This window comes from Microbispora sp. NPDC088329, from assembly GCF_040685655.1.
In the GTDB taxonomy this organism is placed as follows: Bacteria; Actinomycetota; Actinomycetes; order Streptosporangiales; family Streptosporangiaceae; genus Microbispora.
Window position 1 is genome coordinate 1 of record NZ_JBFBIP010000028.1, and the last position, 57091, is coordinate 57091.

The 57091-nt window shown below is 72.0% G+C and carries 50 protein-coding genes and 2 tRNA genes (1 of these 52 cut by a window edge); 20 read left to right on the forward strand and 32 right to left on the reverse strand.

All coding sequences use genetic code 11. The features are described 5' to 3' along the window. Both AB0O28_RS35050 and AB0O28_RS35055 read left to right on the forward strand, forming a co-directional pair. Positions 1-182 (forward strand): hypothetical protein (locus tag AB0O28_RS35050; RefSeq protein WP_363646880.1); only part of this gene is annotated, 182 nt, incomplete at its 5' end. Positions 183-914: 732 nt separating this feature from the next. Beyond that, positions 915-1319: a hypothetical protein gene (locus tag AB0O28_RS35055; RefSeq protein ID WP_363646881.1), complete on the forward strand. Its 405-nt coding sequence runs from the start codon at positions 915-917 to the stop codon at positions 1317-1319. 16 nt (positions 1320-1335) lie between these two features. Here AB0O28_RS35055 and AB0O28_RS35060 read toward each other — a convergent pair whose 3' ends face one another. Further along, positions 1336-2934: an ABC transporter substrate-binding protein gene (locus AB0O28_RS35060; RefSeq protein ID WP_363646882.1), complete on the reverse strand. Its 1599-nt coding sequence runs from the start codon at positions 2932-2934 to the stop codon at positions 1336-1338. A 174-nt stretch (positions 2935-3108) separates the two neighbouring features. On the opposite strand from AB0O28_RS35060, the gene AB0O28_RS35065 reads away from it, so the two are divergent. After that, positions 3109-5121, forward strand: a complete 2013-nt coding sequence (locus tag AB0O28_RS35065; protein WP_363646883.1) for a nitrate- and nitrite sensing domain-containing protein — start codon at positions 3109-3111, stop codon at positions 5119-5121. Next, positions 5118-5489 carry a DUF742 domain-containing protein gene (locus tag AB0O28_RS35070; protein ID WP_363646884.1) on the forward strand — a complete coding sequence of 124 codons (372 nt, stop codon included), beginning with the start codon at positions 5118-5120 and terminating at the stop codon, positions 5487-5489. Before AB0O28_RS35065 ends, AB0O28_RS35070 begins: the two co-directional genes overlap by 4 nt. A 51-nt stretch (positions 5490-5540) precedes the next feature. Here the strand turns inward: AB0O28_RS35070 and AB0O28_RS35075 are convergent, their stop codons facing one another. From AB0O28_RS35075 to AB0O28_RS35090, 4 genes are all read right to left on the reverse strand, one after another. Beyond that, the gene (locus tag AB0O28_RS35075; protein WP_363646885.1) at positions 5541-6800 is read right to left on the reverse strand and encodes an FAD-dependent oxidoreductase; all 1260 of its coding nucleotides are present in this window, start codon (positions 6798-6800) and stop codon (positions 5541-5543) included. 116 nt (positions 6801-6916) lie between these two features. Next, a complete protein-coding gene (locus AB0O28_RS35080; RefSeq protein WP_363646886.1) occupies positions 6917-8458 on the reverse strand; it encodes a helix-turn-helix domain-containing protein in 1542 nt (513 codons plus the stop codon). A gap of 97 nt (positions 8459-8555) precedes the next feature. Further along, positions 8556-8632, reverse strand: a tRNA-Met gene (locus AB0O28_RS35085). A gap of 17 nt (positions 8633-8649) precedes the next feature. Next, positions 8650-9714 (reverse strand): proline dehydrogenase family protein, encoded by a 1065-nt coding sequence (locus tag AB0O28_RS35090; RefSeq protein ID WP_363646887.1) that lies wholly within the window; start codon positions 9712-9714, stop codon positions 8650-8652. 162 nt (positions 9715-9876) lie between these two features. On the opposite strand from AB0O28_RS35090, the gene AB0O28_RS35095 reads away from it, so the two are divergent. Further along, positions 9877-10839: a helix-turn-helix domain-containing protein gene (locus tag AB0O28_RS35095; protein WP_363646888.1), complete on the forward strand. Its 963-nt coding sequence runs from the start codon at positions 9877-9879 to the stop codon at positions 10837-10839. Between the two features lie 82 nt (positions 10840-10921). On the opposite strand, the gene AB0O28_RS35100 is transcribed toward AB0O28_RS35095, so the two are convergent. The 5 genes from AB0O28_RS35100 to AB0O28_RS35120 all read right to left on the reverse strand — a co-directional run bounded on the left by AB0O28_RS35100 (position 10922) and on the right by AB0O28_RS35120 (position 16846). Beyond that, a tRNA-Met gene (locus AB0O28_RS35100) sits at positions 10922-10998 on the reverse strand. 83 nt (positions 10999-11081) lie between these two features. Next, a complete protein-coding gene (locus tag AB0O28_RS35105) occupies positions 11082-14000 on the reverse strand; it encodes a UPF0182 family protein (RefSeq protein ID WP_363646986.1) in 2919 nt (972 codons plus the stop codon). Between the two features lie 232 nt (positions 14001-14232). Continuing rightward, complete coding sequence (locus AB0O28_RS35110) at positions 14233-15279, reverse strand: PDZ domain-containing protein (protein ID WP_363646889.1); 1047 nt, start codon at positions 15277-15279, stop codon at positions 14233-14235. Between the two features lie 43 nt (positions 15280-15322). Continuing rightward, complete coding sequence (locus AB0O28_RS35115) at positions 15323-15748, reverse strand: molybdenum cofactor biosynthesis protein MoaE (protein ID WP_363646890.1); 426 nt, start codon at positions 15746-15748, stop codon at positions 15323-15325. 27 nt (positions 15749-15775) lie between these two features. Next, complete coding sequence (locus AB0O28_RS35120) at positions 15776-16846, reverse strand: NAD-dependent epimerase/dehydratase family protein (protein ID WP_363646891.1); 1071 nt, start codon at positions 16844-16846, stop codon at positions 15776-15778. Between the two features lie 133 nt (positions 16847-16979). Between AB0O28_RS35120 and AB0O28_RS35125 the strand changes: the two genes are divergently transcribed. From AB0O28_RS35125 to AB0O28_RS35135, 3 genes are all read left to right on the forward strand, one after another. Then, entirely contained in the window at positions 16980-18221 is a 1242-nt protein-coding gene (locus tag AB0O28_RS35125; protein WP_363646987.1) for a zinc-dependent metalloprotease, read from the forward strand. Between the two features lie 28 nt (positions 18222-18249). Beyond that, positions 18250-18792, forward strand: a complete 543-nt coding sequence (locus AB0O28_RS35130; protein ID WP_363646893.1) for an NUDIX domain-containing protein — start codon at positions 18250-18252, stop codon at positions 18790-18792. Positions 18793-18857: 65 nt separating this feature from the next. Then, positions 18858-19865 (forward strand): endonuclease/exonuclease/phosphatase family protein, encoded by a 1008-nt coding sequence (locus AB0O28_RS35135; RefSeq protein WP_363646894.1) that lies wholly within the window; start codon positions 18858-18860, stop codon positions 19863-19865. 16 nt (positions 19866-19881) lie between these two features. Here the strand turns inward: AB0O28_RS35135 and AB0O28_RS35140 are convergent, their stop codons facing one another. Together AB0O28_RS35140 and AB0O28_RS35145 are read right to left on the reverse strand one after the other, a co-directional pair. After that, a complete protein-coding gene (locus AB0O28_RS35140) occupies positions 19882-20460 on the reverse strand; it encodes a hypothetical protein (protein WP_363646895.1) in 579 nt (192 codons plus the stop codon). Continuing rightward, on the reverse strand, positions 20454-20969 hold the full coding sequence (locus tag AB0O28_RS35145; RefSeq protein ID WP_363646896.1) for a M48 family metallopeptidase: 516 nt from the start codon (positions 20967-20969) through the stop codon (positions 20454-20456). The genes AB0O28_RS35140 and AB0O28_RS35145 overlap by 7 nt, the downstream gene beginning before the upstream one ends. A gap of 200 nt (positions 20970-21169) precedes the next feature. Between AB0O28_RS35145 and AB0O28_RS35150 the strand changes: the two genes are divergently transcribed. Then, positions 21170-22255: a ThiF family adenylyltransferase gene (locus AB0O28_RS35150; protein ID WP_363646897.1), complete on the forward strand. Its 1086-nt coding sequence runs from the start codon at positions 21170-21172 to the stop codon at positions 22253-22255. Between the two features lie 39 nt (positions 22256-22294). Here AB0O28_RS35150 and AB0O28_RS35155 read toward each other — a convergent pair whose 3' ends face one another. Beyond that, the gene (locus AB0O28_RS35155) at positions 22295-23176 is read right to left on the reverse strand and encodes a LysR substrate-binding domain-containing protein (RefSeq protein WP_363646898.1); all 882 of its coding nucleotides are present in this window, start codon (positions 23174-23176) and stop codon (positions 22295-22297) included. A 93-nt stretch (positions 23177-23269) separates the two neighbouring features. On the opposite strand from AB0O28_RS35155, the gene AB0O28_RS35160 reads away from it, so the two are divergent. Together AB0O28_RS35160 and AB0O28_RS35165 are read left to right on the forward strand one after the other, a co-directional pair. Then, the gene (locus AB0O28_RS35160; RefSeq protein ID WP_363646899.1) at positions 23270-24307 is read left to right on the forward strand and encodes a nitrilase family protein; all 1038 of its coding nucleotides are present in this window, start codon (positions 23270-23272) and stop codon (positions 24305-24307) included. A 187-nt stretch (positions 24308-24494) separates the two neighbouring features. Next, a complete protein-coding gene (locus tag AB0O28_RS35165) occupies positions 24495-25838 on the forward strand; it encodes an AarF/ABC1/UbiB kinase family protein (RefSeq protein ID WP_363646900.1) in 1344 nt (447 codons plus the stop codon). Positions 25839-25908: 70 nt separating this feature from the next. Here AB0O28_RS35165 and AB0O28_RS35170 read toward each other — a convergent pair whose 3' ends face one another. The 6 genes from AB0O28_RS35170 to AB0O28_RS35195 all read right to left on the reverse strand — a co-directional run bounded on the left by AB0O28_RS35170 (position 25909) and on the right by AB0O28_RS35195 (position 31011). Beyond that, complete coding sequence (locus tag AB0O28_RS35170) at positions 25909-26370, reverse strand: hypothetical protein (RefSeq protein WP_363646901.1); 462 nt, start codon at positions 26368-26370, stop codon at positions 25909-25911. Positions 26371-26655: 285 nt separating this feature from the next. Beyond that, positions 26656-26841 carry a hypothetical protein gene (locus tag AB0O28_RS35175; protein WP_363646902.1) on the reverse strand — a complete coding sequence of 62 codons (186 nt, stop codon included), beginning with the start codon at positions 26839-26841 and terminating at the stop codon, positions 26656-26658. 37 nt (positions 26842-26878) lie between these two features. Next, on the reverse strand, positions 26879-27142 hold the full coding sequence (locus AB0O28_RS35180; RefSeq protein ID WP_079315495.1) for a WhiB family transcriptional regulator: 264 nt from the start codon (positions 27140-27142) through the stop codon (positions 26879-26881). A gap of 524 nt (positions 27143-27666) precedes the next feature. After that, on the reverse strand, positions 27667-28563 hold the full coding sequence (locus AB0O28_RS35185) for an acyl-CoA thioesterase II (RefSeq protein ID WP_363646903.1): 897 nt from the start codon (positions 28561-28563) through the stop codon (positions 27667-27669). Between the two features lie 24 nt (positions 28564-28587). Next, entirely contained in the window at positions 28588-30642 is a 2055-nt protein-coding gene (locus AB0O28_RS35190; protein WP_363646904.1) for an ATP-dependent DNA helicase UvrD2, read from the reverse strand. Positions 30643-30747: 105 nt separating this feature from the next. Beyond that, the gene (locus AB0O28_RS35195) at positions 30748-31011 is read right to left on the reverse strand and encodes a hypothetical protein (protein WP_363646905.1); all 264 of its coding nucleotides are present in this window, start codon (positions 31009-31011) and stop codon (positions 30748-30750) included. On the opposite strand from AB0O28_RS35195, the gene AB0O28_RS35200 reads away from it, so the two are divergent. Both AB0O28_RS35200 and AB0O28_RS35205 read left to right on the forward strand, forming a co-directional pair. Beyond that, on the forward strand, positions 31010-31822 hold the full coding sequence (locus AB0O28_RS35200) for an alpha/beta hydrolase (protein WP_363646906.1): 813 nt from the start codon (positions 31010-31012) through the stop codon (positions 31820-31822). The two genes, AB0O28_RS35195 and AB0O28_RS35200, sit on opposite strands and share 2 nt — an antisense overlap. A 75-nt stretch (positions 31823-31897) precedes the next feature. Further along, positions 31898-32137, forward strand: coding sequence for a mycoredoxin (locus AB0O28_RS35205; RefSeq protein WP_363646907.1), 240 nt, complete (start codon positions 31898-31900; stop codon positions 32135-32137). Positions 32138-32159: 22 nt separating this feature from the next. On the opposite strand, the gene nudC is transcribed toward AB0O28_RS35205, so the two are convergent. Then, entirely contained in the window at positions 32160-33080 is a 921-nt protein-coding gene (gene nudC, locus AB0O28_RS35210; RefSeq protein WP_363646908.1) for an NAD(+) diphosphatase, read from the reverse strand. A gap of 104 nt (positions 33081-33184) precedes the next feature. On the opposite strand from nudC, the gene AB0O28_RS35215 reads away from it, so the two are divergent. Genes AB0O28_RS35215 through AB0O28_RS35230 form a run of 4 tightly spaced genes read left to right on the forward strand, consistent with a single transcriptional unit; the run spans position 33185 to position 38765 of the window. Further along, a complete protein-coding gene (locus AB0O28_RS35215) occupies positions 33185-34348 on the forward strand; it encodes a siderophore biosynthesis protein (RefSeq protein WP_363646909.1) in 1164 nt (387 codons plus the stop codon). Further along, positions 34333-35958 (forward strand): IucA/IucC family protein, encoded by a 1626-nt coding sequence (locus AB0O28_RS35220; RefSeq protein WP_363646910.1) that lies wholly within the window; start codon positions 34333-34335, stop codon positions 35956-35958. Before AB0O28_RS35215 ends, AB0O28_RS35220 begins: the two co-directional genes overlap by 16 nt. Before the next feature lie 3 nt (positions 35959-35961). Next, positions 35962-37665, forward strand: coding sequence for an IucA/IucC family protein (locus tag AB0O28_RS35225; RefSeq protein WP_363646911.1), 1704 nt, complete (start codon positions 35962-35964; stop codon positions 37663-37665). Beyond that, complete coding sequence (locus tag AB0O28_RS35230) at positions 37662-38765, forward strand: type III PLP-dependent enzyme (protein WP_363646912.1); 1104 nt, start codon at positions 37662-37664, stop codon at positions 38763-38765. Before AB0O28_RS35225 ends, AB0O28_RS35230 begins: the two co-directional genes overlap by 4 nt. Here the strand turns inward: AB0O28_RS35230 and AB0O28_RS35235 are convergent. Together AB0O28_RS35235 and AB0O28_RS35240 are read right to left on the reverse strand one after the other, a co-directional pair. Further along, complete coding sequence (locus AB0O28_RS35235) at positions 38762-39523, reverse strand: ABC transporter permease (RefSeq protein ID WP_363646913.1); 762 nt, start codon at positions 39521-39523, stop codon at positions 38762-38764. The genes AB0O28_RS35230 and AB0O28_RS35235 overlap by 4 nt on opposite strands. Then, positions 39510-40421, reverse strand: coding sequence for an ABC transporter ATP-binding protein (locus AB0O28_RS35240; protein ID WP_363646914.1), 912 nt, complete (start codon positions 40419-40421; stop codon positions 39510-39512). The genes AB0O28_RS35235 and AB0O28_RS35240 overlap by 14 nt, the downstream gene beginning before the upstream one ends. 48 nt (positions 40422-40469) lie before the next feature. Between AB0O28_RS35240 and AB0O28_RS35245 the strand changes: the two genes are divergently transcribed. Next, positions 40470-41153 carry a TetR/AcrR family transcriptional regulator gene (locus AB0O28_RS35245; RefSeq protein ID WP_363646915.1) on the forward strand — a complete coding sequence of 228 codons (684 nt, stop codon included), beginning with the start codon at positions 40470-40472 and terminating at the stop codon, positions 41151-41153. 284 nt (positions 41154-41437) lie between these two features. Next, positions 41438-42184 (forward strand): Uma2 family endonuclease, encoded by a 747-nt coding sequence (locus tag AB0O28_RS35250; RefSeq protein ID WP_363646916.1) that lies wholly within the window; start codon positions 41438-41440, stop codon positions 42182-42184. On the opposite strand, the gene AB0O28_RS35255 is transcribed toward AB0O28_RS35250, so the two are convergent. The 3 genes from AB0O28_RS35255 to AB0O28_RS35265 all read right to left on the reverse strand — a co-directional run bounded on the left by AB0O28_RS35255 (position 42159) and on the right by AB0O28_RS35265 (position 49530). Continuing rightward, positions 42159-45425 carry an ATP-dependent DNA helicase gene (locus tag AB0O28_RS35255; RefSeq protein WP_363646918.1) on the reverse strand — a complete coding sequence of 1089 codons (3267 nt, stop codon included), beginning with the start codon at positions 45423-45425 and terminating at the stop codon, positions 42159-42161. The genes AB0O28_RS35250 and AB0O28_RS35255 overlap by 26 nt on opposite strands. Next, on the reverse strand, positions 45419-48634 hold the full coding sequence (locus tag AB0O28_RS35260) for an ATP-dependent DNA helicase (RefSeq protein WP_363646919.1): 3216 nt from the start codon (positions 48632-48634) through the stop codon (positions 45419-45421). The genes AB0O28_RS35255 and AB0O28_RS35260 overlap by 7 nt, the downstream gene beginning before the upstream one ends. A 71-nt stretch (positions 48635-48705) precedes the next feature. Further along, positions 48706-49530 carry a helix-turn-helix transcriptional regulator gene (locus AB0O28_RS35265; protein ID WP_363646920.1) on the reverse strand — a complete coding sequence of 275 codons (825 nt, stop codon included), beginning with the start codon at positions 49528-49530 and terminating at the stop codon, positions 48706-48708. Between the two features lie 107 nt (positions 49531-49637). On the opposite strand from AB0O28_RS35265, the gene AB0O28_RS35270 reads away from it, so the two are divergent. After that, positions 49638-50399, forward strand: coding sequence for an SDR family oxidoreductase (locus AB0O28_RS35270; RefSeq protein ID WP_363646921.1), 762 nt, complete (start codon positions 49638-49640; stop codon positions 50397-50399). A 52-nt stretch (positions 50400-50451) separates the two neighbouring features. Here the strand turns inward: AB0O28_RS35270 and AB0O28_RS35275 are convergent, their stop codons facing one another. The 7 genes from AB0O28_RS35275 to AB0O28_RS35305 all read right to left on the reverse strand — a co-directional run. Further along, positions 50452-50868, reverse strand: coding sequence for a DUF6010 family protein (locus tag AB0O28_RS35275; protein WP_363646922.1), 417 nt, complete (start codon positions 50866-50868; stop codon positions 50452-50454). Between the two features lie 260 nt (positions 50869-51128). Beyond that, positions 51129-51623 carry a signal peptidase II gene (locus AB0O28_RS35280; protein WP_363646923.1) on the reverse strand — a complete coding sequence of 165 codons (495 nt, stop codon included), beginning with the start codon at positions 51621-51623 and terminating at the stop codon, positions 51129-51131. A gap of 74 nt (positions 51624-51697) precedes the next feature. After that, positions 51698-54595: a CDP-glycerol glycerophosphotransferase family protein gene (locus tag AB0O28_RS35285; RefSeq protein ID WP_363646924.1), complete on the reverse strand. Its 2898-nt coding sequence runs from the start codon at positions 54593-54595 to the stop codon at positions 51698-51700. Between the two features lie 228 nt (positions 54596-54823). After that, the gene (locus AB0O28_RS35290; protein WP_363646925.1) at positions 54824-55144 is read right to left on the reverse strand and encodes an MGMT family protein; all 321 of its coding nucleotides are present in this window, start codon (positions 55142-55144) and stop codon (positions 54824-54826) included. Next, positions 55132-55500, reverse strand: coding sequence for a hypothetical protein (locus tag AB0O28_RS35295; RefSeq protein ID WP_363646926.1), 369 nt, complete (start codon positions 55498-55500; stop codon positions 55132-55134). Before AB0O28_RS35295 ends, AB0O28_RS35290 begins: the two co-directional genes overlap by 13 nt. 101 nt (positions 55501-55601) lie before the next feature. Beyond that, positions 55602-56774, reverse strand: a complete 1173-nt coding sequence (locus tag AB0O28_RS35300) for a S8 family serine peptidase (RefSeq protein WP_363646927.1) — start codon at positions 56772-56774, stop codon at positions 55602-55604. Continuing rightward, a protein-coding gene (locus tag AB0O28_RS35305; RefSeq protein WP_363646928.1) for a hypothetical protein crosses the window boundary here: on the reverse strand, positions 56768-57091 show its final stretch. 651 nt of this gene lie beyond the right edge of the window; the window shows 324 of its 975 coding nt (coding positions 652-975); its start codon lies beyond the right edge, outside the window; its stop codon occupies positions 56768-56770. Before AB0O28_RS35305 ends, AB0O28_RS35300 begins: the two co-directional genes overlap by 7 nt.

The following is a 57091-nucleotide window of genomic DNA, read 5'->3' on the forward strand; positions in this document are numbered from 1 at the left end:
CACTGGCTTTTAGCACACTGTTGAGTTCTCAAGAAACGGACGCGACCACCATCACCCGAAACCTTCCGAGAAGGTCCCACGCTCCGGGGCGTTTCACCGTTTGTTTTTCTTTTGTCTTGCTGGTCTTAATTCTTCCCGACCGGCTCTTCCGTGTCAAATCCGCCCCACCGGGACTTATTTGACCCGAAACCCGCCGACCGACAGGAATTCGACCACCCCGTTTCCGGGGCAACCCCTCTAACTTACCCGAACCCCCAGCCCGGCGCAAAACCACCGAACCAGAAGATCCACAAAGAAGAGAAGCACCGGCGACCAGCCCGCACACACAACACAACCACCGAAGTGATCGAGAAGGAGTGCGCCGAACCGCGCCGACACCAGAAGATTACCAGGGTCCGGCACCGCCATGACCCAACTTGAGAACGACCGGCCCCGCTGCGGCGGCTGTTCCCCTTCGCACCGGCGAGGGAGGCCGGGCGTCGAAGCGTTCAACACACCGCACGACTATTCCCGCCTGGCCGTCCCGGGGAGGGCCGGGCATCGTTTTGTCCCAACACACCGGCCGCCTGCGGGTATTCCCGCAGGTCATCGTCGCGATGCTCCTCCGCGTGCCGTACACCGCAAAACGTACGAGCGGGTAGGGACAACCAGATCCCGCTCTCAGGCATCTACTTAGCGCCGCGGCGATCACGCCGGCATGGCACGGAAGATCGGGGAGGCACGACGTGAGGGACGAAAGCCGTGGGTGGCCGTCGTCCCCCGCGTTCCGCGACGGCTCTGGTGGGCCGTCGCCTTCCCACGCAACCGAACGTCAAGCCGCTCGCAATCGCCCCGCGCTACGAACACGATGCGGAAGTCCCCGTACGGCGCCAACCCGGCCGCCCGGACTTCCGTCGCTGGAGGTGGCCATCATCATGCGGTCGGAGTTCGACGACATCCGCGCCCACATCACCGCCGAGCCGCCGCGCCCGGGCGACCTGCTCGAGCTCGTGCACTCCCTGTTGGACGACTTGGAGCAGTTGCGATCGCGCGAGTCGATCCTGCGCTCGCACTATCTCGCCCTGCTGGTCGCCGCTCGCGCCACCGTGGCCGCGGACGCCGGCGGGCACCCGGCACCGCTCACCTTCCTCCGGCACGAGCTGGCCGAGCATGGTCAGCTTCCCGATCAGCTTCCCGATGACGAGCAGGCGCAGCGGGTGTTGTCCGACGCCGCGGCCGCGCAGGCCATGCTCTCCCCCCTCGACGAGACGCCGCCGCGGCGGCCCCGCACCGCCCGCGGTCCCCACTGCAGCGGAATGAGCCGCAGGTTGCGGGGCTGACCCCACCGCCCGCGGCTCAGCCGCCGGGGGTGAGCTCGTGCACGAAGACGACCCCCGGGTAGGCCGGGTTGTCGGTGAGCCCTTGGACGTTGCCCAGATAGGCCCGCCGGTAGGTCAGCACCCACGGCACCGCGACCACCGCCTTCTCCTGGATGAGGCCACGCTGGAGGTCGGCGTACGCCCTCTCGGCGGAGGATCGGCTGTTCGTCGCCAGTGACGGCAGACGATCGATCTTGGCGTCGACGTCCCCGCTCTTCAGGTAGGCGAGGTTGGAGGACACCGGTCCGGCGCTGTGGAAGAAGTTGAGGAACAGCGAGTACGCGTCGGCGTAATCCGGATACCAGTACATGACGAAGATGTCTTGACTCTTGGCCTGGTCGGCGGACTTGCCTTGGTCTCGCTGCTCCTCCCAGCGCATCGCCTTGGCATCGAGCTGAATGTTCAGCTCGGCGAGCGCGCGCTTGAGCGTACGCACCAGCAGTTCCTCGTCGTCGTCCCCCTGCGCGTAGGTCAGCGTGAGCCGCAGCGGCTTGCCGCCGGGGCCGTATCCCGCCTCGGTGAGCAGCGCGGACGCTCCGGCGAGGTCCTGCTTCTGGGTCAGGCCGGGCGTGTGACCGAGCAGTCCCTCGGGCACCAGACCGGGGGCCGGCGCCACCGCCCCCTGCAGCTGGGTGATCAGGCCGTCGTAGTCGACGGCCTTCTGCACCGCCTTGCGTAACCGTATGTCGGCGAGTGGGCCGGAGGCGGTGTTGAACAGCATGAGCAGGTTCTGGAACGACGGCACCTGCAGCGTGCGAACGCCCGGGGTCGCGCTGACCCGGCGGAACAGCTCGGGGCTCAGCCGCTGAACGTAGCTCGCCTCGCCGCTCAGCAGCAGCCGGTACGCCCGGCCGGGGTCGGGGGTGACGCGGAACTCGATGTTGCGGTAGTGCGGGCCGTCCCAGCCGCCCCAGTAGCGGTCGAAGGCGCGCAGCATCAGTTCCTTCTCCCGCCCCTTCTTCCAGCTCGCCACTGTGTACGGCCCCGAGCCCGCGTCACGGCCGGCCTGGAACCACTTCTTGAGGTCGCCCGAGCCCGCCGCCCGCGTGTCGTAGATGTACGCGGCGTAGTCGGCCGAGGCGATCAGGTCCAGCGGGGCGGCGTACTCGAGCCGGAACTCCACGGTGAGCGGGTCCTTGACCGTGATCCGCTGGACGGGGTCCCAGATGTAGGCCGCCCCGGCGCCCATCCGCTTGGTCCGCTCGATGGACGCCTTCACCGCGTCGGCGTCCACCGGCCGCCCGGTGTGGAAAATTACGCCGCTGCGCAACGTGAACGTCCAGACCTTGCCGTCGGGCGACGTCTGCCACCGCTCGGCCAGGCGCGGCGCCGCCCGCCGCGTCCTGGGGTTGTACGTCGTCAGCGAGTCGTAGATGTTCTCCATCGCGACGACCTCGCCGGAGTACGAGCTCGCCGGGTCCCAGTCGGCGACGATGCCGAGATGGTGCAGGTAGACGAAGGTGGAGTCTTTCGCCGACGGGAGGTTGGGTGCCGAGATCTCCTGGACCTCGTCACCCCCGCCGCAGCCCGCGAGGGCCAGCACGGCCATCATCCCCAGCACGAGAAAACGGCGCATGCGTGCGGGTCCTTTCCATGTCCACCATGATCGACGCTACTGCAAGATCACGATTGGACACGATATTTTCGGCCATCCGATCACAGAGCCCTCAACCGGCTCACGCGCTGCTAATCTCTATCTCTGTCGCAAAAAAGGTTTATGTGAGGCTTCTGCCTCACTGGGCGAGGTGCCATGAGTCCGCGCAGGCGTGACCGGCCGATCAGGTCCCGGCTCGTCGGCCTGCTGCTCGTCCCCCTCTTCTCACTGATCGTCTTGTGGGTCGTCACCGCCGGCGTCACGATCGGCGACAGCCTGAGCCTGCGTACGTACGACACGCTGTGGTCCACTCTGCGGCGGCCCGCCGACACTCTCATCGTCGATCTGCAGGCCGAGCGCCTGACCACGGCCCGATACCTCGGTTCGCACCAGACGAGCGACCGCGACGTCATGGTCCTTCAGCGTCAGCGGACGGACAAGACCAGGGAGAAGGTCCGGGCGCTGGCCCTGTCCGACCGCTCCCGCTCGGCCACGACAGCGGCGATGCGCAGGCGCGTCGACGAGATGCTGACGGGACTCGGCCGCATCGACGAGATCCGCACGGAGATCGACGAGAGGCTCGCGTCACGGCTGCGCGCCATCGAGACCTACAACCTGGTCAGCGACGCGATCTACCGCATGCACCACAGCCTGGCTCTGATCGACGACATCCCGCTCTACCAGCAGTCGCGTGTGGTGATCTCGCTGGGATACGCCAACGAGCTGCTGACCCGGGAGCAGGCGCTGGAGGCGGGCGCCGCGGCGTCCGGCGGTCTCACCGACGAGGAGCGCAAGCTGTTCACCCAGCTCGTGGGCAACCGCCGGTTCCTCATCGACCAGGCCCTGCCCGAGCTGGACGCCGGTCTGCGCCAGCTCCACGTCAACCTGATCACCACTCCGCTCTACCAGCGGCTGCGGCTGCAGGAGGAGCAGATCATCTCGGCGCCCAAGCTCTCGGCGCGTACGCAGAGGGTGTGGCAGTCGACCTCCGACGACCTGGCCGAGTCGTTCCAGAAGACGCAGACCGAGGCGGCGGCCCTGCTCGCCCAGCGCGCCGCGCCGATCGCCGACGCGATCCTGCGGCGGGCCGTGCTGGCCGGGGGCTTCGGCCTCCTCGCGGTCATCGCCTCGATCCTGATCTCGCTGCGGGTCGGCGGACGCCTCGCCCGCGAGCTGGCCGGCCTGCGGCAGGCCGCGCTCGACCTCGCGAACAAGCGGCTGCCGGAACTGCTGGCCAAGCTCAAGCGGGGCGACGACGTCGACGTGGCCGTCGAGGCGCCCCCGATCCGGACCACGGGCGGAACCGCCGAGATCCAGGACGTGGGGCGAGCCTTCTCGACCGTCCAGGAGACCGCGGTGGAGGCCGCCGTCGGGCAGGCTCGCCTGCAGCGGGGTGTCAGCCAGGTCTTCCTCAACCTGGCGCGGCGCAGCCAGACGCTGCTGCACCGGCAGCGGGCCCAGTTGCACGGCATGCAGCGCCACACGACCGACCCGGACATGCTGGAGGAGCTGTTCCGGCTCGACCACCTGACTACCCGCATGCGCCGCCACGCCGAGGGCCTGATCATCCTGTCCGGCAACGCCCCCGGCCGCGCCTGGCGCAAACCCGTCCCGATGTACGACGTCGTGCGCGGGGCCGCGGCCGAGGTGGAGGACTACGCCCGGGTGAACGTGCTGCCCATGGAGGACCACGGGCTCGACGGCTCCGCGGTGGCCGACGTCATCCACCTCATCGCCGAACTGATCGAGAACGCCACGGCCTTCTCGCCGCCGCGCACGTCCGTGCTGGTACGCGGCGAGGTCGTCGGCATGGGCTTCGCCGTCGAGATCGAGGACCGCGGACTCGGCATGACCAAGGAGCGGCTCGCGGAGCTCAACGAGCGCCTGGCCGACCCACCGGAGTTCGACATCGCGGACACCGAGCGCATGGGGCTGTTCGTCGTCGCGCGCCTGGCCGCGCGGCGGGACATCCGCGTGACCCTGCGGCTTTCGCCCTACGGAGGAACGACCGCCATCGTGCTGATCCCGTCCACGCTCATGGTCGGTCCCAAGGATCCCGACCTCGCCCGTCTCGTCTCGGGAGAGGTCACTCCGGAGGACATCATCCTCGCCTCGTTGAAACGAGGGCCGCAGGAAAACGAGAACACCGGCGAGGAGGACCGGAAGTGACGGAACGCATGCAGGACCAATGGCTGGACGAGGAGGCCGGGCCCGTCGTGCCGGCCTACGCCCTGACCCGCGGACGCGTGCGACCGTCCAGCCAGGAGATCGACCTCGTCGCCATCGTGACCGCGACCGGCGGGCCCACGCCCGTGAGTCTCGGCCCCGAGCAGTGGATGATCCTCAGCCTGTGCGCCCGCGCGGCGTCGCTGGCGGACATCGCCGCGGCGATCGACCTGCCGCTCGGCGTCGTGCGGGTGCTGGTGGGCGACCTCCACGAGCAGGGTCTCGTACAGGTGCGCCCACCCGCCAACGTCGCGCGTTTCCCCACCGAGAAGCTCCTCGGCGAGGTGATCAACGGCCTGCGGGCCCTGTGATCCGGCCGATCACAGGGCCCCCGGGTGGTGCCGCTTCCCGCTGGGACGCGATCAGCGCAGCGGGTCGAACTCCCGCAGGGCGGCCGGCTGCTTGCCGGTGGTGATCTGTTCGGCGACGAGCCGTCCGGTGGCCGGGCCCTGGGCCAGGCCCCACATGCCGTGCCCGCCCGCCACGTAGATCCCCGGGGCGTCGGTCGCGCCGATCAGCGGACGCCCGTCCGGCGTGACCGGCCGGGGGCCGACCCAGACGTCGGTGCGTTCCTCCCAGCGCACGCCGCGCAGCAGGGGGCGGGCCGAGGCGATGATCGCCCGCAGCCGGGCCTCGACGGCCGGGGCGTCGGGGTCGCGGAACTCCATCGTGCCCGCGACGCGCAGCCCACCCTGATAGGGCGTGCACGCCACCCGCACGTCCGGCAGGTAGATCGGGCCGGGAACGGGGTGGTCCACCGGGACCGTGAACGAGTAGCCGCGGCCGGCCCGCACGGGGACGCGTACGCCCCAGCGGCCCGCCAGCCGGGACAGCCAGGCGCCGGTGGCCAGCACCGCCGCGTCGGCGGACAGGGCGGCGCCGTCGCGGGCCACCACGACGACCTTCTTGTTGTCGGTGCGCACGTCCGCGACCTCGAAGGTCTCCACGGAGGCGCCCCGGGCGACGACGGCTTCGCCCAGCGCGTGCACGAAGCGGCCGGGGTCGACGTAGCGCTGCCCGTCGATGCGCACACCCGCGGTCAGGGCCTGCGAGGCGAGCGGCACGGTCTCGGCCAGCTCCCGCGCGCCCAGCGGGGTGTGGTCGACCGGCTGCCCGGCCTCGGCCATCCTGCGCAGCTCGTGCAGCAGGCCCTCGGCCTGGCGCGGCGTGCGGAACCCGGCGGTGATCGGCGCGTCTTCGACGGGGGCGGCCACGCCGTTGGCGGCGAGCACCTCGTACGCCTCGACGCACTCGTCGTTGAGCGGCAGGTTGGCGCGCACCGCCCGGGTCCACGACGACCACCGGCAGTTGGCGGCGAAGCGGGTCAGGAACGCCCACAGTCCCGGGTCGACGGTCGCCGGGATGTGCAGCGGCGCGGCCGGATTCACCAGCGAGCGCAGGCCGTAGCGCAGCACGGAGGGCTCGTTCAGCGGAATGGCCAGGCCCGGCGCGATCCAGCCCGCGTTGCCCCACGACGCGCCCGCCGCCACGCCGCGGCGGTCGACCACGGTGACCTCCACACCGCGTTCCTGCAGAAACCACGCGGTGGACAGGCCCACGATGCCGGCACCCACCACGATCACCGACCGCGGCCAGCCGTCGATCCGCTCGGCGCCGGTCATGCCCCACCTCCACACCAGGAGACTGTTCTCCCCGTCAGGATGGCCCGTACGGCGGCGCGGACGGTTGTGGCGGCCGCACAATCGCGGCGCCCTTCTTGTGGGCTCCGGACAACCTCCTAGTCGTCCTCCGCGGCCAAGGTGATGACCATGGCGAGGCGCTTGCGCGGGTCGTCCAGGTTCAGCGGGGTCACCTCGCCCATCCTGCGCAGCCGGTTGCGCACCGTGTTCGCATGCACGCCGAGTCGTTCGGCCGCGACGGCGAGATCGCCCTGGGCCTCCAGCCACGCCCGTAACGTCGCCACGTAGTGGGTGTCGTGGAGGGCGTCGTGCCGGCGCAACGCGCTCAACGGTCCGCGTGCGGGGACGCGCCCCGCCCGCGCCGCCGCGCGTAGCCGCTGCAGCAGGATGTCGTCCCAGGACTCGTCGTACGCCGGCGGCCCATCTATAGGCCCGGCGGGGGGCCTGTCCCTCTCGTGCAGCGCCAGGCACTCCTCCGCCTCCCGGCGGGCGGCCGGCAGATCCGCGGCCTGCGCCACCGCGCCGATCCCGGCCGCGACCCGCACCCGGGGCGGCAGCCCGGCCCCCAGCGCGGCCACCCATTCCCGCGCGGCGGCCACCCCCGCGTCCGGCAGGATCGTGTAGAGCGTGTCGCCGAGCAGCGTGCTCCTCCCCGGCCTGGACCAGCCGAACCCGGTGGTGGCGCGTTCGAAGGCCAGCAGGAGCATGGCGTGCGGCTCCTCGGCGGTGTGCGTGCGCACCGCGACGACCCGCATCTCGCGCGCGGGCAGCCCCAGCCGGCTGACCAGGGTCGCGGCGTCGGCGGTGCCTTCGAGCAGCCGGACGACCAGGTCGGACTCCACCTGACGTTCGAGGTCCGCGCTCGCCCGGGAGCGCAGCAGGTGCAACGCCACGGTGCGCGCGCCGTTCGCCAGGGCGCTGTGCCGGGTCCCGGTGAGGGGGCTGCCGCACGTCACCCACACGGATCCGAGCAGCTCGCGGCCGGCTCGCACCGCCACCGCCATCCGCCCGGTCATGCCGTGCCGCGGGTCCGGCTCGACGAAGATCGGCTCGTCCGTCGCCGTCAGGCGGGCGAACACCCCTCTCGCCCGGAAGACCTCACGCAGCCGCTCGGGCACTTGCCGCACCAGGATCGTCTCCAGCCGCGCCGGGTCGCCCGCCTGCTGGGAGCGGGAGTACGCGAGCACCCGCGACAGCGGGTCCTCGATCGTCACGGCGCCCCCGACCGCGTCGGCCAGGCTGTCGGCCAGCGCGAACAGGTCCGTGGGCCCCCGCCCCGACTCGGTCTCCCGCCCTTCCAGCACCAGGCCGTAGACCACGCCCACGAGCTGGCTCCACGAGACCGCGGGGTCGACCAGGAGCACGGAGACATCCAGGCCCTCACCGGCCGCGGCGGCCTCACGCTCGCTCCCGGCGCCCGCCCGCACCAGGACCACCGTGGCCTGCGCCGCGGCCGCCCACCGCACCGCCTCGGTCACCGACCCGGCTCCCACGGCCACGAGCACGTCACCGGTGACCCGGCCGTCGGTGGCGTCCGGTATCGCCACGCTGCGCAGCCGCGCCGAGCGCCTGTCGGGCCGTCCGCACAGCCGCACGCCGTACGCGCCCAGCACGTTGACCAGGCGATCCAACGTGATCATGCGCTACTCCTGTCGGGAGGCCGGCGGTTGTGCCGGACCGGACCCGCGAAAGACCGAAGGCCCGGTCTCCGTTTCCGGAGGCCGGGCCTTCGTCTCTTGGTAGCGGGGACAGGATTTGAACCTGCGACCTCTGGGTTATGAGCCCAGCGAGCTACCGAACTGCTCCACCCCGCGTCGTTGTGTTCACAACCTTACCCGCCGCCGGGCACAGGTGCCAAATCGTTTGACGGAACCGCGCCGCCGGCCGCGGGGCGGACGTCCGGAGAGGCCGCGTCGACGACGGCCTGGAGCAGGCGTTGCGGGTCCTCGGCCAGCCTGTTGCACACGTAGAGCCACCACTCGGTGCCGAAGACGACGTACTCACGGGTGGGATGGCCCTTCGCCGCCATGGCGTCGAGGCGGTCGCGCCCGAGGCCGAGCAGGGTCTCGAACTCCCACGGCGCGCCGTCGTGCCCCGCCCCTCCGAGATGCCGGTCGATTCGCCCGATGAGCTCCCAGTCGTGGGTGGCGAACGAGCACGGGTGCTCCGAGTCGGCCAGCAGTTCCGCGTAGCGCAGGTAAGCGGCGCCCAGCGCCGGATCCTCCCGCCTGTAGGCCACGCTCTCCGGCTCCAGGAAGGCGCCCTTGACCAGGCGGATGCGACCGGGCAGGTCCAGCAGTGCCCGCAGGTCCGCGTCCGTGCGATGCAGCCGCGCCTGAACCGTGATCCCCACGTGGGCGAAACGCTCGCACAGGCGGCGGTGCACCGACAGGACGGCGTCGGTGCGGCCGGTGCCCTCCGCCGAGATCATCAACTCGCGCCCGGTGTCCGCGGCGGCCTCGGCGATGCGGGCGGCGTTGTCGAAGGCGAGATCCTCGCCGACGGCCAGGCCGATGTGCGAGAGGTCCAGGGAGATCGAGACTCCCGGGGCGAGCCTCATGGCGGCGTCGACGAACACGCCGGTCTCGGCCACGACTCGCCGCGCATCGCGGCAGCTCTCGCCCATGTACTCGAGGCTCGCCCGGTGCCCGCTCGCGATGACCTCCGTCACCCGCTCCAGCGCGGCCTCGACGCTCTCCCCGGCAACGAAGCGCCGGGCAACCCTGCGGGCGAGCGGGCCGAGCACGGGATCCGCCGGCACCCGCCACTTGAGGTCCTCGTCGAGCGCGAGCCCGCGCAGGATCTGAGCCGCCTTCGCGGACGTCTCCTCGGTAACGGTGAAGGTGTCGCTCATCGGTTCCGCCCAGCTGTCGATGGTGAGAAGGGGCGCGTCCACGGCTTCGCCGCTCCGCGTGCGGCCGGTGGGCCGGCCTCCTGGGCACCACCCTCCCAGCCGCGATCCCGGCCCGGGGAGAGGCAGGAATGCCCAGTAGGCTGAAATTCCTGCCATTCCGCGACGCGGGGGCGCCGCGGCCGTATCCCCGGAAGGAGCAGCCCGATGCTGCGTGACGTGGCCGTGCTCGCCCTCGACGGCGGGCACGCCTTCGAGCTGGGGGTGTTCTGCGAGGTCTTCGGCATCGACCGCAGCGACGACGGCCTGCCCGCGTACGACTTCGCGGTCGTCTCCCCCACGGGGACGAGCGTGCGGACCAGGCACGGCTTCGGGGTCGAGACGCCGCACGGGCTGGAGAGGCTGGCGTCGGCCGACCTCATCGGCGTCCCGGCCCACGATCCGCGCACACGGCACCCGGAGGAACTGTTCGAAGCGCTCCGAGCCGCGGTGCGGCGCGGCTCCCGCGTGCTCAGCATCTGCTCCGGCGCCTTTCTGCTCGGCGAGGCCGGTCTGCTGGACGGCCGCCGCTGCACCACGCATTGGCGCTACGGCGACGAACTCGCGCGCCGCTTCCCGCGGGCCCGGGTGGAGCTGGACGTCCTCTTCGTCGACGAGGACCCGGTCATCACCGGCGCCGGCACCGCGGCCGGGATCGACACCTGTCTCCACCTGGTGCGCAAGGAGCAGGGCAGCGCCGTCGCCAACGACATCGCCCGGCGCATGGTGGCGCCGCCGTACCGGGACGGGGGCCAGACGCAGTACATCAAGCGCGCGGAGCCCGAACGGGGTGCGGGGGCGCTGGCGTCGCTGCTGGTGTGGCTGCAGGCCAACCTCCATCGCGAGCTGACGGTGGAGTGCATGGCCAGGCGCGCGCACATGTCACCCCGCACCTTCGCCCGCCGCTTCCAGCAGGAGATCGGCACCACGCCGCTCCAGTGGCTCACCGAGCAGCGCCTGCTGCTGGCCCAGCGGCATCTGGAGAACACCGACGAGCCGATCGCCACCATCGCCGAGCGGTCCGGGTTCGGCTCGATCGACACCCTGCGTCACCACTTCGCACGGCGTCTGGGCATCACGCCCCACGCCTACCGGCGCACCTTCCGCGGCAGGACCGCGACCACGCGTTGACGACGGCGGCTCACCGGACGGGTCAGAAAATCACGGCAGACAGCAGGAAACCCCCGAACCCATGGGTTCGGGGGTTTCCATTTGGTAGCGGGGACAGGATTTGAACCTGCGACCTCTGGGTTATGAGCCCAGCGAGCTACCGAACTGCTCCACCCCGCGTCGACACTTCGACCCTATCCCGGCATCGCGCGGGAGGCAAACCGGAGCCCCGCGCCCGTGGGGACGCGGGGCTCCGGAAGGGGTCAGCCGCTCGGTGCGGGGCTGGGAGTCGCGCTGACCGGTGGACCGCTCGGACTGGCGCTCGCACCCGGGCTGGGACTGCCGCTCGCCATGGCGGCGGGCGAGGGCGTCGCCGCCGGGGCGGCGCCTCCCTGCAGCTTGCCCAGGTCGTCCAGCGCCTGCTTGAGCGCCTTCTGCGCCTCGCCGTACGCCTGCCAGTCGGGCGGGTTGGCCGACAGCGCCTTCTGCGCGTCCGCGAACGCCTGCTGCGCCTTGGCGGCCACCGAGGACAGCGCGCCGGTGTCACTCGTGGACGGTTTCTGCGGCGTGGTCGGGGTGTTCGGAGTGGTCGGGTTCTGCGCCCCGCCGAAGACCTGCTTCAGCGCCTCCTCCAACGTGTCGGCCGAGCCGACCCGGTCGCCGAACATCACCAGCACGCGGGCCAGGATCGGGTACGGCTCCTGCCCGGCGCCCGCCGGCGCCTGCACGTACACCGGCTCCACGTAGACCAGCCCGCCCGCGTACGGCAACGTCAGCAGGTTGCCGTAGAGGATCTGCGCCTTACCGAGCCCCAGGATGTTGAGCTCCCCGGCGAACCGGTTGGCGAAGGTGTTCTGCACCTGGCCGGGTCCGGAGATCGTGGTGTTGGCCGGCATGCGCAGGATCTGCAGGGCGCCGTTGCCGTCCGGCGTGGCCTTGACCGCCATGAACGCCGCCAGGTTGGGCCCCTGCTTGGGCACGAAGGTGGTCGTGAGCGAGAACGACGACGTCGACTCGCCCGGCATCGTGACCGACAGGTAGTACGGCGGCTGCTTGACGTTCTTCTCCGTCGGCGACGGGTCGTCGGGGACGTTCCAGAAGTCCTGGCCGCTGTAGAAGGACCGCGCGTCGGTGATGTGGTAGCGGGACAGGATGTCGCGCTGCACCTTGAACAGGTCCTCCGGGTAGCGCAGGTGCTCCTTGAGCTGCTCCCCGATGCGGTCCTTCGACTTGACGAGGCCGGGGAACGCCTTCTCCCACACCTTGAGCACGGGGTCGGCCGAGTCCCACTCGTACAGCGTCACCGTGCCGTCGTAGGCGTCGACCGTGGCCTTGACCGAGTTGCGGATGTAGTTGATCTGGTCGCGCGGCTGCGGCGTGATGGCACGCGGGTTGGTCGCCGTGTCCTTGATCATGTCACCGAGGCTGCGGCTCTGCGAGTACGGATACTCGTTGCTCGTCGTGTAGCCGTCGACGATCCACACGATCCTGCCGTCCACGATCGCGGGGTACGGGTCGGAGTCGAGGGTGAGGAACGGCGCCACCTTGGCCACCCGCGCCGCCGGGTTCCGGTCGTACAGGATCCGCGACTGGTCGTTGATGTCGCCCGACAGCAGCAGGTTCTTCTCCCCGTACTTCATGGCGTAAAGCACGCGGTTGAGGAACGAGCCGAGCGGGACGCCGCCCTTGCCCGTGTAGCTGGTGTCCTGCTGGCCGGTGCCCGCGCTCTCCGGGTAGTCGAGCTCCATGGGCTTGTTCGGCGAACCCCCGACGACGACGTAGTCGGTGCCCTCCTCCCCGAAGTACACCCGGGGCTCCTTCAGGCCGGCGGACGCGGGGAGGGACCCGGCGACCGGCATGTCCTTGGCGTCGAAGGCGGGCAGGCCCTCGCCGTCCACCTCGTTGCCCGGGGCTGCGACGAAGCCGTAGCCGTGGGTGTAGACGAGGTGGCGGTTGATCCAGTTGTCCTGCTCGCCCGGCGGCCCGGTCAGCTCGCGCACGCCCACGACGTGGTCGCGCACCGTCCCGCTCGCGTCCTTGTAGCGATCGACGTCGAGCGGGTCGGGGAAGTCGTAGAAACCGCGGATCCGCTGCTTCTGCTGGAAGGTCTTGGCCACCAGCGCGGGGTCGAGCAGCCGCACGCCCGACACGGTGGTGTCCGTGGCGGCGCCGTCCTTCGGGGGCGTCCCCTGGGCCTGGTACTGCACCACCTTCGCGTCCTGCACGCCGTACGCCTCGCGGGTCGCGGCGATGTTGCGCGCGATGAAGGTCTCCTCCTTGCCCTGCTGGTTGGGCTTGACCTGGAACTGCTCCACGAGGGCCGGATAGACGCTGCCGATCAGGATCGCGGACAGGACCAGGAGCCCGAAGGCGACGCCGGGGAACATCCCGCCCGGCCTGACGACCCCCGCGAAGAAGATCAACGCGCAGATCAGGGCGATGACCGCGAGGATCCCCTTGCCCGGCAGCACGGCGTTCACGTCGGTGTAGGAGGCGCCGTGCACGAAGCCGCGGGCAGAGAAGACGAGGTCATACCGGTCGAGCCAGTAGGCCAGGGCCTTGAGCAGGACGAACACGCCGAGCAGCACCGACAGGTGGACCCGGGCGGCCCGGGTCGCGTGCGCACCGCCGGGAGAGGAGATCCGGAACCCGCCGTACAGGTAGTGCACGACCGCGGCCAGGAGGATCGACAGGATCACGGCCGTGAACAGGAAGTTCAGCAGCATCCGCAGGAACGGCATCGTGAACACGAAGAACGACAGGTCGAGGTGGAACTGCGCGTCCTTCTCGTCGAACGGCGCGCGGTTCACGAACTGCAGCCAGATCCTCCACTGCCCGGACGTGGACGATCCGGTGAACAGGGCGAGCACGCCCATGCCGACCAGGAAGACCAGCCGCCGGTGCGGGTCGAGGGCGACCCGGTAGCGGTCGGCGCCCTGCGGCGCCCCGAACATCCCCGGCCCGAACATCGGGCGGGTCCGGTGCGCGAGCACCATGTTGCCGCCCACGATGGCGATCATCAGGACGGCGCCCACGACGAACAGCAGCACCTGGGTGAGCAGCATCGTGGAGAACACCGAGGAGAAGTCCACCGAGTCGTACCAGAGGTAGTCGGTGTAGATCCCCGAGAAGACCAGCAGTAACACGACGATCGCCACGACGGCGATCAGCACAGGTATCAGAAGGCGCGGCCGTCGCGGCAGGCGCACCGCCCGTCCGGCTCCGGGGCTCCGGAAGCTCAACGCTCAACCCCTTGTCTCAGATTGTCAGGGCCAGGATTGTCGATGGGGCAACGGTCCGTGCTTGGAAACCTACACCGCGACGGGCGTGGTCGTGGTAACGGATCTGATCGTTATAACGACGCCGCGCACGGCAAGACGGGCAGGTCAGGACCATCGTGCCCGAGGTGTACGGTCAAGCGGCCGGGCAGGAGGGGACCTCGCCCGAGTGGTCGCGCAGGGAGTCGATCGCTCTGATCGCGCCGTCCAGCGTCTCGACCCGAACCAGGCGCAGGCCCGCGGGGGCGGCCTTGACGGCGGCGGCGCAGTTGTCCGCGGGGGTGAGGAAGACCGTGGCTCCGGCCCGGCGCGCGCCCACCATCTTCTGCTCGATCCCGCCGATCGGGCCGACCTTGCCGGCCGGGTCGATCGTGCCGGTGCCGGCGATCGACATGCCTCCGGTGAGCGCCCCCGGCGTGAGTTTGTCGTAGATGCCCAGCGAGAACATCAGGCCCGCGCTCGGCCCGCCGACCTCGCCGACGCTGATGTCGACCTTGAAGGGGAACCGGTAGCCCGAACGCATCTGGACGCCGACCCTGGCCTTGCCGTCCTTGCCCGCCACGGTGCCGACCGGCACCTCGGTCGTGGCGCCGTCGCGTTTCACCGTGAACGTCACCTGCTCGCCCGGCTTGTGGCCCTGCACGGACGCCGCGACGGACTCGAGCTCGCCCACCGCCGTGCCGTCCACCGCCGTGATCTCGTCGCCCGGCTTGAGCTTCCCGTCGGCGGGCGTCCCCTTGTCGGTCTGGTCGACCGTGACCACCTTCTCGATGGGCACCTTGAGCGCGTTCAGCGCGGCGGCGGTGGCCGACTGCTGCGAGTCGGTCATCTCCTGCGTGTTCTGCTCCTCGACCTGCTTGGCCGAGGTGGACTTCGGGAACAGCGTCTCCTCCGGCACCACGGCGATCGTCGGGTCGAGCCAGCCGCGCAGCGCCGTGAGCAGGTCGAGGCGGTTGTCCGGACCGCCCTGGTACGCGACGGTGACCAGGCTCAGCCTGCCCTGCGTGGGGTAGGTGTCGTGGCCCGAGATCGTGATAACCGGTTTGCCCTTGACATCGCCGATCGTGTTCTCGGTGGGGCCGGGGCTCAGCACGACGTACGGCACCGGAAGCATGGCACCGATCACGGCCAGCGCGAGGGTGAGGAAACCCGCGACCAGCAGGGTCAGAGCGCGTCGGGACATGGACGAACTCTATGCGTTCCGGCCCCTATGCGTTCCAAAGGCGCTAGTCGCAGGCGCCGACCCACTCGGCGCCCCCGTCGGCGAACACCTGGTGCTTCCAGATGGGCACCTCGTGCTTGAGGTCGTCGATCAGCCTGCGGCAGGCCTCGAACGCCTCGCCGCGGTGGGGGCAGGCGGCCGCCACGACGACGGCGATCTCCCCAAGCCGCAGGTCGCCCACCCGGTGGACGGCCGCAAGGGCGGTGATCGGGAAGTCCCCCGCCACCTTCTCCGCGACCCTGCGCAGGTGCTCCTCGGCGGACGGGTGCGCCGAGTACGACAGGAGCGTCACCGGCCTGCCGGCGTCCTGCTCGCGCACGGTGCCGACGAAGACCGCCGTGCCCCCGGCGGCGTGGTCCTCCACCGCGCGCAGCACCTCGTCCACGGACAGCGGGGTATCGCGAATGCCCAGCAATCGGATGACGTCCACGCCACCGAGGTTAGTACCTGAGCCCGGTCAGGTGCGGCGCTTGCGGCGGGCGGCGCGGACGATGGCGGCCGTGCCGATGACCGCGACGGTCGCGCCCGCGGCGGTGATCGTGGCCTCCTTGCCCGACAGACGGCGGCCGACGACCGCGTGCCTGCCCTCGCTGAGTTCGAGCAGCTCCCGCAGGGCCGCCTCGTTGGTCCAGGCCGGCTTCCAGCCCGCCTCCCGCAGTGCCACGCCGTCGACCACCCAGGGGTAGACCACGTAGTGCAGGTCGGTCGCGGCGGTCGGCGTGATGCCGAGCCGGTGCAGCCGCTGCGCCGTGCCGAACGTCACACCCGCCGGCAGCTCGAACCGCTTCAGGCCGGAGATCTCCTCCACCTGCTCCATCTCCAGCCAGCCCTCGGAGCCGACCGCCACGACCCCGCCGACCCTGCCCAGGGCGGCGGTCTCCAGCGCGGACACCAGGTCGTCGACGTGGCAGAACTGCCAGCGCGGCAGGCAGCCCTTCACCACGAGCAGCCGGGGCGCCTCGAAGTGGCGGGTGATGACGGTGTCGACGCCCGGCCCGACCAGCGCGGCGGGCCGCAGCACGGTCACCTCCAGGCCGGGGTGCGCCCGCAGCGACCGCCGTACGAGGGCCTCGATTTCCAGGTGGTCGCCCACCAGGCCGGTGTCGGGCTCGGCCGCGACCGGGGCGTCCTCGGGCAACGGCACCGGGTTGTCGGCGGCGGCGCCGTACACCATCGCGCTCGTCACCAGCACGACCCGCCGCACCCGCGCCGCCGCGCAGGCCGTGAGCACGGTCTGGGCGGCCCGCAGGTTGTAGCGGCGGCGCTCGGCGGCGTCGGAGTCGAGCGACTCGTCGGTGCCGAGATGAACCAGGACGTCCACATCGGAGATCCGGTTCGCCAAGAGCGGATCACGAATGTCGAGGACCCGCCAGGTGACGTCGGGGGTGTCGCCGCGCTGGTCGTCGATGGCCACCACGCGGCGGAAATCCGCAGACGAGGCCACCTTCGCGAGGAACGCCCGGCCGAGACCGGAGGCGGCGCCGGTGACGGCGACGACGGGGGGACGCGGGCGTTTCGAGGTAGGCACGAGGTCCTCACTTTGCACTGATCCGCCCCACGGCGGATAACGTGGCGGATGTGGACTCCTCCATCCTGCACGAGGTGGCGCGGTGACTGACCTGCCAGGTCGCGAAAACGACCCCAACGACAATCCGTTCGCCATGTTCGGCAGCCCGGAGCAGATCGCCGCGGCCATGCGGCAGTTCGCCGACATGCTGTCGGCCTCGCCGGAGGCCGGGCCCGTCAACTGGGACATGGCGAAGAACATCGCACGGCACGCCGTGGTCGCCGAGGGTGATCCGAGCGTCATGGAGGGCGAGCGACGCCAGATCGTCGAGGCCCTCAACCTGGCCGACCTGTGGCTCAACGAGGTGACCACGCTGCCGAGCGGCGTGACCACCCCGCAGGCCTGGAGCCGGTCGGAGTGGATCGAGAAGACGGTCCCGGTCTGGAAGCAGCTGTGCGATCCCGTCGCCGCCCAGATGGTGGAGACGATGGGCGGCACGCTGGGCGGGTCGGGCCTGCCGCCCGAGGCGCAGGCCATGGCCGGTCCGCTCATGGGCATGCTCAAGCAGATGGGCAGCATGATGGTCGGCCAGCAGATCGGCCAGGCCCTCGGCTCGCTCGCCCGCGAGGTGGTCGGCTCCTCCGACATCGGCCTGCCCCTGTCCGACACCGCGGCCCTGCTGCCCGGAGGCGTCGCCGCCTTCAGCAGCGGCCTGGAGACGCCCTCGGACGAGATCCGGCTCTACCTCGCGCTGCGCGAGGCCGCGCACCACCGGCTCTTCCAGCACGTCCCGTGGCTGCGGGCGCATCTGCTCGGCGCGGTCGAGGAGTACGCCCAGGGCATCACGGTGGACGTGTCGGCGCTGCAGGACAAGCTTCAGGGGCTCGACCTCAGCGACCCCGAGCGGATCCAGGAGGTCCTGGGCGGCGGCGAGCTGCTCAAGCCCGAGGAGACCGAACGGCAGAAGGCCGCGCTCAGCCGGCTGGAGACCGCGCTCGCGCTGGTCGAGGGCTGGGTGGCCACGGTGGTCGACGCCGCCGCGGAGGGCAAGCTGCCGTCCGCCGCCGCGCTGGCCGAGACCGTACGGCGCCGCCGCGCCACGGGCGGCCCGGCCGAGCGCACTTTCGCCACCCTGGTCGGCCTGGAGCTGCGCCCGAGACGGCTGCGTGAGGCGGCCGCCCTGTGGAGGGCACTGGGCGACGAGCGCGGGATCGAGGGCAGGGACGCCGTCTGGGGTCACCCCGACCTGATGCCCACCGCGGACGACCTGGACGACCCGCAGTCGTTCGTGAAGGGCGAGGCCGAGTTCGACCTGTCGGCCCTGGAGGAGTCCGCGGAGCGCGAGGAGCCCGGGGAGCGCAAGGAGCCCGGCTCCGGCGGGGAGACCGGCGATTAGGTTCGCCGTCTGCCGGTAGGCTGCGCCGGTGAGCCTGCACCGTGACGCGCAAGCCGTACTGGCCGGATGGGTCGCGCCCACCCCCGAGGAGGAGCGGCTCCGTGAGGAGTTCCTGACGCACCTGCGCGACCACGAGGACGCGATGTGGCGCGAGTGCGTCCCCGGCCACCTCACCGCGACGACGGCCGTCCTGTCCCACGACGGCGAACGGGTTCTGCTGACCTTGCATCCCAAGGCCGGGATGTGGCTGCCGATGGGCGGGCACTGCGAGGTGTCCGACACCACGCTCGCGCAGGTCGCCCTGCGCGAGGCCACCGAGGAGTCGGGCATCCCCGGGCTGACCCTGCTCGACGGACCGCTCGCCCTCGACCGGCACAAGGTCTGGTGCCACCCGCCGCACAGCTGGCATCTCGACGTCGAGTACGCCGCGGTCGCACCGCCGGAGGCCGAGGCGGTGATCAGCGATGAGTCCCTCGACCTGCGCTGGTTCCCGGTGGAGGAGATCCCGGAACTGAGCGACGAGGCGACCCGGCGCCTGGCCCGCCGCGCCCGATCACTCTGCCGCGCCTGACGTCTGCACCGTTTGTGCACGGCACCCTGACACCGTCTTTCGAGATCGGTGGCTAGTGTCGCCTCATGACCAAGCTTGACGTGGGCGGCGAGATCGTCTCTCCCCCGCGCCGGAAGCTCCGGGTCTCCCCGCTCCTGGCGTGGGTCGCGGTGGCGCCGTTCGCGGTCTGGGCCGCGGCCCGGCTCGCCGGTCTCGACGGCGCCGGTCGCCTCTCGGCAGCCGGCGTCGCGCTGATGACGGGCACGCCGTACGTCGCGGCCGCGTCGCTCCTGGCGGTGCCGATCGCGCTGGCCGCCCGCCGCCCGGCCGTGATCGCGGTGGCGGGGGCGGCGTCGGTGCTCCTGGCGGCCGTGGTCCTGCCTCGCGCGGCCGGCTCGACCCCCACGGCCGGCGGGCCGTCGCTGCGGATCCTCACGGTCAACCTCTTCTTCGGCGCGGGCGACGCCGCGACCGTGGTGGACCTCGTACGCAGGCTCCGGCCGGACGTGCTCAACACTCAGGAGCTCACTCCGAAGGCCGTCGAGGCGCTGGACGCGGCGGGCGTGGAGAGGCTCCTGCCGTACCGGCGTCTGGAGGCGGGGCCCGGGCCCTCGGGCAGCGGGATCTACGCGCGTCACCCCCTGACCGAGGCCCCCGACTTCGCGCCCGAAGGCGGCCACAACATGCCGAGGGCTCGGCTCGCCCTGCCGTCGGGGCCGCCCGTGGAGATCGTCGACGTGCACACTCTCGCGCCCCTGAGCGGTGCGGACGCCGCGCAGTGGAACGCCGAGCTGGCGGCGCTGCCCGCCGCGTCCCCCGGCGTCGTACGCGTCCTGGCCGGCGACTTCAACGCGAGCCTCGACCACGCGGCCCTGCGCGCGGTGCTCGGGCGGGGCTACGCCGACGCGGCCGACGCGACCGGCGACGGCCTGGCCACCACGTGGCCGGCCGGCAGGCGTTATCCGCCGTTGATCACGATCGATCACGTGCTGTACGACGAGAGGGCGTCGGCGGTGAGCACCGCCGTCCACACCGTCCCGGGCAGCGATCACCGGGCGTTGTTCGCCGAGCTCCGCCTGCCCCGGAGCCTGTGACTCCTCCGGGCAGGACTCAGGTCAGCAGGGCGCGGGTGTTGTCCCAGCCTTCGAGGCCGGGGTCGAGGCGGGCCACGTCGCGCGGTCGCCTGAGCCGGTGCCAGCCGGGACCGGTGGCGACCATGCGCGGTCCGGGCGCCCGGCGGCGCATCGCCGCCACGATGTCGGGTTCGTCGAGATCGGGCGCGGCCCACTCGGGGACCGGCAGTCGCGCCGCCACGGCGACCGCGCCGCCGCCCTCCGCCGGGCAGACCGCGAGGTGGGCCCGGCCGAGCTCCCGGAAGAGCTTTCCGATCAGCAGGGGAGGCAGGTCGGGCGCGTCGGCGCTGACGACCACCGCCTCCTCTTCCGGAGGCAGCGCCGCGAAGGCGTCGGCGGGCGAGGCGATCGGCAGGACGGGCGTGCCCGGCCAGGCGATGTCCTCGAGCCCCGGCACGCCGGCCGACAGGATCACCGGCCGCACCAGTTCGAGCCCGGCGACCATCTCGTAGGTGTCCTCGGCCATCGCCGTCAGGAACCCGGCGGGGTCGACACCGGGGGGAGCCGCGTCCGCCATGCCCGGCGTGACCAGCACCGCGGCGATCCGGGTCAACACTCCTCCGGGGAGCCGTTGGCCGCCATCGAGAAGCCCTCCAGGAAGCCCCTCGCGCGTTCGGCCCGGGGGTAGCGCTCCACGAGGGCCCAGAAACGCGGGCCGTGACTCGGCACGAGCAGATGGACGAGCTCGTGCATGATGACGTAGTCGACCACCCAGGCCGGCATGCCCCGCAGCCGGGCCGACAGCCTGATCGTCCCGTGGTCGGGCGTGCACGACCCCCACCGGTGAAGCTGGTTCTCCACCCACCGCACACTGGCCGGCACGGCCTTGCCGTCGAGGTAACGCGCGGACAGCTCGGTCGCCCGTTCGAGCAGGTCGTCGTCGCTCGGGCGTCTTCGCTGCTCCTTGGCCGCAAGGCGGTCGAGCATGCGGCGCACCCACTGCTCCTCGTCGGTCGTGCTCAGACCAGCCGGAAGCAACACGATGGTTTTGTCTCCATCGCGGTACGCGGAAACGGTTCGCCGCCGTCGTGCGCTCCGACGAACCTCGACTGTCTCGGGGGGCACATATGAAAGGTAGCCGACACGCGCCGAATTCCACAGGGGGTGATAGACGTTCTCCCTGGTCAATCGGGCGAACGTGACCTTGCGGGCGTGAAAACTACGGGGTTGCGGATATTCATCAACCACGATCACCCCGGTAATTATCCACAGCCCCGCTGGTTCCGGCGCCCGGCGCGTCCGGCGTATGGCAAGGTCTGGCGACTATGAGACCTCGACTCAAGCCCGTCCTGCGCCGGGTCGAACGAGACGGCCGCACGCTCCAGTTCGGCGTCCATCCGCTGCGGGCCGTCGTGCTCACCGGCGTCGAGCCGCCCGTACGTCGCCTGATCGACGGCCTGGACGGCACCCGCACCCTCCGGCAGGCGGTGGCCGGCAGCGGCCTCGACGAGGCGTCCGCCGAGGAGGTGGTCGCCCGGCTCGCCGCGCACGGCCTGATCGAGGACGCCGGGGCCCGGCCGGAACCCGTCGCCGACCTGCCCGCGGCCGAGCGGGACCGGCTGCGTCCCGAACTGGACCGGCTGTCGCTGACCTCCACCGACGGCGGCATGAGCGCGTTGTCGGCGCGGAGGGCGGCCCGGGTCCGCGTGTACGGCGCGGGCCGGGTCGGCGCACGGGTCGTCACCCTGCTCGCCGCCGCCGGCGTGGGCCACATCTGCGTGGTCGATCCCGGCACGGCCACCGGCGGCGACGTGGTCCCGGGCGGAATCGGCCGCTCCGAGACGGGGATGACCCGCGAGGACGCCGCCGTGCTCGCGGCCCGGCGGGTCTCCCCTGCCGTCAACGCCTGGCCCGGCCGTGCGGCCTCCCGCCTGTCCGACGGCGGAGTGCGCCCCGACCTCGTGATCCTCGCGCCCGCCGACCCGCTCGACGCCACGCTGGTCCACGAGGTCGTCACCGAGGGCGTGCCGCACCTGCTCGTCTGCGCGTTCGAGGGACACGGCTCGGTGGGGCCCTTCGTCGTCCCGGGGCACACCCCCTGCCTGCGCTGCCTCGATCTCACCCGCAGTGACCGCGACCCGTCCTGGCCGCTCGTGGGCGCCCTGCTCGGGGGTTACCCGGCGGGCGAGATCGCCTGCGACGTCGTGCTGTCCTGCCTGGTCGCGGCGCAGGCGGCCGGTCAGGCCCTGGCCTACCTCGACGAGGGGCGCGTGCCGGACGGCCTGCTGGAGGTGTCGCCCGGGTGGCGCTGGCGGCACCGCCGGCTGGACGCGCACGACCGGTGCGGCTGTGTCCGGAGCGACCCGGTCCCGGCCGTGTTCGCGCCGCGCGCTCCCGGCCGGACGGCGTGAACCGCCGTCACCGCCGCTTCACCTCCCAGGACGGGCTACTCAGACGGCGCAGACCTCCCGGACCACCTCAAGGAAGTTGCGGATCACGGCGGTGCGACGCGCTCCGTTCCAGGCGACGCCGATCCGCCAGACCGCGGCCGGATGGTCGATCGGAGTGATCGTCACCGTCGGCGGCGCGATACGGGCGGCGCCGGCCGGCACGAACGCGACGCCGATTCCCGCCGCGACCAGTGCCAGCACGGTCTGCAGGTCATGCGCCTCCTGCACCACGTCCGGGCGGACGCCCACGGCGGCGTGGAGCCGGTCGACCTGCCGGTCGAGCCCCGGCCCCCGGGCCGCGGCCAGCCGTATGACGCCGTGCGTCGCGGCCCACCCCGGAAGGTCCGCAGCGGTGGAAGGCGGAGGACCGTGCCGCTCGCTCACCGCGAGTGCGAGCCGGTCGGTGCCGATCGTCAGGTGCTCCCACTCGTCGCCGACCGGGAGCCGGACGAAGCCGACGTCGAGCTCGCCCGTTTCCAGCCCCTCGATCTGGGCCTGCGAGGACATGTCGTCCAAGGTCACGCTCACCTGCGGGTGACGGCGCCGGAAGACCGCCACGGCGCGAGGGGCCAGGTCGATGCTCGACAGGCCGAAGCCGACCGCCAGCCTCCCGAGCGCACCGTTCGCCATGCCGGCCATCCGCGCGGACAGGGCGTCGGCCCGGCGCAGCAGATCGTGCGCGTCCGGCAGCAGGAGGACACCGAGATCGGTCAGCGTGGCCCCGTGCCGCCCCCGGTGGAACAGCCTGCCGCCGACCCGCGCCTCCAGCGACTGGATCTGCTTGGTCAAGGTGGGCTGGGTCACCGAGAGATCCCGCGCCGCGCGGCCGTAGTTGCGGTGCGCGGCGAGAGTGACGAACGCGCGGAGCAGGCTCAGATCCATTCCCTGATCCTATGGAAGTGCGAAGAACATTCATTGGACGAATCGAAGCGGTCTGGGATGTCCTGGTGGTCCCGAGACGATCAGGAGGACGAGATGGGACAGGTCACGGAGGACGGGACCGCTGCGAAGACGGTGCGGTGCGCGACCGTGCAGTTCGAGCACCGGCCCGACGACAAGGCCTACAACCTGAGCAGGATCGAGCACTTCGTCCGCTCGGCCGCGGCCGACGGGGTGCGGATCATCACCTTCCCGGAGATGTGCGTGCTGGGCTACTGGCACCTGCGCCGGCACACCGCCGAGCGGCTGCGTGAGCTGGCCGAGCCCCTGACAGGACCGTCGGTCGGCGTCGTGCGCGCGCTGGCGGTCGAGCACGGCATGGCGGTGGGAGCGGGCTTCCTGGAGATCGACGAGAAGGGCCGGCTGTTCAACAGCTACGCGGTCTGTCTGCCGGACGGGCGCGTCCACCGCCACCGGAAGTTGCACGCGTTCGAGCACGAGGCCATCGACAGCGGTGACTCCTACACCGTCTTCGACACGCCCTGGGGCTTCCGCGCGGGCGTCCTCATCTGCTGGGACAACAATCTGGTGGAGAACGTCCGGGCGACCGCGCTGATGGGCGCCTCGGTGCTGCTCGCGCCGCACCAGACCGGCGGCACCGCCTCCCGCAGCCCCCACGGCATGCGGCCGATTCCGGCGGAGCTGTGGCGGCGCAGGCTCAGCGATCCGGAGGCGATCGAGGCCGAGCTGCGCGGGCCGAACGGACGCGAGTGGCTGATGCGGTGGCTGCCCGCGCGCGCCCACGACAACGGCCTGTTCGTCCTGTTCAGCAATGGGATCGGCCAGGACGACGACGAGGTACGCACGGGCAACGCCATGATCCTCGACCCGTACGGCAGGGTCCTGGAGGAGACCTGGGCCGCCGCCGACGACATGGTCGTCGCCGATCTCGACCTCGGAATGCTGCCTCTGTCCACCGGCCGCCGGTGGCTGCAGGGACGGCGGCCGGAGCTGTACGGCGTCCTCACCCGGCGCTTCGGGGACGAGCGGGACCCCCGGACCGCCCGGTTCGCCGAGGAGCCCGTGCCGGTCACGCGCACCCCCGGTCGCACGGCCCGGGCCGGCTCCGCCTGACCCGGCTCGCGCGAACCGCGGTGCGGCCCGGCACACCTTTCACCGGAAACTCCCGTCACGACAGCGACGCTGTGACCAATGTCATAGACCGCCTATTTCCCCGAGAGGCTCGCCACTGCCGAAGCCGGGGCGGTCGGGCGATCGGAAATTGTGGTCGAAAGCACTCTTCATCGCCGACAATGGTCATGTGAGTGACCTTCCCCACCGTGCCGTGACCCGCTCGGCAAAGCTCGCGACGCTCCCCCTCGGGTTCGCCGGTCGCACCGCGCTCGGACTGGGCAGGCGGCTCGGTGGCGCCTCCGCGGACATCGTCACGCAGGAGATCCAGCGGCGCACAGCCGACCAGATCTTCAAGGTGCTCGGCGAGCTCAAGGGCGGGGCCATGAAACTCGGCCAGGCCCTGTCGATCTTCGAGGCCGCGCTGCCACCCGAGATCGCCGGGCCGTACCGGGCGACGCTGACGCGACTGCAGGACGCCGCGCCGCCGCTTCCGGCCGCCACCGTCCACCGGGTCCTGACCGAGCAGCTGGGCGACGACTGGCGGGAGAACTTCCTGGAGTTCGACGACCGGCCGAGCGCCGCGGCGTCCATCGGGCAGGTGCACCGCGCCGTGTGGCACGACGGCCGCCCGGTCGCCGTGAAGGTCCAGTATCCGGGGGCGGGCAAGGCCCTGATCTCCGACTTCAACCAGCTCGCGCGACTCGGCAAGCTCTTCGGCGCGTTGCTTCCCGGGCTGGACATCAAACCGGTCCTGGCCGAGCTGAAGGAGCGGGTGTCCGAGGAGCTCGACTATCTCAAGGAGGCCGAGGCTCAGCACGCGTTCGCCGAGGAGTTCCGCGACGACCCGGACTTCCACGTGCCCGCGGTCCTCGCGGCCAACGAGCAGATCCTCGTCACCGAGTGGATGACGGGCACCCCGCTCTCCAAGATCATCAGCGAGGGGACGCAGGAGGAGCGCAACCACGCCGGCTTGCTGTTCGTCCGCTTCCTGTTCTGCTCTCCGGCCCGGGTCGGCATGCTGCACGCCGACCCCCATCCCGGCAACTTCCGGCTGACGGAGGACGGGCGGCTCGGGGTGCTGGACTTCGGCGCGGTCAACCGCATGCCCGACGGCTACCCCGTCGCCTTCGGCAGGCTCACCCGCATCTTCAACCAGGGCGACATGGACACCGTCGTACGCGGGCTGCGCGCGGAGGGGTTCATCCGCCCGCACATCGAGGTCGACGTCGACGCCCTGCGGGCCTTCCTCGCGCCGTACGTCGAGCCGACCCGGGTCGAGGAGTTCGCCTTCAGCAGGGAGTGGCTGCGGGAGCAGGCGGCGACCGTGGCCGACCTGAGACCCAACAACGTGGTCCGCCAGCTCAACCTGCCCGCGTCGTACGTGCTGATCCACCGCGTGCACGCGGCCGGCGTCGGCGTGCTGTGCCAGCTCGGCGCCACGGCACGCTTCCGCGACGAGGTCGTGCGCTGGGTCCCCGGCTTCGGCGAAGAGACGGGCGAGTCCGAGGACAACGCTCTCGCCCTGACCTAGGGAGTCCTATCCGGCGAGCGTGGCTCCAGGCGGCGCATCGCCGCGCGGTCGTCGTCACCGGCGACGCGCGTCACCTGCCGGTGCCGCCGCGGCTCTCGACCGTCCGCAGGTTCTGGTTGATGACGCAGCGCTTGATCCCTCTCTTGCAGTTGCCGTTGAGGGTGTTGGTGAAGACGCTGACGCTCGACACCTGCTGGACGCCCGCGAACGTGACGGCGCTGTTGGCCGCGGGGGCGTTCACGTTGCCCCGGCCCGCCGAGATCTGCCTGACCGGGCTCTTGATGGCGGGTGAGTTCGAGGTATTGGTCCCCCCGCTGACCTGGGTCGCTCCGCCGCCGTCCCCCCCGCCGTGACCGTGACCGTCGCCGTGACGGGCCACCCGGGACGCCGCGGGCATCGGCGCGGCATCGGCCTCCGGCATGGCCGGCCCCCACACTCCGACGACCCCCCACAGTCCGGCGACGAGCGCGGCGACGGCGAGCCGCCGCGCGCGCGTCGCGAGATCAAGCGCGCCTGATGTCCGGTCGCCCATCCGAGTCCCACCCACCGCTCACGCATTGTTTCGCCTGCCGCCCGTGACCATGCGGCGCCGGGGGCGCTCGGCTCATACCCCGTGGTCCTGCCGAGATCCCACGGCAGGCGATCTCCTGTGCGTCCGATGATCGCTTGTTTACGGGCCCCGGCCTTGGCGCGGACGCCCGGCGGCCCTGGTCAGGGACGCCGGAGGACGACCGGCACCACCCACGGCAGGGCGGGAACGACGATGGGCGGTCCCTGCCGGGACCGCCCATCTCAACGAACTTCCGACGACCCCGCGTCAGACGATGCGCGCCAGCGCGGAAGTCAGCCGCCGGGACGCGCGCTCGGCCTGCCGGCGTGCCTTTTGCACGCTCCTGATCCGGCCGGCCAACCGCTCCTGCGCGGCCTCGCTCTGCAGGGTCCGTATTCGCTCATGCGCCAGTTCTTGGTTCAGATACAAGGCGGAGATCGGGGAGATGGTCATCTGGATCGGTTCCTTCCGGAAGTGCTGTGGTTGCTGGTCAGGCGGCGACGGGAGACTTGCGCGGGCGCCCACGGGGGCGCTTGCGGGGCACGACGACCCCCCGGAGGATGAGCTCCCCGCCCCAGACGCCCCACGGCTCCTCGCGCTCCAGCGCGCGGGCCAGGCAGGCCTTCTGGATCGGGCAGCCGCCGCAGAGCGCCTTGGCGAACTCCACGTCCTCGGGAGACTCGGCGAACCACAGGTCGGGGTCGGTACGACAGGGGATTTCGGCTTCGATCAGGTCCATGACCGGGGCCGCCATCTGCGTCACCTCTTCGAATGATCTGGTCTGGGTGTCCTCGTTCTGGGGTGTGGATTCGTGGCCGACAAACAAGAAGGCCGCGGATCCTGGTGCGGATCCGCGGCCCGGAGGTGGAGACCGGTCAGGGTATGACTGGTCCTCTCCAGGCGTAGTGCGGACCCTGTGCACCGCCGCGAGCGGCGGTGCGGATCTGCTCATCGCTCATCGGCCGGTTGACATACACCGGTCGGAGAGCGGGGGTGCCATGGGCGGCCGGACGGGCGGACACGCCGAAGGCGGCCAAGCCCGCGACTCCGGTGGCCAGAGCCTGGGCAGGGGCGGCCTCGCCACGCCGCAGTTTGGTCGGCATGACAATGGCGGCCGGGCATGCGGAGGCGAGCCACAGCGCGCGGGACATCGTCGTGTTCCTCACGGGACTCACCTCCATTTCAGTGCGATCTCGCCGGACCGAAGCGTCCGGCTGACTTGTCCAAGACCCTAAACTGCCGCGGCAGGGCGGGCAACCTATTTTCTACCTGCGATTTTCACGATGTCGTGACATCCGGATGCAGCGCGGGCGACACACGGATCAAGCATTCCTGGACCACGGAGACGGCCAGGTCTCCGGCGGCGGTGAACATCTGCCCGCGGGCCAGTCCGCGCGCCGCCCCGGACCAGGGCGACTCCTGGGCGTAGAGCAGCCACTCGTCGGCGCGGAAGGGCCGGTGGAACCACATCGCGTGATCCAGCGACGCGCCGGACACCGCCGAGGAGCCCCAGGCCAGCCCGTGGGCCAGCAGAACGGTGTCCACCAGGGTGAAGTCGCTGGCGTAGGCCGCGAGCACGACGTGCAGCAGCGGGTCGTCGGGCAGGTCGGCGTCGTAGCGGAACCACACGTTGTTCTCGGGCGTGACCAGGGCGGGGTCCTGGGCGGCCTCCCAGGTCAGCGCGTTCACATACCGCGCGTCGACAGGCCGCGGCTTGGCCAGCAGCTCGCGCCATCCCGGCTCGTCGCCCACGACGTCCAGCATCCGCTGCTGGAACGTCGGCAGGGTCTCGGGGTGCGGCACCCCCGGCATGCGCGCGGCCTGGTGGCTCACGCCCGGCTCCTCGATGTGGAACGACACCGACATCGAGAAGATCGCCTTGCCGTGCTGGATGGCCGTGATGCGCCGGGTGGTGAACGAGCGGCCGTCCCGCACCCGCTCCACGTTGTAGACGATCGGGACGGCCGGGTCTCCCGGCCGGATGAAGTAGGCGTGCAGCGAGTGGACCATCCGGTCGGACGGCACCGTACGGCCGGCCGCCACGAGCGCCTGCGCGGCCACCTGGCCGCCGAAGACCCGCTGGATCCGCTCCTCCGGGCTGCGCCCCCTGAAGATGTCGAGCTCGATCGGTTCGAGATCGAGCAGGTCCAGCAGCTCCTTCAGGGCCGAGTTCACAGGGGCCTCCAGCGCACGCGGGTATTACTCGTCGGTAACACTATCGGCGCCGCGGCAGAGCTCGAGAACCGCGTCGCCGTACCGCTCAAGTTTGACGCGTCCGATTCCGGCGATCGCGAGCAGGTCCTCCTCGGAGGTGGGCGCCCGCTCGGCGATGGCTTGGAGGGTGACGTCCGTGAAGACGACGTAGGCCGGCACCTTGGCCTCCTTCGCCGCCGCCGTGCGCCACGTCTTGAGCCGTTCGAGCAGGGCCTCGTCGTAGTCGGCCGGGCAGGTCGCGCAGCGGCCCAGCTTCTGCTCGGCCGCCGCCGACAGCGTCTTGCCGCAGATCCGGCAGTGCAGCGGCGCCGCCGCCCGCTTCGCCCTGCCGCCCGCGCCTCCCGGTCGCTCGGCCCGGACCGGGATCGCCGTACGCGGGGACAGCCCGTCGAGGAAGCGCGACGGCCTGCGGGCACGGCGGCCCCCCGGCGAGCGGGCGAGCGCCCACGACAGGTGCAGGTGTTCGCGGGCCCTGGTGATCCCGACGTACAGCAGCCGTCGTTCCTCCTCGACCTGGTCCGGCGTCTCCGCGTACACGATCGGGACCATGCCGTCGGTGAGGCCGACGAGGAAGACGGCGTCCCACTCCAGGCCCTTCGCGGCGTGCAGCGAGGCGAGCGTCACGCCCTCGACCGGCGGCGCGTGCTGCTCCATCGCCCTGCGCTCCAGCTCGCCGACGAACCGGGGAAGGTCGGCGCCCTCGGCCGCCATGTCCTCGGCCAGGTCGGCGAGCGCCTTGAGCGACTCCCACTTCTCCCTGGCCTTGCCGCCGCCCGGCGGCTCGGCGGTCAGCCCGATCCCCGACAGGATCGCGTGCACGGCGGGGGCGAGCGGCTCGTCGCCCGCCGACCGGGCCGCGCCGCGCAGCAGCACCACGGCCTGGCGCACCTCCGGGCGCTCGAAGAACCGCTCCGCCCCGCGCAGCAGGTAGGGCACGCCCGCGTCGGTGAACGCCTGCTCGTACGCCTCCGACTGGGCGTTGACGCGGAACAGCACCGCGATCTCGCGGGTGGGCGCGCCGTCGGCCATCAGCTTCTTCACCGTGAGCGCGACGCCGAGCGCCTCGGCCTGCTCGTCGTCGTACTCGGTGAAGACCGGCTCGGGTCCTTCGGGCCGCTGGGCGACCAGCTCCAGCCGGTGGGGCGAGCGCGCCATGACGCGGTTGGCCAGCGCGACCACCTGCGGGGTCGAGCGGTAGTCGCGCACCAGCCTGATCACGGCCGCCGAGGGATGCTCGACGGCGAAGTTGGTCAGGTAGTGGGGCGTCGCGCCGGTGAACGAGTAGATGGTCTGGTTGGGGTCGCCCACCACGCACACGTCGTCACGCCCGCCGAGCCAGGTGTCGAGCAGCAGCTTCTGCAGCGGGTTGACGTCCTGGAACTCGTCGACAACGAAGTAGCGGTACTGCTGGCGGATCTGCGCCGCGACCTCACGATGTTCGGTCATGACGGCCGCCGTGAGCTCCAGGATCGTCTCGAAGTCGATCAGGTTGCGCTGGCGGCGCAGGCTCTCGTACCCCTCGTACAGCCGCGCCACCTCCTCGGGCGCGATCGGCGGAGTGCGGCCCGCCTTGACGGCGGCGGCCGGGTAGTCCTCGGGACCGACCTGGGTGACCTTCGCCCACTCGATCTCGCTCGCGACGTCGCGCAGCTCGCCGCGGTCGGGGTTCCTGCGCAGCCGCCGCGCCGCCTCCACGAGTAACGGCAGCTTCGACTCGACCACCTGCGGCGGGTCGCCGCCGATCACCCTCGGCCAGAAGTAGCTGAGCTGCCGCAGGGCCGCCGCGTGGAAGGTGCGGGCCTGCACGCCGGGCGCGCCGAGGCCGCGCAACCGCTGCTTCAGCTCGGCCGCCGCGCGGGTGGTGAAGGTCACGGCGAGCACGCCCTGCGGCTCGACGATCCCGGTGTGCACGGCGTAAGCGATGCGGTGCGTGATCGCGCGGGTCTTGCCGGTCCCCGCTCCCGCGAGCACGCACACCGGTCCGCGCACCGCCTGGGCGACCTCGCGCTGCTCGGGATCCAGACCGTCCAGGACGTCCAAGGAGCGGCTCCCAACATGCGTTGCGGACGTTGTTACTGGCATCATCCTTCCAGCAGCCGGCCGAGCGTGTCCCGGGGACGCCCGTGGAGCGGCCGGCGCACGACGCTACATCGGGGAGGAACACGCCGTGGCCACCGCGGTCCGAACTGCTCTGGGCATGGGCACCGCCGCCCTCGCCACCCTCATGCTCGCCTCGACCTCCGCCCGGGCGGCCACTTCCGCGGGCCATCCCGCCCACCGGCCCTCCGCCTCTCCGTCCCCGTCCGCGACGCCTTCCGCGCCCCCGGCGAGGCCCTCCGCGAGGCCCTCCGCGAGCCCGTCGCCCTCGCCGTCCCCGTCGGCCTCGGCCTCCCCCTCACCGGCGACCATGCCGTCAGGCCCGCGGATCCGCACCTACGCGTACGGCTCGCACGCGCGCCAGATCATGGACGTGTGGTGGCACACCGACGGCCCGCGCCGCCCGATCGTGTTCGTCATCCACGGCGGCTGGTGGTCGGGGGGCGACAAGAAGTACATGACCTCGATCAGCCGCAGCTACTCCCAGCTCGGCTACACCGTGGTCAACCTCGACTACCGGCTGTCGGGTGACGCGGCCTGGCCGGCCCAGCGCACCGACGTCATCGCCGCCGTCAACGCCGTGCGCAGGCACGCGGCGATGTTCAACGCCGATCCCGGCCGCTACGTGCTGCTCGGGTTCTCCGCGGGCGGCCACCTCGCCACCGCCGTCGGCGCGTACGGCGACGGCCGGCCGGGCCTGCGCGGCGTCGTCGGGATCTCTCCGCCCGTCTCGCCGCTGTCGGCATTCGAGGACGGCAGCGCGTTCGGCACCAAGGAGCAGCAGAAACTGCGCAAGGCGGCCATCAAGCTGGCCGGTGGATGCGCGCCCGCCAAGTGCCCGCGCGTCTGGTCGAGCATGGAGGTGCCGTTCCACGCCTCGGCCGGCGACCCGCCCATGCTCACCGTCCACTCGTCCGAGGAGTTCGTCCCGCCCTACCAGAGCGAGATGCTCAAGGAGTCGCTGGAGAGCGTCGGAGTCCGGATGACCGTCAAGACGATGGCCGGCACCCAGCACAGCTCCCCGTTGTACCGGGAGCCGGGGGTCGCCGAGAGCGTCCAGTCCTGGATCACTGCCAGGCTGGGACACGTCGTGCCGCCCGCGGCGGTCCCGCCGGGGCGATAGGCGGGAACACCCGGCACGCGCGCGATGTTGCCATGACTGCTCGCCGAGCACTCATGCGCACGAAAGGGACGACAGATGGCGCTGACGGTTTACACCACGAGCTGGTGCGGCCCCTGTAAGCGGCTGAAGAGCCAGCTCACGCGGGAGGGCATCGTCTACAGCGAGGTCGACATCGAACGCCACCCCGACGCCGCCGATTTCGTCGCCAGTGTGAACAACGGCAACCAGGTCGTCCCCACCGTGGTCGCCGACTGCCACACCATGACCAACCCCTCGGTCGCCGAGGTGAAGCGGCACCTCGCGGGCGCCTGCTAGGTCCTGTCCGGCACTCCCCGAATCACCAGCCGGTGTCGGGGATCGGCGCTCCGTACCAGGTCTCGATCAGCCGCCGGGCGATCGAGACCTGGCCGGGCAGCACCAGTTCACCCGAGCGTACCTGGGCCTCCAGCTCCTCCCGGGACAGCCAGCGGGCCTCGGCGATCTCCTCCAGGTCGGGACGCAGGTCGGTCGTGACGGCGCGGGCGAAGAAGCCGAGCATCAGGCTGCGCGGGAACGGCCAGGGCTGGCTGCCCAGATAACGCGGCGCGGTGACGGCGACGCCCACCTCCTCCAGGACCTCGCGGACCACCGCGTGCTCCAGCGACTCCCCCGGCTCGACGAACCCGGCGAGCACCGACAACCGGCCTTGCGGCCACTGCGGGCCGCGCGCGAGCAGGATGCGGCCCTCGTCGTCGTGCACGAGCATGATCACTGCGGGGTCGACGCGCGGGAAGTGCTGGCTGCCGTCGCGCGGGCACACCCGCATGTGCCCCGACGCGGTGACGTCCGTATGGCTGCCGCACCTCGGGCAGTACTCGTGGCTCGCGTGCCACGCCTCCAGGGCCACCGCGTAGACGAGCAGCCCGGCGTCGCGGTCGTCGAGCAGCACCGCGGCCTCCCTCAGCCCCGCCGTGTCGCCGGCGCCCTGACCGGGCTCGGGCAGCGGCGCGTTGACCGCGAAATACGGCACGCCGTCCTCGTCCACGCCCAGCAGGTAACGGGTGCCCTCCGGCGTCTCGGCCGGCGAGGTGAGCACCAGCGCCGCGCCGTCGGTGAAGCGGCGGACCAGCGTGCGGCCGCCGTGGACGAGGAGGACTCTCGTCTTCTCCGCCTCCCACGCTCGCCGCAGCCACTCCTCGTCGCCGCGCAGTGCCGCCGATCGGTCGATGGCGCTGCGCGCCAGGAGCAGGGGGCCGAGCAGTCCTTCGGGGATTTCCACGCCGTCATCCTTCCACTGCCGCCGCCCCGGCAATCTTCCCGCCAAGAGATCGCAGTCCGGATAGGATGCAGACCACTTAGGTTAGCCTTACCTATGGAGGCCCGGTGCGGCTGTACCTCACCACGCTCAACCCGACCGATTCGGTGACCGGCGGGTTCCTCCCCGCCGCGGCCGCGCTGGGCTGGGACGTGACGATACTCACCGACCAGCCTGATCGGTATCCGGGGTACGACGTCGTGGCCGCCGACGTCCGCGATCCCCGGGCGGTGATCGACGCGGTCGCCGCCCATCACCGGCCCGATGTGATCTTCTCCAACTCCGACCACCTCCAGGCCGCCACCGCGCTCGCCGCCGAGTATTTCGGTCTGCCCGGCAAGGACTGGCGGGCCTGCGTCACGGCCAAGAACAAGGTGCTCACCCGCCGTGCCCTCGCCGCCGTCGAACCGGTCAGGTCTGTACGGATTCCTCCCGGCGTGAACCCGCCCGGTGACCTGCCGTACCCAGTGGTGGTGAAGCCCGCGCAAGGCGTGGCCAGCGAGGACGTCGTGCTGGTGGACGGCGCGGACGCCCTGGCCGCCGCCGTCGCGGCCATCAGGGAGCGGCGGCCGGAGGAGGTCCTGGTCGCGGAGGAGTTCCTGGAAGGGCCGGTCCGCACGCTGGAGACGCTCGGCGACGGCACCACACGGGAAGTCGTCGGCGGATTCGCCACCACGCTCGGCCCGCTGCCGCACTTCGTGGAGGAGCGCCTGGACTGGCGGCCGCCGGACACCGGCCACCTGCCCCATCTCGCCGCGGCGCTCGACGCGGCCGGGGTCGGCTTCGGCGTGTGCCACACCGAGTACGCCGTCACCCGCGACGGTCCCCGCGTCATCGAGATGAACTATCGGCTGATCGGCGACAACTGCGACTTCCTGCTGGCGGACCTGCTCGGCGTGCCCCTGCACCAGTGGATCCTGCGCGTCCACGCGGGCGAATCGCTGCCGGCGTTCGATCCGGGCGGCCTTCGCGCGGCGTACGGATCCGTGGTGAGCCTCGTGGCCGAGCGCTCCGGCACGGTGACCGCCGCGCCGCCCGGCCTGTCCGCCCAGGAGGCGGAGGGCGGCGTACGCCTGTGGCACCGGGCACTGCGAGGAATCGGCGATCATGTCGAGGTGACGGGCACCAACCGCGACTACCTCGGCCTGCTCCGGGCCGTCGGCCCGGACGGCGCGAGCGTCGACGCCGCGATCGACACCTTCAGGAAGGAGCACCCTTGGGTGCTCGCATGACCCGGCCGGCCCGCCGGGAGGCCCAGCGGGAGGGCACGGGCCGGGAGCACTACCTGGCCGCGCGGGTGCTGAACGCGCTGCTGCGGGAGGACTACGCCGGGATCTCGGCCAGGGTCACCCACGACAGGGACGGAGTGGCGATCGTCCTCGCCTCGGGACGGCGGGTCGGGCTCGCGGCGGGCGACCCGTTCCACGACTTCGCCACCGCCCCCTGGGAGCGCCTGCGCCTGGCGGAGGTGCTGGAGACGTTGCGGGCCGTCGCCGACCCGGCGGACGCCGAGGGGGTCGCCGCCTTCGAGCGGGAGTGCGGGGAAGCCCTCGCGGCACTGGAGGCCCACCACCGCCGGCGCGGCGAGGTGGCCCGGCGGCTGCGCGGGCGTCACGGCCTCATCCGCTACGAGTCGCTGGCCGCGACGGTGGACCACCCGCTCTATCCGACGGCCCGCTGCCGCCTCGGGATCTCCCCCGCCGACCTGGCGGCCTACGCGCCCGAGTTCGCTCCGGAGTTCGCGATGCGGTGGACGGCGGTGCCGCGCGAGCGGGTGACGCTCTCGCGGCCGGGCCTGCCCGGCTGGTGGCCGTCGCCGGGCGAGGTGGGGCTGCCGTCCGGTCTGGCCCGCACGCACGTGCTCTTCCCCGTCCATCCGCTGGCGGAGCCGCTGGTGGGCGGGATTCCCGGGCTCGTCGCGGGGCGCGAGCCGTACCTGACCGTGCGGCCGACCCTGTCGGCCCGCACGGTCGAGGCCGGCGAACGCGTCCACCTCAAGGTGCCGCTCCCGGCCAGCACGCTGGGCCTGCGAAACCGGCGGTCGATCAAACCGGGCACCCTGCGGGACGGCGCACTTGCCGAGTCGCTGCTGTGCGAGATCCTGGCGCGCGAGCCCGGCCCGCGCGTCACGCTCGCGGACGAGCAGACCTACGGGCACGCGGAGCACGAATACCTGGGCTGGCTCGTCCGCGGCCTGCCCGAAGGCGACATCGTGCCGGTCGCCGCCCTGCTCGCGCCGCTCCCGGACGCGGACGGGCGGCTCGTCCTGCACGAGGTGGCCGAGCGCCACCACGGCGGCGACGCGGAGGCGTTGCTGCGCGACTACCTCGCGGCGCTGCTGGAGTGGAACGTCGCGCTGTTCGTCCGGTACGGCGTCGCTCTGGAGGCCCACCAGCAGAACCTGGCGCTGCTGTTCGGCGACGGGCCCATGCGACTGCTGATCAAGGACAACGACGGGCTGCTGGCCTCGCCGCGGCGGCTGCGCGCGGCGGGGATCGCGACACCGGACTTCGGCGACGAGCGCATGCTGACCGACGACCCCTACGCGCTCGCCGACGTCTTCGTGACGATCACCCTGCATCTGGCCGCCATGGCCGTGGTCCACGGCGCGCTGCCCGGCTCCGCCGCCACGCTGGTCGGACGGGCCCTGGCCGCCGCACTGGAGCCGTACGGGGACGACCCCATGGCCCGGCTGCTGCGGGCCCGCACGCTGGAGGCCGCCCGTCTCACCGGCAAGTCGATGGTCGTCGCCGGGACGCTCGTGGCCAAGGAGCGCACCGGAGCCAGGGACGTCAACAAGTTCTACGGCACGACCGGCCCCAACTATCTGAGGGGTGCCTGAGCCATGGACCGCCTTCTCCTCGGCCCGCACGCCCCCGAACCGCATGCCTCGGACCCGCACGCCGGCCCGGCCGAGGAGGCGGCGCTCGGGGCGCTGCTGCGGTGCTGGCTGCGCGAGGTCGGCGGCCCCCGTGGCCATGTGAGGGCCGTAGGGCCTCACCTGACGCTCCGCGTGGCCGGGACACCGGTGCGCGTACGCGCCCGTGGCGGAATCGCGCTGCGCTTCGACGGCCCGCCCGAGCACCTCGTCACCGGTGAGGGGGCGGAGGGCCGGTGGCGGCCCCTGAACCTGCCCGCGCTCGTCGCTCTGCTGGAACGGGAGCTCGACGGCGGCAACGAGGAGTTCGCGGCGCAGGTGCGCGCAGGCAGGGAGGCGATCGCGGCGATCCTGGCCGCCCGCGAGCGGTCCGTCCCCCCCGCCGACCCGTGGCTCGCCTCCGAGCAGGCCCTCGTGGCCGGGCATCCGTTCCATCCGGCTCCAAAAGCCCACGGAGGCGACGGCTGGCTGGACTACGCGCCCGAGACGCACGCGCGGTTCGCGCCGCGGCTGCTCGGGGTGCGCGCCGATCTTGTGGCCCAGGAGGGGGACACGGCGGCGCTGGACGCGTTCGGCGGCGCGCCTGCGGGATACCTCCCGCTGCCCGCCCACCCCTGGCAACTCGACCTGCTGGCCGCCGACCTGCGCGGGCCGCTCGCGGACGGGCGGCTCGTCGACCTCGGGCCCGGCCCCCGCGCCGTCGTGCCCACGTCCTCGGTCAGGACGGTGTACGACCCCGGCACCGGCATGTGCCTGAAGTTCAGCCTGAACGTGCGGATCACCAACTGCGTGCGGAAGAACGCGTGGTATGAGCTGTCCGGCGCGGTCGAGCTGACCCGGCGGCTCTCGCCCGTCTTCGACCGGCTGGCCCGGCGCTTCCCCGGCACGCGGTGGCTGCCGGAACCCGGCTACCGCTCGGCCGCCCTCGGCACCCGGCTGCTGGAAGGGCTCGGGGTGATCGTGCGTACCGGCCCGTGGGGGGTGTGCGGGCCGGGGACCACGCCGGTCCTCGCCGCCGCCCTGGCCGCCGGTGCGGACGGGGTGCCCCGGGCCGTCCTGGCCCGCCGCGCGGCCGACCCTGTCGCATGGTGGGAGGCGTACGTCGAGCGCGTGGCGTATCCGGTGCTCGACGCCTTCTTCCGGCACGGAGTCGTCCTCGAAGCGCATGTGCAGAACGTGTTGGTCGGGTTCGACGCCGCCGGGTGGCCGGTCGAGGCGGTCTTCCGCGACCTGGAGGGCACCAAGCTGGTGGCCGGCCGCCACGACCTGACCGGCCTGCCCGGCGAGGTGGCGGCCCCCCTGTCGTACGACGCCGCGGGCGGCTGGAACCGGGTCGCCTACTGCCTGTTCGTCAACCACCTGGCGGAGGTCGCCGCCACCGTCGCCGGCACGGTCGACGACGTTTTGCGCGCGTTGTGGGCGGCCGCCCGTGCGACTTTGAGCCGCTATGTGGAGGACCACGCCGCCGGTCCGGCCGAACCGCTGACGCGGCTGCTGGCCGGGGCGCCGCTGCCGGCCAAGGCCAACCTGGGCGTGCGCTGGGCGAGGGCGGCCGACCGGACCGCCGGATATGTGCCCGTCCCGAACCCGCTCGCGCAGCCCGGCCCGCGCGTGATCGGCGGGCAGACGGGCGTGGAGACGTTGACCGAGGTGTGCGGGGAGCGCGGATGAGCATCGATATTCCGGCGGGCGTGCGGAAGGTCGCCGAGTCGCTGGACGACGTCCCCGCCTACGTCTACGACCTGGCCGGGCTCGCCCGCCACGCCGCCGCCGTACGGGCCGCCCTGGCGGGCACGGAGATCTGCTACGCCGTCAAGGCCAATCCCGACCCGGAGGTGCTGCGGACGCTCGCGCCGCACGTGGACGGCTTCGAGGTCTCCTCCGGCGGCGAGTTCGCCCACGTCAGGGCCGTGTTGCCGGAGGTCCCGCTGAGCTTCGGCGGGCCGGGGAAGACCGGCGCCGAGCTGGCCCTCGCCCCCGCGGCGCACCGCTGGCACGTCGAGAGCCCGGCCGAGTTGCGGCGTATGCGGGAACCCGCGGACGTCCTGCTGCGGGTCAACCTCGATGTGAACGTCACCGGCGCGGCGCTCGCGATGGGCGGCGGCGCCACGCCGTTCGGCATGGACCACGGCGGGGTCGCCGAGTGCCTCGCCCTGCTCGGGTCCTCACCTGTGCGGCTGCGCGGCGTCCACGCACACCTCGCGAGCGGCCTGGCCGCCCCCGGCCTGCTCACCCTCGCCGAGGCCGTCCTGGCGTACGGCAGGAGCCTCGGGCTGCGCGAGTTCAACGTGGGCGGCGGCATGGCCGTCTCCTACGCCCGCCCGCAGGAGCGGTTCGACTGGGCGGAGTACGGCGCGGGGCTGCGGGCGCTGGCCCTGCCGGGCGAGACGCTGCGCGTGGAGCCGGGACGCGCCCTGACGGCCTACTGCGGGTGGTATCTCGCGACCGTGCTCGACGTGAAGCGCGTCCACGGGGAGCGCTTCGCCATCCTGTCGGGCGGCACCCACCACCTGCGGACGCCGGTGACGAAGGGACACGACCAGCCGTTCGCCGTGCTGCCGAGGGACGAGGAGGGCGAGGACGGGCCGGTCACGCTGGTGGGGCGGCTCTGCACCCCCAAGGACGTCTTCGCCCGCCGCGTGACCGCCTCGCTCGCGGTCGGCGACGTCGTGGCCTTCGCCATGGCCGGGGCGTACGCCTGGAACATCTCGCACCACGACTTCCTGATGCACCCGAAGCCGACGTTCCATTACCTGCCGCCGGCCGGTTAGAGCGCCACCAGTCGTCCGCTGCGTCCCCTCAGGCGTCCCACGGCCAGGGTGCCGCAGGCCAGCGCGACGGCGAGGAGCACGCCGCAGACCTCCGCCACGGTTCGCGCGTCGCCGACAAGCGCGGCACGCAGCCCGTGCACGGCCCAATAGCCGGGAGAGACCGGGGCCACGACCGCGACCCAGCGCGGCAGCTCGCCGAGCGGGACGAGCGCGCCGCCGAGGCTGCTGAGCAGCATGCCCCCGATGTCGTACGCGGCCGACAGCTCGCCCAAGCCGCGTACGAGCACGCCGAGCAGCGCGCCGAGGGCGAGCAGGGTGCAACTCCAGCAGAGCAGCACGCCCAGCAGGAGCAGCGGATGGGGAACCCGCAGGTCCAGGACGAACACGCCGAAGCCGACGACGAGCAGTTGCTGGGCGAGCAGGGCGCCGAAGACGGGCACGGCCTTGCCCACGAGGATCTCCGCGGGGTGGAGCGCCGTGCCGCGCAGGCGGTCCCAGGTGCGGCCGAGCCGTTCCGTGAGGATCGCGCTGCCCGAGATGCTGAGCGCGAGCAGCGAGAAGGTCACCAGCGTGGCCACGACCGCCTGCTCCGTGCCCGCCGCCCCGCCCTGCGCGGCCGCGTACAGCGGGCGCAGCAGCGTGAGGAAGGCGAGCGGCAGAATCATCCGGCTCAGGAGCGGGCCGGGTTCACCCCGTATCAGCAGCAGGTTGTGGCGTATCAGGACGCCGATGCGGCGCACGGACTCACTCGGCCGCATCGCGCGCCTCCATGTCCTGCCCGGCGACGTCCTTCCCTGAGACGTCCTTTTCTGCGACCGGGGCTTCCAGCGAGCGGTAGAGGTCGTCCAGGCCGGGGCGCCGAACGTCGACCGAGGCGGGCGTACGGCCCGACGCGAGGAGCGCGGCGAGGTCGGCGGCGGGATCCGTGGTCGGCAGGCGCAGTTCGGGCTCGGCCGGGTCGTCGAAGGTGACTGCGAGCTCGCCCGGCAGACCTCGGGTGAGCTCCTGCTGAGTGCCGCGCGCGATGACGCGCCCGGCGCGGGCGAGCGCCACCGTGGCGTCGAGATCGACGAGTTCCGGCAGGTAGTGGGTCGTGTAGAGGACAGCGGCCCCCGCTTCGGCTCGGGTCCTGACCGCCGCCAGCAGAGCCGCCCGCGTCTCCGGGTCGGCGCCCGCGGTCGGCTCGTCCAGCAGGAGCAACGGCGGTGAGCCCACCATGGCCGTGGCCGCCTGGACGCGGCGGCGCTGACCGCCGGACAGGGCGCCGACGGGCCGGTCCGCGAGCGAAGCGAGGTGGAGCTCGTCCAGGACACGGGCGATCTCCACGGTCCGCCGCCGCCCGCTCAGCCCGGCGAGTCCCGCGAACAGCCGCAGGTTCTCCCTCACGCTGACGCGGTTGTACAGGGCGAGTTCCTGGGGAGCGACGCCGAGCAGACGCCGTACGCCACGGCCGGCGCGGAGCGCGTCACGCCCGGCGACACGAAGACGCCCGGCGTCAGGGCGAACCAGGCCGGTGACGACCTCGACGAAGGTGGTCTTGCCCGCGCCGTTGTGGCCGATCAGCCCGGTGATCTCGCCGGGCGCGACCGTGAGGTCGAAGCCGTCGAGCACGCGGCGCGGACCGTAGCGCTTCACCAGATTCTCTGCGGTGAGCATTCGATCTCTCCGGAGGGTATACGGCGTATACGTCTACACTGTATACCCGTGGGCGGCAGACGGGAAGAGATTCTGGACGCGGCGCTGGCCATCGCCGACGAGCGCGGGCTCGACGGGGTCTCGATGCGTGCGGTGGCCGAGCGTGTCGGGGTGACCCCGATGGCGCTGTATAGGCATGTCAGCGGCAAGGCCGAGCTGCTCGACGCCATGGTCGGGCACCTGCTCTCGGCGCTCCTGCCACCGGACGCGGGCCCGGACCAGGGGCCGGCCCAGCGGTGGGAGGAAGGGCTCGCCGCCCTCGCACGCGGCTTCCGTGCGATGGTCCTGCGGCATCCCTGGGCGGCGCCCCTGCTGTTCTCCCGGCCCGCCGTCACGCCGGACGCCGCACGCGCGGTGGACGCGATCTACACCGCGCTCACCGAGGCCGGGGTGCCGGATCGCGAAGTGCCCCGGCTGGAGCGCCTGATCACCACTTTCGTGATCGGTTTCGTCGCATCCGAGGTCTCCGGCCGCTTCACGAGCGGCAGCCTCGATCCGCGCGGGCGTCGCGGCCGTCTTCCGGAGGGCGACCTTCCCGGTCACGCCAGGATCAAGCCCTGGCTCCACCTGCCTGATGACCTCGCCATCGAGTTCGAGGCCGACCTGGACGACATCATGCGGCTGATCGAGGCGGCCGTGCACCCACGGACGGACAGCGAGAGCGGGTCGTCCACGCCGGACAGTTCCGCCTGACGGACGTTCCGGTCACGTCGGCTGGGGATCATCACCAGCCGCGGACTGTGTCCGCACACGCGGTAATCGCTCTCGCGGAAAAGTTCAATCCCATCGTGGGACATTTGCGGCGGGTACGGCACTTATGACCGATTGGCAGACCCGGTTTTCCCTCACCCGGTAGGGCTTTCCTTCACCTGCGTCGCCCCTTCCAGGAATCTCCCTCCCATCATCCCCCTGTTACTTTCCGTGGCGATCCGGAAACCTTCCGTACCATCGATGGAGGAGCAGGAGAGGATGACGACATGGCCCTCACCAAGCCGACCAAGCGCGGCAGGCACGACCGCTCCGTCCCGCAGAAGCAGGACGACCCCGTCTCCGACGAGCACGAGCCCCCAGACGCCGGGAAGCCCGAAGAGCACGAGTATGAAGAACCACAGGAGCTCCCTGACGAGGTGCTGCACCTGTGCATGCAACTCAACGACGCCGGTTACCGAGCGGAAATTCGTCTCGGGCAGGTCGTCGTGAGCCCGTGGATGAGTGAGGAGAGCAACGAGGTCGTCGACCGGGTCTCAAAGCTCCTGCTTCCCCTGGGGATGGCGAAGGGCTGGCGCTTCTTCTGCAACTGGGCGGTCCACATCCCGCCGATGCTCGATCATCGGCTACCCGACCTGCTCGTCCTGCCCAAGAAGGCCGAACGGCTCGATCGGATGCGGGTGCACGGGCGCAGCGTCCTGCTTGCCGTGGACGTGTGCTCTCCCGGCAACCAAGAGGTCGACTGGCGGGAGAAGCCGCTCGACTATGCGCGGGCGGGCGTGCCGCTCTACCTGATCGTGGACCCCGTGGCGTCTCCGCGCAGAGTGACGCTGATGAGCGATCCTCTCTCCGACCTCGAACCCTTCGATTATCACCGGCAGGCGTACCGGAAGATCGTCACGGCGGAGGAGGGTGAGGTCCTGAAGCTACCCTGGCCCTTCAAGATCAAGATCGAGACGAGCGCGCTGTTCGAGCAGGACGAGCCGGTGATCACTCCTCAGGAACCCGCTGAATGAGGGTGGTGAGGCCGTCCGCGTCGAGGAGGTCGACGGGGCGGACGGTCTCGTTCGAACGGACGTAGTGGAACGCGGCCCCGACCTTCTCCAGCGGCACCCCGGACAGCGTCGCCCAGGCCACCCGGTAGGCCGCGAGCTGGACCGACGCGGTCTCGGCTGCCCTGCCCTGCGGCCGTTCGCCGGTCTTCCAGTCGACCACCACGTAGCCGTCGCCCTCGCGGAATACCGCGTCCATCCGCCCGCGCAGCAGGCGGTCTCCGATCATGGTCTCGAACGGGACCTCCAGATCGACCGGCTCACGCGCGGCCCACTCGCTCTCCTCGAACCGCTCCTGCAGCTCGGCGAGCTGGACGTCGGTCTCCGAGATCTCGTCGGCGGCGCCGGGCAGCTCCAGGTCGTCGATCAGGCGCTGCTGGCCCCAGCGCGACTCCAGCCACCGGTGGAAGGTCGTGCCTCTGCGAGCCAGCGGGGCGGGCCTGCGCGGCACCGGACGCCGCACCTGCCGGGCGAACGCCGCCGGATCCTGGGCCAGCGTGACCAGCGACGACACCGACAGCCGTGACGGCAGCTCCACGACCGCCCCGGCCCGCCGGCGGTTCATCTCGCGCTCACGCAGCAGGAGGTCGGTGTCGCGCGCCCAGGCCCGCATCCGCTCCCACTCCCGCATGCTGAGCAGGACCTGGTCGTCGGCCGCCGCGGGGGCGACGCCGGTCATCGCCTCCTCGACGAGGCGGGCGCCGTCCTCGACGGCGGCAGGCACCTCGATCGACGGCCAGTCGGCCGAGGCGGGCTGGGCGAGCAAGGGGTTCACGGCGTCTTCCGTGTCCTCCGCCTCGCCGGCCCAGCCCGCGACCTCGGCCCCGGCGTCCCTGATCTCCTCCAGGAAGCGGGACGGCGCGAGCGGCCTGGACGAGGTCCCCCAGCGGTAGCCGCTCGCGATCAGCAGATAGTGCGCCCGGGTCACGGCGACGTACGCCAGGCGCCGCTCCTCCATCAGGTCGCGGTCGCGGCACCGCTCGTCGAACTCGGCCAGCGCCTCCTTCTCCAGCCCGGCAAGGGCCGGCAGGTCCGCCGCGTCGCCGCGCAGCGGGTACGGCAGCTTGCGGGGGTTCTCCGTCCAGCGTGAGTTCGTCACCGGCGCCGCGGGGAACAGCGTGCCCTTCGTCGGCGCCCCGTCCTTCGTCGTGAGCTCCGACAGCCCGGGCACGATCACGACAGGCCACTCCAGGCCCTTCGACGCGTGCACCGTCATCAGCTTGACCGTGTTGCTGTCGCCGACCCGTCCCGCGTCCAGCCCGAACTCCTCGGTCTCCGCCGCCTTGAGGTACGCCAGGAACGCGCCGAGCGTCGGGTCCTCGGAGTCGCCGGCGAAGCGGAAGGCCGCGTCGAGGAAGGCGTCCAGGGCGGCACGGGCGGCCAGCGGGCTGCCTCCCTTGGCGGCCACCTCGACGTCGAGGCCGAGTCTGCGTTCGATCTCGCTGACGAGATCGGGCAGCGGCTGCCCGGTGTGGGAGCGCAGCAGGCGCAACTCCTGGGCGAGCGCGGGCATCCGTTCCCGCGCGGCCGGGGAGAAGCCCTCCAGCCAGCCCGGCCGGTCCGGCAGCTCGTCCAGCGCGTCGACGAGACTGCCGCGCTCCTCCGCGAGGTCGGCGACGACCTGGTCGAGCGGGTCCTGTGGCCGCGGCTCATCCCGGCCGCCGCGAAGCTCCCTGTTCAGTTCGCGGGCCCTGTCGCCGAGCAGCTTCAGGTCGGCCGGCCCGATCCGCCAGCGCGGCCCGGCGAGCAGCCGGACCAGCGCGTCGCCGGCGGTGGGGTCGTAGAGGACCCGCAGCGTCGCCACGATGTCGGCGACCTCGGGCACGGTCAGCAGGCCGCCGAGCCCGACGACCTCGACGGGGATGTTCCTCTTCTCCAGCGCCCGGCGCAGCGCGGGAAACTGGGACCGCTTGCGGGCCAGGATCGCGACGTCCTGCGGCTGCAGGACGGGGCCGCGTTTGCTCCGCTCGCCCTCGCTCCAGGGCAGGCCGTCGGGAGCGTGCCCGGATCCGAGCAGGTCCCCGATCTGTCCGGCGATCCACGCCGCCTCGTCCTCGGCCGTACGGTGGAACGCGCATCGCACCCGTCCGCGGCCCGCTCGGTTGCCGCCCGGCACCAGCACCGGCACCTGCCGGGCCTCCCGGCGCAGGGGCGCCTGGATCCGGGCCGCCACGTCGAGCACGCGCTCACCGTTGCGGAAGCTGACCGACAGCTGCCGCACCGGCGCGGGCTCCCCGGATGCCGTGGGAAAGTCGTGGGGAAACCGGGACAGATTGCCGGCCGACGCGCCGCGCCAGCCGTAGATCGACTGGCAGGGGTCGCCGACCGCGGTGACCGGGTGGCCCCCTCCGTACAGGGAGCGCAGCAGCACGAGCTGGGCGTGGCTGGTGTCCTGGTACTCGTCCAGCAGGACGACCGAGAACCGGGACCGCTCCGACATCCCGACCTCCGGATGCCTGCTGGCGATCCGCGCGGCCAGCGCCATCTGGTCGCCGTAGTCGATGACCTCACGGCTCCGCTTGAGCCGTTCGTACGCCTCGACCATCGGCAGCAACTGCTCGCGTACGGCCTGGGTGTCCACCGGCTTGCGCTGGTCCTTGGTGACCCGTCCGGTGAGCGCGGCCAGGCGCTCGCGCAGCCGGTCGCCGACCTCACGCACGTTCTCGGGGCCGCACAGGTGTTCGGCCATCTCCCCGGCCAGCTCCAGCACCGCGGCCGTGACGGTGGTGGGGGCGTAGTCGACCCGGTCCATCGGCCCGTCGTACCGCCCGACCACCCGTGCCGCCATCTGCCAGGCGACGGCGGGAGTGACGAGCCGCATGGTGGGCTCCAGCCCCTCCCGCAGTGCGTGGTCGGTCACCAGCCGGGCCGCGTACGCGTGGTACGTCGAGATCGTCGGCTCGGAGTCGAGCACCTGCTCGTCCTCGACGACGCCGGCCTTCGCCAGGCCGGCCAGCCGCTGACGCACCCGCTCGGCGAGCTCGGCGGCCGCCTTGCGGGTGAAGGTGAGGCCGAGGATCTGCTCGGGCCTGGCCACGCCGTTGGCCACGAGCCAGACCACCCGTCCGGCCATCGTCTCGCTCTTGCCGGACCCCGCGCCCGCCACGACCACCATCGGCTCCGTGGGCGCCTCGATGACCACCGCCTGCTCCGGGGTGGGAGTGCGGATGTCCAGCCGTTCGGCGAGCTGCCCCGGCGTCAGCACACCTGGCCCCCCTTGTCGTTCACCGGGCAGGCGATTCTGGCCGCGCACGTGCGGCAGCCGTCGTTGACAGTGGCCTGGAACACCTTCGCCGACATGCCCGTCGCCACGGTTTTCACCAGTTCTTCGGCCCACTTGGGCTCCGGGTCGTCCGTGAGCGCCCCCTGCACCTGCTCCTTGGCCTCCTTGGTCCCCGCCGCCTTGCCCACGTGCAGGAGCGAGGCGCCGCCCGGCTCGGTCAGGCCGAGCTTCTCGAACGCCTTCAGCGTCGTGGCGAGCTGGTACACCCCGAGCTGCGGGTGCCTGTCGATCTCGCCGTCCTTCGGTTTGGAGGTGCCGGTCTTGATGTCCACGATGACCGCCCGGCCGTTCCCGTCGCGCTCGACCCGGTCGACCCGGCCCTTGATGCGTACGCCGATCTCCGGCATCTCGACGGTGAACGCCTCCTCGGTCCTGACGAGATCGCGGTCGTTGTTCTTGTGCCACTGCACGAACCGTTCGACCATCTGCTCGGCGACGAGGCGCTGCTTGCGGTTGAACCACACGCCGCCGAAGTCCAGTTGGTCCCAGACGTCGTCCAGCCGCCCGAACAGGTCGCTGCCGTCCTGCGTCGCCAGCACGGCGATCGCGTGGACCACGGTCCCGAGGCTCTGGACGACGCTGGTGTCGCGCGCGCCCACCGCCGTCTCCAGCACCCACCGCAGCCCGCACCTGGTGAAGCTCTCCACCGCCGAGGGCGAGATCTGCACCACGTCGTCCGGCCAGCCCAGCGGCCGGTCGTCGCTGATCGGCGTCAGCGCGTACCACTCGCGGGGGTTCGCGCCGGGCACCCCGGCCTGCGCCAACCGGGCGAGGTGCCCGGCGGCCGCCCGGCGCATCGGCTCGGGCCTGTCGGTGTCGCACACGACGGAACGCAGGTCCGCCACGAGCGCGGACATGCTCAGCCACCGGGCCCGGTCGTCGGTGGTGGCCGGGGCGACCCCCTGCGGCAGCAGCTCGGTGAGGAACCGGGAGGGCCGTTCGTCGGTGTCCTCGCCGCCGACGGCGGTGACGACGAGCCTCCTGCGGGCGCGGGTCGCCGCGACGTAGAACAGCCGCCGCTCCTCGGCGAGCAGCTTGGAGGTGATGGTCGCGGCCGTCACCTTCTCGGTGGCCGCCTCGGAGCCCGAGACGAGTTCGACGAGGGCCTCGGTGCCCAGCAGGGATCCGCGCAGGCGCAGGTCGGGCCACAGGCCCTCCTGTACGCCGGCGACCACGACCACGTCCCACTCCAGGCCCTTCGACCGGTGCGCGGTCAGGATCCGTACGGCCTCACCCTCGGGGGCGGACTCGGCGAGCGTGTCGCCGGCGATCTCCTGAGAGGTCAGGTCGTCGAGAAAGACCTCGACTCCGGCCTTGGGCAGCCGGTCGGTGAAACGGGCCACGTGGTCGAACAGCGCGACGACCGCGTCGAGGTCGCGATCGGCCTGCGCGCCCCGCGCCCCGCCCGCGAGGCTGGCCTCGGTCCAGCGCTCCGCGAGCCCGCTGGCCTGCCAGATCTCCCAGAGCGTCTCCTCCGCGCCCCGGCCGTGCCGTACGGCCTCGCGGGCGATCGCGATGAGCCGCGCGAGGCGTTCGGCCGGGGCCGCCACGTGCGGCTCGACGCCGCCGAGCTCGCGGGCGTCGAGCAGCGCGGCGACCAGCAGCTCGTCCGACGAGTGGAGGGTGAAGGGCAGGGCCGGCTGCCCGCTGTCCTCCTTCGCGGACTCCGCCACGGCCGCCTCGTGCTCGGCGATCCGCAGGGCGCGGCGCAGCCGTCGTACGCCGATCATGTCGGTGCCGCCGAGCGGGCCGGTCAGCAGTTCCTCGGCGGTCGCGACGTCGAGCGCCGACGGCGAGACCGCCACCCGCAGCAGCGTGACCAACGGCCGGACGCCGGGCTCCTGCACGAGCGGCAGCTCGTCGCCCGCGACCACGACGGGCACCCCGGCCGACACCAGCGCCCGGCGCAGCATCGGCAGCTGCCGTACGGCGCTGCGCACGAGGACCGCCATGCGCGACCACGGCACCCCGTCGAGCAGGTGGGCACGGCGCAGGGTGTCGGCCACCACCGCGGCCTCCTGGCTCGCGCTGCCGGCCACCAGGACCTTCGCCTCGCCCGGGTCGGCGTCCCCGACGGGGATCAGATCGCGATGGCCTCCGGTCTTGTTCTCATGGCCCGGTACGGCCGGGAGGCGGAAGGCGACGCGGCGCGAGGCCTCCAGCAGGGCCGGGCCGCTGCGGCGGCACACGCGCAGCGCGATCACCGGGGCGTCCCGTCCGTCCGGGGCCGGGAACCGTTCGGGAAACCGCAGGATGCCCTGCACGTCCGCGCCGCGAAAGCCGTAGATGGACTGGTCGGGGTCGCCCACGGCGATGAGGTCGCGGCCGTCCCCGGCGAGCTGCCCGAGCAGGAACTCCTGCGCCGGGTCGGTGTCCTGGTACTCGTCGACCAGCACCATGTCATAGGCCGCCCGTTCGCGCCGCCGCACCTCGCCGTCGGTCAGCAGGCCCGCCGCCTCCCGGATCAGCTCCGAGTAGTCCAGCGCGGGCACCGGGTCGAGGTCGAACCGGTCCTGGTAGCGGAAGGAGAACAGGCCGGCGGCCTCCCAGTCGGCCCTGCCGTGCTCGCGCCCCAGCCGCACCAGCGCATCGCCGTACAGGCCGCGCTCGGCGGCCCGGGACAGGAAGTCGCGCAGCTCCTCGGCGAACCCCCGGGTCTTCAGCAGCTCCCGCATGTCCGGGGGCCAGTGCCGCGCGCCGTCCTCCAGCTCGCCGTGTAGCAGCCGCCGGATCTCCAGCAGCTGCTCGGGCCCGGTGAGCAGCCGCGGCGGGGGTTCGCCGGCCAGCACCGCCTCCCGGCGCAGCAGCGCGTACGCGTAGCTGTGGAAGGTGAGGGCCAGCGGCGTCCTGGTGGTCCTGCGCATCCGGGCCGTGATACGTTCGCGCAGCTCACCGGCGGCCTTGCGGCTGAAGGTGAGGACGAGCACGCGCTCGGGGTCCACGCCGCGGCGCTCCACCCGGTCGACGACGGTCTCCACGATCGTGGTGGTCTTGCCGGTGCCCGGCCCGGCGAGCACCAGCAGGGGTCCGCTCTTGTGCTCGACGACGGCGCGCTGATGTTCGTCCAGCACCGGGGCCGCTCGGCGTCCCACGCCCCCACGACGCACCAACCGGTAGTTCTGACCACTCACAGCACAGCATTCCACCAGATCACTGAGGCAGATCGTGCCCGAACGCCCAGTCCGTGACACGATTGGGCGGATCAGCCCCGCACGCTCAGGCCCTGGTCCTGCCGGAGCCGGGCCAGCGTGCGGCCGGTCGGGGAGGCCGGATCGGCGGTGTACATGACCACCAGCAGGTCGGGGTCGCCCGGCAGAGCCAGGGTCTCGTACGCGAAGTCCAGGTCTCCGAGCTCCGGGTGCCGCAGCAGCTTGGCCCCGAAGGTCTTCTCGGCCACCCGGTGCTCCTCCCACAGGCGGGCGAAGTCCGGGTCGGCGGACAGGTCGGCGACGAGCGGGCCCAGCAGGGGGTCGTCGGGGTGCCTCCCGGCGTACAGGCGCAGATGGGCGATGATCTCGGCGGCCACAGTCGCCCAGTCGCGGTAGAGCGAACGCGCACGCGGCGACAGGAACGTCTGACGGGCCATGTTGCGCTCACCCTCGGGCATGGCCGAGAAGCCGGTGATCCGGTCGGCGAGGGCGTTCCAGGCGAGCACGTCCATCCGGGGGCCGAGGACGAACGCCGGCACGCTGTCGGCCGCGTCCAGGAGCATCCGCACTCCGGGCCGGACCTGGGAGGCAGGAGCCCGCCGGTCCTCGGGCGGGCGCAGAAGGCGGCGCAGGTGTGCCCGCTCGGTGCCGTCCATGCGCAGCACCCGGGCGACCGCGTCGAGCACCTCGTCCGAGACGTTGCGTACGCGCTGCTGCTCCAGGCGGATGTAGTACTCGGCGCTCACGCCCGCGAGCAGCGCGACCTCCTCGCGCCGCAGCCCGCTGACACGCCGCCGTCCGTGTGCCGGGAGCCCCGCGTCCTCCGGCCGGATCCGGGCCCGGCGAGAACGCAGGAACCGTCCCAGATCACCATCCATGACGCACAAGACTAGTACTGCCGTTACCAGGAAAAGGCGTGGCCTGGGTAGGCCCGCCCCGCCCCGCCAGAGTGGCTCTCGTCAACCTCGAACGCGAAGGAGTCACAATGAGCTACGAGAACCTGGCCGGACGCGTCGCCGTGGTAACCGGGGCCGCCAGCGGCATGGGAGAGGCGACGGCGCGGCTGCTGGCCGCCTCCGGCGCGAAGGTCGCGCTGCTCGCCCGCCGCGCCGACCGGTTGGAGGACCTGGCCCGGAAGATCGCAGCCGACGGCGGCACCGCGCTGGCCGTGACCGCGGACATCACTCGGGACGACAACGTGACCGCCGCCGTGGACCGGATCCACGCCGAACTCGGGCCCGTGGACCTGGTGGTGAACGCCGCGGGCGTGATGCTGCCCAATCCGATCGACGACGGCCGCATCGACGAGTGGACGCGGATGCTCGACACGAACCTCGCCGGCGCCCTGCGGATCATCCGGGCCTTCACCACCGACCTGCTCGCTGCGGCGGCGGACGGCAGAACGGCCGACCTCGTCAACGTCTCGTCGATCGGCGCCCACGCCGTCTTCCCCGGCTACGCCGTCTACGGGGCGACCAAGGCCGCCCTCACCCACCTGTCCACACTCCTGCGCACCGAGTTCGGCCCGCGCGGCGTGCGGGTGACCAACATCGAGCCGGGCCTGACGGCGACGGAGCTGGGCGACCACGTCGACAGCCCGGAGCTCGGGGCACAGCTGGCGGGCATGTTCCAGGTCATCACGCCCCTTAACGCCGAGGAGATCGCCGACCTGATCGGCTACACGGTCAGCAGGGCCAAACACGTCAACCTCCGTCAGGTCGTCGTGCTGCCGACGAACCAGGCCTGAGGTCTCCGTGCGCCGGGCGTCTCGCTCAGGCGAGCAGCTCACCCAGAGAGCACTACTCGTCAAGAGGAACCACGTCCGTGGTGCGGGGCCGGGTGACGCGGGCCCGGACGAGGCCGATGAGCGAGGGACCGCCCCAGAAGCACCACAGGGCGATGACGGGATCGCAGATGGCGCAGCCGAAGGACGAGTCGTGGGCGAAGGGGATGATCGGGCTGCCCTTGAGGTGGTGGAGAATGTCCCATCCGGTGTGCAGCAGCCAGGCGATCCCGATGAACGTCCACGACTCCAGGCCGCGATAGGCGCAGTACGCGACGAGCGCGGTGAAGGGGAACTCCCAGCCGCCGAGCCCCCCGCCACTGAGGTAGGCGGCCCCCGCTCCGGCCACCATGACGGCGTTGAAGCGACGGCGGTGCGGTTCGGGGATCAGCGACATCAGCACGGCGTAGACGAGGCCGATCAGGATCGGCATGACAAGACTCATGATCGTGCGGCTCTCTCACATGGCTGTCGTGATGGCGCGAGCAGACGGCCGGCACCGCTGATGGCGACGGCGAACCCGCGGCAGAGAGCCAATCAGACGGCCACATGCCTTCCCAGGGGCATTGGCGACACATGCCGACAGGATCCCGCCAGGCGCCGGGGCGACATGCCGCGCCCCGGGCCGCGTGGAGAAGGGCCCGGGGCGTAGAAGGCTCACCGGTGAGGAGGAGAACCGCCGCGGCGGTTCTCCTACGCGGATGGACGTCCCTTGTCGGGCACACCCCCGAGAGGGACATCGCGCAGATTCAGCAGCAGCAGGAAGGCGCCGCCCCCCACGATCGCGATGTCGGCGACGTTGCCGACGAACAGGCCGCCGTAGTCGATGAAGTCCACCACATGGCCCTGGGCGAAGGCGGGCGGGCGGAAGAGGCGGTCGAGCAGATGGGATGTGGCGCCCCCGAGCAACGCACCCAGCACGAGAGTCCAGGCCGGCGACCGCAGCCGCCGCCCGACGTAGAGGATGCCGGCGACCGCGACGGCCGTCGTCAGGGTGAACACCCACGTCACCCCCTCGCCGGTCGAGAAGGCGGCGCCGGCGTTCAGCAACAACCGCAATCGGATCAGCTGCGGGATCACCGTGATGGTCTGACCGTCGGAAAGCGCGGACGTCGCCCAGAACTTGGAGGCCTGGTCCACGAGAAGAACGACCGCGGCCAGCACGAGCATCCGCCCATATGGCCGCATGCCTGGTCTCGTCCCCTGCGAACCTCGCCCGTCCGACACCCCTACCTCGCGATCCACGACATTCTCGATCTCGGTCAGGACGTGAAGACGTGATCGATGACGCGGGCGGTGGCCTTGCCGTTGTCGTGCGGCGCGTAGGTCCGCACGAAGGACGCGTAACGGTCGGCCAGCTTGGCGGTCACGGCGTCGATGTTCCGCAGGGCCTCCACGACCTCGGGCGAGGTCTCCAGGCGCGGACCCGGGCGCTGCGACTCCAGGTCGAGGTACAGGCCGCGCGAGGAGCGATACTTGGCCAGGTCCGGCGTGAACAGCACGACCGGCCGCCCGGTCGCCACGAAGTCGAACATGACCGACGAGTAGTCGGTGACGAGCACGTCGGCGATCAGCAGGAGATCGGCGGTGTCGGGGTAGGTCGTCACGTCGATCGCGAAGCCGCCCTGCGCGTTCACGTGCGGGAAGGCCTGCATCATGTGCCCCCGCACCAGCACGACGTGATCGGCGCCGAGTGCCCGCTTCGCGTCGGCCAGGTCGAGCTTGACCGCGGCGTTCCTGCGGTCGTAGTCGCGGTAGGTCGGTGCGTACAGGACGACCCGCTTGCCCTCGGGGATGCCGATCCTGCGCCGGATCTCCGCCGCCAGGGCGTCGCGCTCGCCGGAGACGAGGACGTCGTTGCGCGGGTAGCCGGCCTCCAGGATCTCGCCCTCGTAGCCGAAGGCCTTGCGCAGCACGGACGACGCCCACGGGCTCTGCGACAGCAGCACGTCCCAGCCGCGCACCTCCACGGCCTGGCGGTGCCACACCGGGGGCCGGGGCTCGCGCTTCATGTGGGCCTGGTCGCGGCCGATGTGCTTGACGGGCGTGCCGTGCCAGGTCTGCAGGCACACCTGGTCCTCACGGGTGCGGAACCACTGCGGCAGGAAACCGTTGGAGACGATGTAGCGGGCGCGTGCCAGCGCCTCGTAGTGCTCCCGGCTGCCCTCGCGGACCACCGTGGGCGTCACGCCGTCGCCGAGCCCCAGCTCGTGCGAGCCCGGCGGCACGAACGCGCCGTCCCTGACGACCCAGATGTGCTCGCTCTCGTCACCGCGCCGCAGCCGCTCCTCGTAGATGGCGCGCGGGTTGTCCGAGTACGCGCGGCCGTCGAAGGAGACGTAGACCGTCGCCTCGCGCAGGGGCCTGGCGCGCTCGGCGGGGTAGAAGGTGCGGCTGAGCGCCCACACACCCGCCGCGCTCCGCTCGTCGCCCGGACGATCCTCGGCCGCGACCAGCACCGGCACGTCGTAGCGAGTGGCGACGAACCGGTAGACCCGGCCGCCGATGGCCCTCGGTCCCTCGTCCAGCACGTCGAGGCCCGCGTGGTCGAACCGGGCGGGCACCATGGCGGGGCCGTACCTGCCGGGCGGGGCCACCGAGATGTTCCACGTGCCCTCGGCCAGCGGCACGGCCGACCCGAAGCGCGGCATCGCGCCGGGCGACAGCCGTACGGTGAACCGCTCGCCGTCGCGCTCCAGCGGCGTCCGGATCGTGAGCCCGCCCCGATGCCGCAGCACCAGGTCGCGCGGACCCTGGTCGGGGTCGGGGTAGCGGCCGGTGAGCGTGATCGACTCGTCGTGCCACTCGGCCGAGGTGATCACAGGCAGGATCTTGTGACCCGAGATGACGACGCGGTCGCGCCGGTCGCCCTGCACCGTGACCTCGCGATCGCCGACGAGCAGGCGGGTCTCCTCCGCGCCCTCCAGCATCACGGCCGCGGCCGGGTCGCCCTTGGGCTCGACCCACAGCCGCCGGGACTCGGCGTTGAGCAGGGTGCCGACCGCGAGCGACAGCGAGAAACGGCTGCCGCCCTCGACCGGGGCGAAGTCGGCCGACATGCGGTGCCCGCCGACGCGGGCCTTGCCCTTGGTGATCGGCCGGCCCGGCAGGAAGCCGGTGAGCTCGATGTTGTCGCCGTTCAGCTGCACATCGGTGAGCTGAGCGCGGGTCGGCTGGTAGACCACCTGCAGCGCCTTGTCGGAGGTCCACACGGGCCGCACCCACCAGCGCGGGCGCACCTGCAGCCCCGCCGGGCGCTCGGTGCGGCCGATCACGGGACCGCGCAGCACGCCCTTGGCGCGGGCGGCGCGGCTCCAGATCACGATCTCGGCCCGCCAGGTGGTGGTGTCCTGGACGGTGTGGCGGCGGCGCAGCACCCGCTTCGTGCCGCGCACCAGGGCCCGCACCCCCGCGCGCCAGCGCAGGGAGAACGGATGCAGCTCGGCCGTGAAGCCGGCCCAGTCGTAGTTGCATCCGGGTTCGCGGGCGGCGTGGGTGGCCTCGGGGCGGTAGGTCCTGCGGGTCCTCATCGTGACCCGGGGCAGCCAGCGGGGACCGTGCAGCACGACGGTGGCGCGGTTGAAACGGCCGCTGCGGACCGACAGGCCCGCGATGTAGGCGTGCCCGGTCACCCTCAGGCGGTTGCCCACCCAGGTGATGTCGTCGATCTGCGTGACCGGCACGAGGTCGGCCGCCCGCAGGCGCAGCAGCGAGGGGTCGCCGACCTCGACCGGCAGGTCGGCGTACCACCGCAGGCCCCGCCGGACCCGGCGGGACGGCTCGGCCGCGGCGGCGGCGAGCTTGACCAGCGCGTCGCCCTCGGCGAGCTCGCCCGGGTCCTGCGTCTCGATCAGGTGGCAGGCGACCCGGCGCCCGACCGGCAGCTCCCGCTTGACCTTCGGATCGACCTCCGCGAGATACGGCCGGAGCGCGTCGATGGTCTGGCGGCGGCGGGCGGGCCCGCGCTTGGCTGCGGCGTCGAGGCGCAGACCGAGGGGACCGGCGATCGCCTCGCGGTCGACCTCCCGGCGCTGCGCGGGGCTCAGCCCCTCCGCGCGCACGAGCGCGACCAGCGCGTCGATCGGCTCGCCCCGGTCGTAAAGCTCCTGGACAGCCCGCAGTCGTTCAGCGACGGCGTCGCTCGTGGGTGCGGGTGTCATACGGGAGGCACCACCCTTCGCCAGACCTGTGTTCAGAAAATGGTAATGCCCTCAGAACACTGCCAGATCTGACTCGCGCAAGCCTGTGGATTTCCTGGGAATCGCCGTGTGACACCCCTGTGGCACGGGGTGACGAGCAGCACTACGCCGGGGGAGGGGCGCCGGTCCGACCGATCACACAGCGGTTTGTCATTCATCCGGTTAGGGATCAGGCAGGCGATTCGGCGGTCAGTCGCGGCCGTCCCAGCGGGCCGCGCGCATGTCGGCCCGCGCGCCGCGGACCGGAGTGCCCTCCTCACGCCACCGCGCCAGGCATTCGGCCTCGAGACCGGCCGCGGGGGTGCCGTCGGCGTGGATCACCCGCCACCACGGCACGGCCCCGCCCCACAGCGACATCACGCGGCCGACCTGCCGGGGGCCGCCCTCGCCGAGATACTCGGCCACGTCTCCATAGGACATCACCCTGCCGCGGGGGATCCGCTCGACCAGGTCGAGCACCCGCTCGGCGTACGGCGGCGGCTGGCCGCGGCCGTCTCTCAAGCGCTCCACTCGGTCGGCCCGGCGGCGAGGATCTCTTCGAGCTTGCCGAACTCGTAGACCGACGATCCGTTGATCTGCTCGACGACCCCGTTCCTGATGCCGTACGCCTCGCCGTCCTCGCCCACGAGCCGGGCCCCCATGAGGTCGGTGAGACGGGCCAGCTGAGCGACCTGCCAGTCCGATCCCGGCTGACCGGAGAGCCGGCCCGACCAGGTCGCGACCGGGTGCACGGAGTCGCCGTGGCGCGCGACGATCTCGCTCGCCTCGTGCGACCCGCGCAGCTCGAATCCGGCCTGCGCCGAAACGCTCGCGAGTTCGGCGTAGGCGAGCGGTGCCTCACGCTCTACGCGCAGCTCGTACCCCATGAGCCGCGACCTTAGCGAAACTTGACCCGGCTGTGTCACCGGAAACAGGAACATCGGGAGTACCGCGTCCGAAATGCAGCGAAACGGCGGCCAACATGTGATCACCGGCGGATGAGCGCGACGGCGGCGGCACAAAAACCGCCGATTCCGAGCAGAACGGCGATGCCGTAGATCCAGAGCCTAACCGGATCCGGTCCCGGGCGCGCGGGCCCCTGCGAGACCGGGCCCCTGCCGAAGTGCGCGTCGTCCCGCACCGCGGAGGCGGGGCCGTATCCGGTCAGCTCCCCGGCCTTTCGCAGGGCCGCCGCCGCGTCCACCACTCCGAATCCGACTTTGTCGTCGTAGCCCGACGGCGGGTGGGGACGGGAGGTCGACGTCAGAGCACGCGACACCAATTCCGGCGGCAGATCAGGATATTTCGCCTTAATTAGCGCGATAGTTCCCGCAACGATCGCGCTGGCCACTCCGGTCCCCGACACCGTCCCATAGCGGCCCCCGGCGAGAGCGACGGGCACCCGGTCCCCGGGCGCGGCGACCAGGACCGAGAGGTTGTCGCTGCTGCCGGCGGTCTTGGCGCCCCGGCGGTCGACGGCGGCGACCCCCACCACTCCGGGGTAGCCCGCCGGGAACGCCCAGTAGGAGGTGCCGTTCTGCCTGGCGTAGGGCGACCTGCCCGCGTCCCCCACCGCCGCCACGAGCACCACTCCCCTCGCCAGCGCCGAGGAGATGGCGTCCCGCTCCACGCGGTCCACGCCGTACGCCGGGACGGGCAGGCAGATGACCTTGGCCCCCCGGCCGATCGCGTAGCGGATGCCGCGGGCCAGAGGGCTGTCCTGCGTCTCCCGCGCCGGGCCCTCGGGACCGGCGGAGCCGCCCTGCGCCGGCCCCGCCGCCGTCACGGGCAAAGACAGCACCCGCGCCTGCGGCGCGACCCCGGAGATCCCCCCGCCGCGCCCGTTTCCCGCGATCACCGAGGCCAGCGCGGTCACGTCGTCGCCCGGTCTCACCGTCTCGTCGTCGAACGTCGTGCCCGTCATGTCCGGCCCCCGCTCGACCCGGCCGCTCAGCTCGGGCACACCGGTGTCGGGCTGCCCGCCGCCGAGCAGGGCGACGGTCACGCCCGCGCCCTTGCTGACCTTCCACGCGGCGGCGGCGTTGACGGCGTGGAGCGCCCACTGCCCGTCCTCACCGCCCGGCGCCGCGGCCCAGGCCGCCGGCCCTGTTCCCAGGAGGACGGCCGTCAGCGCCGCGCAGACGGAGGCCGGCCTCAGCACACGTTCCCCTGCGTGCAGCGGGGGACGTCCGGGGGCTCGGCGAGGGCACGCGCGATGCGCCCGGCCACGGTCTCGGCCACGGGCCACATCTCGCTGTTCACCTGTTCCTCCAGGGGGACGGAGGCACGCGTCCTACCGTCGGTGTACCCCACTGCGGAGAAGACGATGTACGGCCCCGCGCCCACCCATCCGGTGCGCTGGCGCTGGGCCGCGCCGAAGGTGTCGGTGACCGTGCCGGGGAAGGCCATCGGCCGTACGCCCACCCGGTCGTCCACCGGCAGTTCGCCCGCCGCGTCGGTCCTGGCCTGCTCGCCCGG

Coding starts and splice junctions, on each gene's coding strand:
- AB0O28_RS35055 (WP_363646881.1), top strand. CDS start 915: ATGCGGTCGGAGTTCGACGACATCCGCGCCCACATCACCGCCGAGCCG.
- AB0O28_RS35060 (WP_363646882.1), bottom strand. CDS start 2,934: ATGCGCCGTTTTCTCGTGCTGGGGATGATGGCCGTGCTGGCCCTCGCG.
- AB0O28_RS35065 (WP_363646883.1), top strand. CDS start 3,109: ATGAGTCCGCGCAGGCGTGACCGGCCGATCAGGTCCCGGCTCGTCGGC.
- AB0O28_RS35075 (WP_363646885.1), bottom strand. CDS start 6,800: ATGACCGGCGCCGAGCGGATCGACGGCTGGCCGCGGTCGGTGATCGTG.
- AB0O28_RS35080 (WP_363646886.1), bottom strand. CDS start 8,458: ATGATCACGTTGGATCGCCTGGTCAACGTGCTGGGCGCGTACGGCGTG.
- AB0O28_RS35095 (WP_363646888.1), top strand. CDS start 9,877: ATGCTGCGTGACGTGGCCGTGCTCGCCCTCGACGGCGGGCACGCCTTC.
- AB0O28_RS35110 (WP_363646889.1), bottom strand. CDS start 15,279: ATGTCCCGACGCGCTCTGACCCTGCTGGTCGCGGGTTTCCTCACCCTC.
- AB0O28_RS35125 (WP_363646987.1), top strand. CDS start 16,980: ATGTTCGGCAGCCCGGAGCAGATCGCCGCGGCCATGCGGCAGTTCGCC.
- AB0O28_RS35135 (WP_363646894.1), top strand. CDS start 18,858: ATGACCAAGCTTGACGTGGGCGGCGAGATCGTCTCTCCCCCGCGCCGG.
- AB0O28_RS35150 (WP_363646897.1), top strand. CDS start 21,170: ATGAGACCTCGACTCAAGCCCGTCCTGCGCCGGGTCGAACGAGACGGC.
- AB0O28_RS35155 (WP_363646898.1), bottom strand. CDS start 23,176: ATGGATCTGAGCCTGCTCCGCGCGTTCGTCACTCTCGCCGCGCACCGC.
- AB0O28_RS35160 (WP_363646899.1), top strand. CDS start 23,270: ATGGGACAGGTCACGGAGGACGGGACCGCTGCGAAGACGGTGCGGTGC.
- AB0O28_RS35170 (WP_363646901.1), bottom strand. CDS start 26,370: ATGGGCGACCGGACATCAGGCGCGCTTGATCTCGCGACGCGCGCGCGG.
- AB0O28_RS35175 (WP_363646902.1), bottom strand. CDS start 26,841: ATGACCATCTCCCCGATCTCCGCCTTGTATCTGAACCAAGAACTGGCG.
- AB0O28_RS35180 (WP_079315495.1), bottom strand. CDS start 27,142: ATGGCGGCCCCGGTCATGGACCTGATCGAAGCCGAAATCCCCTGTCGT.
- AB0O28_RS35200 (WP_363646906.1), top strand. CDS start 31,010: ATGCCGTCAGGCCCGCGGATCCGCACCTACGCGTACGGCTCGCACGCG.
- AB0O28_RS35195 (WP_363646905.1), bottom strand. CDS start 31,011: ATGGTCGCCGGTGAGGGGGAGGCCGAGGCCGACGGGGACGGCGAGGGC.
- AB0O28_RS35205 (WP_363646907.1), top strand. CDS start 31,898: ATGGCGCTGACGGTTTACACCACGAGCTGGTGCGGCCCCTGTAAGCGG.
- AB0O28_RS35225 (WP_363646911.1), top strand. CDS start 35,962: ATGGACCGCCTTCTCCTCGGCCCGCACGCCCCCGAACCGCATGCCTCG.
- AB0O28_RS35230 (WP_363646912.1), top strand. CDS start 37,662: ATGAGCATCGATATTCCGGCGGGCGTGCGGAAGGTCGCCGAGTCGCTG.
- AB0O28_RS35235 (WP_363646913.1), bottom strand. CDS start 39,523: ATGCGGCCGAGTGAGTCCGTGCGCCGCATCGGCGTCCTGATACGCCAC.
- AB0O28_RS35240 (WP_363646914.1), bottom strand. CDS start 40,421: ATGCTCACCGCAGAGAATCTGGTGAAGCGCTACGGTCCGCGCCGCGTG.
- AB0O28_RS35250 (WP_363646916.1), top strand. CDS start 41,438: ATGGCCCTCACCAAGCCGACCAAGCGCGGCAGGCACGACCGCTCCGTC.
- AB0O28_RS35265 (WP_363646920.1), bottom strand. CDS start 49,530: ATGGATGGTGATCTGGGACGGTTCCTGCGTTCTCGCCGGGCCCGGATC.
- AB0O28_RS35270 (WP_363646921.1), top strand. CDS start 49,638: ATGAGCTACGAGAACCTGGCCGGACGCGTCGCCGTGGTAACCGGGGCC.
- AB0O28_RS35275 (WP_363646922.1), bottom strand. CDS start 50,868: ATGCCGATCCTGATCGGCCTCGTCTACGCCGTGCTGATGTCGCTGATC.
- AB0O28_RS35280 (WP_363646923.1), bottom strand. CDS start 51,623: ATGCGGCCATATGGGCGGATGCTCGTGCTGGCCGCGGTCGTTCTTCTC.
- AB0O28_RS35285 (WP_363646924.1), bottom strand. CDS start 54,595: ATGACACCCGCACCCACGAGCGACGCCGTCGCTGAACGACTGCGGGCT.
- AB0O28_RS35295 (WP_363646926.1), bottom strand. CDS start 55,500: ATGGGGTACGAGCTGCGCGTAGAGCGTGAGGCACCGCTCGCCTACGCC.